This window comes from Nonomuraea sp. NPDC050540 (genome assembly GCF_044457485.1).
Taxonomy (GTDB): Bacteria; Actinomycetota; Actinomycetes; order Streptosporangiales; family Streptosporangiaceae; genus Nonomuraea.
This window is the reverse complement of sequence record NZ_JBITHA010000023.1, coordinates 53,724-107,289: the sequence shown is the minus strand read 5'-3', so window position 1 is coordinate 107,289 and position 53,566 is coordinate 53,724. Positions and strand designations below refer to the sequence as shown.

61 protein-coding genes, 2 tRNA genes and 1 other RNA gene (2 of these 64 only partly in view) are annotated in these 53,566 nt (G+C 70.0%); 37 read left to right on the top strand and 27 right to left on the bottom strand.

What is annotated here, in order from left to right; translation table 11 throughout:
- From dnaB to ACIBI5_RS47860, 3 genes are all read left to right on the top strand, one after another.
- A protein-coding gene (gene dnaB / locus ACIBI5_RS47870; protein WP_397257567.1) for a replicative DNA helicase crosses the window boundary here: on the top strand, positions 1-1,332 show its final stretch. It extends 1,530 nt beyond the left edge of the window; 1,332 of the gene's 2,862 nt are visible here — the last part of the coding sequence; its start codon lies beyond the left edge, outside the window; its stop codon occupies positions 1,330-1,332.
- Positions 1,333-1,458: 126 nt separating this feature from the next.
- The gene (locus ACIBI5_RS47865) at positions 1,459-2,424 is read left to right on the top strand and encodes a small ribosomal subunit Rsm22 family protein (RefSeq protein WP_397257496.1); all 966 of its coding nucleotides are present in this window, start codon (positions 1,459-1,461) and stop codon (positions 2,422-2,424) included.
- A 78-nt stretch (positions 2,425-2,502) separates the two neighbouring features.
- Positions 2,503-2,949, top strand: a complete 447-nt coding sequence (locus ACIBI5_RS47860) for a universal stress protein (protein ID WP_397257495.1) — start codon at positions 2,503-2,505, stop codon at positions 2,947-2,949.
- On the opposite strand, the gene soxR is transcribed toward ACIBI5_RS47860, so the two are convergent.
- Positions 2,946-3,431, bottom strand: coding sequence for a redox-sensitive transcriptional activator SoxR (gene soxR / locus ACIBI5_RS47855; protein ID WP_379613089.1), 486 nt, complete (start codon positions 3,429-3,431; stop codon positions 2,946-2,948). The genes ACIBI5_RS47860 and soxR overlap by 4 nt on opposite strands.
- A gap of 9 nt (positions 3,432-3,440) precedes the next feature.
- On the bottom strand, positions 3,441-3,878 hold the full coding sequence (locus ACIBI5_RS47850; RefSeq protein WP_397257477.1) for an Lrp/AsnC family transcriptional regulator: 438 nt from the start codon (positions 3,876-3,878) through the stop codon (positions 3,441-3,443).
- A gap of 55 nt (positions 3,879-3,933) precedes the next feature.
- On the opposite strand from ACIBI5_RS47850, the gene ACIBI5_RS47845 reads away from it, so the two are divergent.
- On the top strand, positions 3,934-4,839 hold the full coding sequence (locus ACIBI5_RS47845; RefSeq protein WP_397257493.1) for an SMP-30/gluconolactonase/LRE family protein: 906 nt from the start codon (positions 3,934-3,936) through the stop codon (positions 4,837-4,839).
- A 1-nt stretch (position 4,840) separates the two neighbouring features.
- Here the strand turns inward: ACIBI5_RS47845 and ACIBI5_RS47840 are convergent, their stop codons facing one another.
- Together ACIBI5_RS47840 and ACIBI5_RS47835 are read right to left on the bottom strand one after the other, a co-directional pair.
- Positions 4,841-5,575, bottom strand: coding sequence for an ABC transporter permease (locus ACIBI5_RS47840; RefSeq protein WP_397257492.1), 735 nt, complete (start codon positions 5,573-5,575; stop codon positions 4,841-4,843).
- On the bottom strand, positions 5,572-6,480 hold the full coding sequence (locus ACIBI5_RS47835; RefSeq protein ID WP_397257490.1) for an ABC transporter ATP-binding protein: 909 nt from the start codon (positions 6,478-6,480) through the stop codon (positions 5,572-5,574). The genes ACIBI5_RS47840 and ACIBI5_RS47835 overlap by 4 nt, the downstream gene beginning before the upstream one ends.
- Before the next feature lie 108 nt (positions 6,481-6,588).
- Here ACIBI5_RS47835 and ACIBI5_RS47830 point away from each other — a divergent pair, with 108 nt between their 5' ends.
- The 3 genes from ACIBI5_RS47830 to dnaN all read left to right on the top strand — a co-directional run bounded on the left by ACIBI5_RS47830 (position 6,589) and on the right by dnaN (position 9,827).
- Positions 6,589-8,013 (top strand): sensor histidine kinase, encoded by a 1,425-nt coding sequence (locus tag ACIBI5_RS47830; protein WP_397257488.1) that lies wholly within the window; start codon positions 6,589-6,591, stop codon positions 8,011-8,013.
- Positions 8,007-8,660: a LuxR C-terminal-related transcriptional regulator gene (locus ACIBI5_RS47825; RefSeq protein ID WP_397257486.1), complete on the top strand. Its 654-nt coding sequence runs from the start codon at positions 8,007-8,009 to the stop codon at positions 8,658-8,660. Before ACIBI5_RS47830 ends, ACIBI5_RS47825 begins: the two co-directional genes overlap by 7 nt.
- A gap of 66 nt (positions 8,661-8,726) precedes the next feature.
- Positions 8,727-9,827 (top strand): DNA polymerase III subunit beta, encoded by a 1,101-nt coding sequence (dnaN, locus tag ACIBI5_RS47820; RefSeq protein WP_397257484.1) that lies wholly within the window; start codon positions 8,727-8,729, stop codon positions 9,825-9,827.
- Between the two features lie 272 nt (positions 9,828-10,099).
- Here the strand turns inward: dnaN and ACIBI5_RS47815 are convergent, their stop codons facing one another.
- Positions 10,100-10,534, bottom strand: coding sequence for a MarR family winged helix-turn-helix transcriptional regulator (locus tag ACIBI5_RS47815; protein WP_397257482.1), 435 nt, complete (start codon positions 10,532-10,534; stop codon positions 10,100-10,102).
- Positions 10,535-10,594: 60 nt separating this feature from the next.
- Between ACIBI5_RS47815 and ACIBI5_RS47810 the strand changes: the two genes are divergently transcribed.
- A complete protein-coding gene (locus ACIBI5_RS47810; protein WP_397257480.1) occupies positions 10,595-10,879 on the top strand; it encodes a hypothetical protein in 285 nt (94 codons plus the stop codon).
- Positions 10,880-10,885: 6 nt separating this feature from the next.
- Here ACIBI5_RS47810 and ACIBI5_RS47805 read toward each other — a convergent pair whose 3' ends face one another.
- From ACIBI5_RS47805 to upp, 5 genes are all read right to left on the bottom strand, one after another.
- A complete protein-coding gene (locus ACIBI5_RS47805) occupies positions 10,886-11,563 on the bottom strand; it encodes a FadR/GntR family transcriptional regulator (RefSeq protein ID WP_379613099.1) in 678 nt (225 codons plus the stop codon).
- A 148-nt stretch (positions 11,564-11,711) separates the two neighbouring features.
- The gene (locus ACIBI5_RS47800; RefSeq protein WP_397257478.1) at positions 11,712-13,052 is read right to left on the bottom strand and encodes a helix-turn-helix domain-containing protein; all 1,341 of its coding nucleotides are present in this window, start codon (positions 13,050-13,052) and stop codon (positions 11,712-11,714) included.
- A 97-nt stretch (positions 13,053-13,149) separates the two neighbouring features.
- Positions 13,150-13,680: a PH domain-containing protein gene (locus tag ACIBI5_RS47795; RefSeq protein ID WP_397257476.1), complete on the bottom strand. Its 531-nt coding sequence runs from the start codon at positions 13,678-13,680 to the stop codon at positions 13,150-13,152.
- Between the two features lie 252 nt (positions 13,681-13,932).
- The gene (locus ACIBI5_RS47790; protein WP_184959181.1) at positions 13,933-14,157 is read right to left on the bottom strand and encodes a hypothetical protein; all 225 of its coding nucleotides are present in this window, start codon (positions 14,155-14,157) and stop codon (positions 13,933-13,935) included.
- Positions 14,158-14,268: 111 nt separating this feature from the next.
- A complete protein-coding gene (gene upp / locus ACIBI5_RS47785) occupies positions 14,269-14,907 on the bottom strand; it encodes a uracil phosphoribosyltransferase (protein ID WP_397257474.1) in 639 nt (212 codons plus the stop codon).
- Between the two features lie 154 nt (positions 14,908-15,061).
- Between upp and ACIBI5_RS47780 the strand changes: the two genes are divergently transcribed.
- From ACIBI5_RS47780 to ACIBI5_RS47760, 5 genes are all read left to right on the top strand, one after another.
- Entirely contained in the window at positions 15,062-15,571 is a 510-nt protein-coding gene (locus tag ACIBI5_RS47780) for a tRNA adenosine deaminase-associated protein (protein WP_397106192.1), read from the top strand.
- Between the two features lie 16 nt (positions 15,572-15,587).
- Positions 15,588-16,064, top strand: a complete 477-nt coding sequence (locus ACIBI5_RS47775) for a tRNA adenosine deaminase-associated protein (protein WP_397257472.1) — start codon at positions 15,588-15,590, stop codon at positions 16,062-16,064.
- Positions 16,065-16,078: 14 nt separating this feature from the next.
- Positions 16,079-16,516, top strand: a complete 438-nt coding sequence (gene tadA, locus ACIBI5_RS47770) for a tRNA adenosine(34) deaminase TadA (protein WP_397106188.1) — start codon at positions 16,079-16,081, stop codon at positions 16,514-16,516.
- Between the two features lie 10 nt (positions 16,517-16,526).
- Positions 16,527-16,613: transfer RNA gene (locus ACIBI5_RS47765), tRNA-Ser, on the top strand.
- Positions 16,614-16,729: 116 nt separating this feature from the next.
- On the top strand, positions 16,730-17,113 hold the full coding sequence (locus ACIBI5_RS47760; protein ID WP_397257470.1) for a hypothetical protein: 384 nt from the start codon (positions 16,730-16,732) through the stop codon (positions 17,111-17,113).
- Positions 17,114-17,116: 3 nt separating this feature from the next.
- Here ACIBI5_RS47760 and ACIBI5_RS47755 read toward each other — a convergent pair whose 3' ends face one another.
- Both ACIBI5_RS47755 and ACIBI5_RS47750 read right to left on the bottom strand, forming a co-directional pair.
- Positions 17,117-17,416 carry a type II toxin-antitoxin system VapB family antitoxin gene (locus ACIBI5_RS47755; protein ID WP_379613156.1) on the bottom strand — a complete coding sequence of 100 codons (300 nt, stop codon included), beginning with the start codon at positions 17,414-17,416 and terminating at the stop codon, positions 17,117-17,119.
- 113 nt (positions 17,417-17,529) lie between these two features.
- Positions 17,530-18,480 (bottom strand): neutral zinc metallopeptidase, encoded by a 951-nt coding sequence (locus ACIBI5_RS47750; protein ID WP_397257468.1) that lies wholly within the window; start codon positions 18,478-18,480, stop codon positions 17,530-17,532.
- Between the two features lie 91 nt (positions 18,481-18,571).
- Here ACIBI5_RS47750 and ACIBI5_RS47745 point away from each other — a divergent pair, with 91 nt between their 5' ends.
- Together ACIBI5_RS47745 and ACIBI5_RS47740 are read left to right on the top strand one after the other, a co-directional pair.
- On the top strand, positions 18,572-19,195 hold the full coding sequence (locus ACIBI5_RS47745; protein ID WP_397257466.1) for a LysE family translocator: 624 nt from the start codon (positions 18,572-18,574) through the stop codon (positions 19,193-19,195).
- A gap of 16 nt (positions 19,196-19,211) precedes the next feature.
- Positions 19,212-19,673 carry an NUDIX domain-containing protein gene (locus ACIBI5_RS47740; RefSeq protein ID WP_397257464.1) on the top strand — a complete coding sequence of 154 codons (462 nt, stop codon included), beginning with the start codon at positions 19,212-19,214 and terminating at the stop codon, positions 19,671-19,673.
- Here the strand turns inward: ACIBI5_RS47740 and ACIBI5_RS47735 are convergent.
- Entirely contained in the window at positions 19,670-20,125 is a 456-nt protein-coding gene (locus tag ACIBI5_RS47735) for a hypothetical protein (RefSeq protein WP_397257462.1), read from the bottom strand. The genes ACIBI5_RS47740 and ACIBI5_RS47735 overlap by 4 nt on opposite strands.
- 105 nt (positions 20,126-20,230) lie before the next feature.
- Between ACIBI5_RS47735 and ACIBI5_RS47730 the strand changes: the two genes are divergently transcribed.
- Together ACIBI5_RS47730 and ACIBI5_RS47725 are read left to right on the top strand one after the other, a co-directional pair.
- Positions 20,231-20,683 carry a helix-turn-helix transcriptional regulator gene (locus ACIBI5_RS47730; RefSeq protein WP_397257565.1) on the top strand — a complete coding sequence of 151 codons (453 nt, stop codon included), beginning with the start codon at positions 20,231-20,233 and terminating at the stop codon, positions 20,681-20,683.
- A gap of 5 nt (positions 20,684-20,688) precedes the next feature.
- Entirely contained in the window at positions 20,689-21,096 is a 408-nt protein-coding gene (locus ACIBI5_RS47725; RefSeq protein ID WP_397257460.1) for a VOC family protein, read from the top strand.
- A 65-nt stretch (positions 21,097-21,161) separates the two neighbouring features.
- Here ACIBI5_RS47725 and ACIBI5_RS47720 read toward each other — a convergent pair.
- Positions 21,162-21,246: transfer RNA gene (locus ACIBI5_RS47720), tRNA-Ser, on the bottom strand.
- A gap of 83 nt (positions 21,247-21,329) precedes the next feature.
- On the opposite strand from ACIBI5_RS47720, the gene ffs reads away from it, so the two are divergent.
- An RNA gene (ffs, locus tag ACIBI5_RS47715) (signal recognition particle sRNA small type) lies at positions 21,330-21,425 on the top strand.
- Positions 21,426-21,455: 30 nt separating this feature from the next.
- Positions 21,456-23,954, top strand: coding sequence for a DNA polymerase III subunit gamma and tau (locus ACIBI5_RS47710; protein WP_397257458.1), 2,499 nt, complete (start codon positions 21,456-21,458; stop codon positions 23,952-23,954).
- 4 nt (positions 23,955-23,958) lie between these two features.
- Here the strand turns inward: ACIBI5_RS47710 and ACIBI5_RS47705 are convergent, their stop codons facing one another.
- Positions 23,959-25,392, bottom strand: coding sequence for a GAF domain-containing protein (locus ACIBI5_RS47705; RefSeq protein WP_397257457.1), 1,434 nt, complete (start codon positions 25,390-25,392; stop codon positions 23,959-23,961).
- Positions 25,393-25,707: 315 nt separating this feature from the next.
- On the opposite strand from ACIBI5_RS47705, the gene ACIBI5_RS47700 reads away from it, so the two are divergent.
- The 5 genes from ACIBI5_RS47700 to ACIBI5_RS47680 all read left to right on the top strand — a co-directional run bounded on the left by ACIBI5_RS47700 (position 25,708) and on the right by ACIBI5_RS47680 (position 29,601).
- Entirely contained in the window at positions 25,708-26,058 is a 351-nt protein-coding gene (locus tag ACIBI5_RS47700; protein ID WP_379613165.1) for a YbaB/EbfC family nucleoid-associated protein, read from the top strand.
- A gap of 3 nt (positions 26,059-26,061) precedes the next feature.
- Positions 26,062-26,661, top strand: coding sequence for a recombination mediator RecR (gene recR, locus ACIBI5_RS47695; protein ID WP_397106168.1), 600 nt, complete (start codon positions 26,062-26,064; stop codon positions 26,659-26,661).
- The gene (locus tag ACIBI5_RS47690) at positions 26,654-27,184 is read left to right on the top strand and encodes a DUF5063 domain-containing protein (protein ID WP_379613167.1); all 531 of its coding nucleotides are present in this window, start codon (positions 26,654-26,656) and stop codon (positions 27,182-27,184) included. Before recR ends, ACIBI5_RS47690 begins: the two co-directional genes overlap by 8 nt.
- Before the next feature lie 72 nt (positions 27,185-27,256).
- Entirely contained in the window at positions 27,257-28,546 is a 1,290-nt protein-coding gene (locus ACIBI5_RS47685) for an aspartate kinase (RefSeq protein ID WP_397257455.1), read from the top strand.
- On the top strand, positions 28,543-29,601 hold the full coding sequence (locus tag ACIBI5_RS47680) for an aspartate-semialdehyde dehydrogenase (RefSeq protein ID WP_397257453.1): 1,059 nt from the start codon (positions 28,543-28,545) through the stop codon (positions 29,599-29,601). The genes ACIBI5_RS47685 and ACIBI5_RS47680 overlap by 4 nt, the downstream gene beginning before the upstream one ends.
- A gap of 201 nt (positions 29,602-29,802) precedes the next feature.
- Here ACIBI5_RS47680 and ACIBI5_RS47675 read toward each other — a convergent pair whose 3' ends face one another.
- The gene (locus ACIBI5_RS47675) at positions 29,803-30,249 is read right to left on the bottom strand and encodes a hypothetical protein (RefSeq protein WP_397257451.1); all 447 of its coding nucleotides are present in this window, start codon (positions 30,247-30,249) and stop codon (positions 29,803-29,805) included.
- Between the two features lie 327 nt (positions 30,250-30,576).
- Here ACIBI5_RS47675 and ACIBI5_RS47670 point away from each other — a divergent pair, with 327 nt between their 5' ends.
- The 4 genes from ACIBI5_RS47670 to ACIBI5_RS47655 all read left to right on the top strand — a co-directional run bounded on the left by ACIBI5_RS47670 (position 30,577) and on the right by ACIBI5_RS47655 (position 34,332).
- Positions 30,577-31,254, top strand: coding sequence for a TetR family transcriptional regulator (locus ACIBI5_RS47670; protein WP_397257449.1), 678 nt, complete (start codon positions 30,577-30,579; stop codon positions 31,252-31,254).
- 256 nt (positions 31,255-31,510) lie between these two features.
- Positions 31,511-32,473 (top strand): LLM class F420-dependent oxidoreductase, encoded by a 963-nt coding sequence (locus tag ACIBI5_RS47665; protein WP_397257447.1) that lies wholly within the window; start codon positions 31,511-31,513, stop codon positions 32,471-32,473.
- Between the two features lie 10 nt (positions 32,474-32,483).
- Positions 32,484-33,902 carry an amidase gene (locus tag ACIBI5_RS47660; RefSeq protein ID WP_397257446.1) on the top strand — a complete coding sequence of 473 codons (1,419 nt, stop codon included), beginning with the start codon at positions 32,484-32,486 and terminating at the stop codon, positions 33,900-33,902.
- Positions 33,903-33,960: 58 nt separating this feature from the next.
- Entirely contained in the window at positions 33,961-34,332 is a 372-nt protein-coding gene (locus tag ACIBI5_RS47655) for a YkvA family protein (RefSeq protein ID WP_397257444.1), read from the top strand.
- On the opposite strand, the gene ACIBI5_RS47650 is transcribed toward ACIBI5_RS47655, so the two are convergent.
- The 3 genes from ACIBI5_RS47650 to ACIBI5_RS47640 all read right to left on the bottom strand — a co-directional run bounded on the left by ACIBI5_RS47650 (position 34,313) and on the right by ACIBI5_RS47640 (position 37,006).
- Entirely contained in the window at positions 34,313-35,509 is a 1,197-nt protein-coding gene (locus ACIBI5_RS47650) for an amidohydrolase family protein (protein ID WP_379613175.1), read from the bottom strand. The two genes, ACIBI5_RS47655 and ACIBI5_RS47650, sit on opposite strands and share 20 nt — an antisense overlap.
- 280 nt (positions 35,510-35,789) lie before the next feature.
- On the bottom strand, positions 35,790-36,260 hold the full coding sequence (locus ACIBI5_RS47645) for an NUDIX domain-containing protein (protein ID WP_397257563.1): 471 nt from the start codon (positions 36,258-36,260) through the stop codon (positions 35,790-35,792).
- The gene (locus tag ACIBI5_RS47640; protein WP_397257442.1) at positions 36,260-37,006 is read right to left on the bottom strand and encodes an XRE family transcriptional regulator; all 747 of its coding nucleotides are present in this window, start codon (positions 37,004-37,006) and stop codon (positions 36,260-36,262) included. The genes ACIBI5_RS47645 and ACIBI5_RS47640 overlap by 1 nt, the downstream gene beginning before the upstream one ends.
- Before the next feature lie 85 nt (positions 37,007-37,091).
- Here ACIBI5_RS47640 and ACIBI5_RS47635 point away from each other — a divergent pair, with 85 nt between their 5' ends.
- Positions 37,092-37,385, top strand: a complete 294-nt coding sequence (locus ACIBI5_RS47635; protein ID WP_397257440.1) for a hypothetical protein — start codon at positions 37,092-37,094, stop codon at positions 37,383-37,385.
- Positions 37,385-37,603, top strand: coding sequence for a hypothetical protein (locus ACIBI5_RS47630; protein ID WP_397257438.1), 219 nt, complete (start codon positions 37,385-37,387; stop codon positions 37,601-37,603). Before ACIBI5_RS47635 ends, ACIBI5_RS47630 begins: the two co-directional genes overlap by 1 nt.
- Positions 37,604-38,142: 539 nt before the next feature.
- Here ACIBI5_RS47630 and ACIBI5_RS47625 read toward each other — a convergent pair.
- The gene (locus ACIBI5_RS47625) at positions 38,143-38,886 is read right to left on the bottom strand and encodes a tyrosine-protein phosphatase (protein ID WP_397257436.1); all 744 of its coding nucleotides are present in this window, start codon (positions 38,884-38,886) and stop codon (positions 38,143-38,145) included.
- A 501-nt stretch (positions 38,887-39,387) separates the two neighbouring features.
- Complete coding sequence (locus ACIBI5_RS47620) at positions 39,388-40,167, bottom strand: SURF1 family protein (protein WP_397257434.1); 780 nt, start codon at positions 40,165-40,167, stop codon at positions 39,388-39,390.
- Positions 40,168-40,294: 127 nt separating this feature from the next.
- On the opposite strand from ACIBI5_RS47620, the gene ACIBI5_RS47615 reads away from it, so the two are divergent.
- Positions 40,295-40,942, top strand: a complete 648-nt coding sequence (locus ACIBI5_RS47615; protein WP_397257432.1) for a VC0807 family protein — start codon at positions 40,295-40,297, stop codon at positions 40,940-40,942.
- Here ACIBI5_RS47615 and ACIBI5_RS47610 read toward each other — a convergent pair.
- On the bottom strand, positions 40,916-41,383 hold the full coding sequence (locus ACIBI5_RS47610) for a winged helix-turn-helix transcriptional regulator (RefSeq protein WP_379613184.1): 468 nt from the start codon (positions 41,381-41,383) through the stop codon (positions 40,916-40,918). The two genes, ACIBI5_RS47615 and ACIBI5_RS47610, sit on opposite strands and share 27 nt — an antisense overlap.
- A gap of 60 nt (positions 41,384-41,443) precedes the next feature.
- Between ACIBI5_RS47610 and ACIBI5_RS47605 the strand changes: the two genes are divergently transcribed.
- From ACIBI5_RS47605 to ACIBI5_RS47595, 3 genes are read left to right on the top strand one after another with little or no spacing between them, the layout of a single operon-like run.
- Positions 41,444-41,956 (top strand): GNAT family N-acetyltransferase, encoded by a 513-nt coding sequence (locus ACIBI5_RS47605; protein ID WP_397257430.1) that lies wholly within the window; start codon positions 41,444-41,446, stop codon positions 41,954-41,956.
- The gene (locus tag ACIBI5_RS47600) at positions 41,953-42,552 is read left to right on the top strand and encodes a TetR/AcrR family transcriptional regulator (RefSeq protein ID WP_397257428.1); all 600 of its coding nucleotides are present in this window, start codon (positions 41,953-41,955) and stop codon (positions 42,550-42,552) included. Before ACIBI5_RS47605 ends, ACIBI5_RS47600 begins: the two co-directional genes overlap by 4 nt.
- A gap of 35 nt (positions 42,553-42,587) precedes the next feature.
- A complete protein-coding gene (locus ACIBI5_RS47595; RefSeq protein ID WP_397257426.1) occupies positions 42,588-43,562 on the top strand; it encodes an NAD(P)-dependent oxidoreductase in 975 nt (324 codons plus the stop codon).
- Here ACIBI5_RS47595 and ACIBI5_RS47590 read toward each other — a convergent pair.
- Positions 43,537-43,839: a hypothetical protein gene (locus ACIBI5_RS47590; protein WP_379613188.1), complete on the bottom strand. Its 303-nt coding sequence runs from the start codon at positions 43,837-43,839 to the stop codon at positions 43,537-43,539. The two genes, ACIBI5_RS47595 and ACIBI5_RS47590, sit on opposite strands and share 26 nt — an antisense overlap.
- 130 nt (positions 43,840-43,969) lie before the next feature.
- Between ACIBI5_RS47590 and ACIBI5_RS47585 the strand changes: the two genes are divergently transcribed.
- The gene (locus ACIBI5_RS47585) at positions 43,970-45,370 is read left to right on the top strand and encodes a methyltransferase (protein ID WP_397257424.1); all 1,401 of its coding nucleotides are present in this window, start codon (positions 43,970-43,972) and stop codon (positions 45,368-45,370) included.
- 279 nt (positions 45,371-45,649) lie between these two features.
- Here ACIBI5_RS47585 and ACIBI5_RS47580 read toward each other — a convergent pair whose 3' ends face one another.
- The 3 genes from ACIBI5_RS47580 to ACIBI5_RS47570 form a co-directional block, all read right to left on the bottom strand.
- Complete coding sequence (locus tag ACIBI5_RS47580) at positions 45,650-48,631, bottom strand: AfsR/SARP family transcriptional regulator (protein WP_397257422.1); 2,982 nt, start codon at positions 48,629-48,631, stop codon at positions 45,650-45,652.
- 244 nt (positions 48,632-48,875) lie between these two features.
- Positions 48,876-49,523 (bottom strand): GNAT family N-acetyltransferase, encoded by a 648-nt coding sequence (locus tag ACIBI5_RS47575; protein ID WP_379613191.1) that lies wholly within the window; start codon positions 49,521-49,523, stop codon positions 48,876-48,878.
- Positions 49,524-49,626: 103 nt separating this feature from the next.
- The gene (locus ACIBI5_RS47570) at positions 49,627-50,910 is read right to left on the bottom strand and encodes a pyridoxal phosphate-dependent aminotransferase (RefSeq protein WP_397257420.1); all 1,284 of its coding nucleotides are present in this window, start codon (positions 50,908-50,910) and stop codon (positions 49,627-49,629) included.
- A 79-nt stretch (positions 50,911-50,989) separates the two neighbouring features.
- Between ACIBI5_RS47570 and ACIBI5_RS47565 the strand changes: the two genes are divergently transcribed.
- Both ACIBI5_RS47565 and ACIBI5_RS47560 read left to right on the top strand, forming a co-directional pair.
- Positions 50,990-51,925, top strand: coding sequence for a LysR family transcriptional regulator (locus ACIBI5_RS47565; RefSeq protein ID WP_397106126.1), 936 nt, complete (start codon positions 50,990-50,992; stop codon positions 51,923-51,925).
- Between the two features lie 10 nt (positions 51,926-51,935).
- Complete coding sequence (locus ACIBI5_RS47560) at positions 51,936-52,607, top strand: ribonuclease HII (protein WP_397257418.1); 672 nt, start codon at positions 51,936-51,938, stop codon at positions 52,605-52,607.
- On the opposite strand, the gene ACIBI5_RS47555 is transcribed toward ACIBI5_RS47560, so the two are convergent.
- A protein-coding gene (locus ACIBI5_RS47555) for an FAD-binding oxidoreductase (protein WP_397257416.1) crosses the window boundary here: on the bottom strand, positions 52,604-53,566 show its 3' portion. The gene runs 297 nt beyond the window's last position; the window shows 963 of its 1,260 coding nt (coding positions 298-1,260); its start codon lies beyond the right edge, outside the window; it ends in the stop codon at positions 52,604-52,606. The genes ACIBI5_RS47560 and ACIBI5_RS47555 overlap by 4 nt on opposite strands.

The following is a 53,566-nucleotide window of genomic DNA, read 5'->3' as shown; positions in this document are numbered from 1 at the left end:
GCCGTTTGTGGCACGGAGTTCGTGCCAAAGACGGCGCAGGTTCGCACCTGTGGGCGGAGTTGTGGTGGCCGCGCGAGGTTCGTCTCCCCCCCGGAGCCTGCTGCCACCTGCCCTGACTGTGGGGGGCCTTCGAGTGGTCCGCGTCAGTGCCAGGCATGCCGTAACGATCATGGCACGATCACCGGCATCCTCCGCAAGCTCGCCCTGCTGGGCGACAAGCACATCCCTCTCGCCTACCTGCGAGGCTCGGAGCGGCAGCGCCGCGACTTGCTGGCCGGCCTTCTCGACTCCGACGGCTACGTGAGCCCCAGCGGGCAGATCCAGTTCGCGGTGACCAATCGGCGGCTCGCCGAGGACACCCTGGAGCTGGTCCTGAGTCTCGGTCATCGCGCGACCATGCGGACGAAGCCGGTACGAGGCAGGACCGAGGAGTCCTCGACCTGCTACATGATCGATTTCACGACTGCGGAAAGGGTCTTCCGGCTGTCCCGCAAGGCTGATCGGCAGGTAGAGACAGAACACGCCACCACACGTGTCCGCTACATCGTCGACGTGCGCCCGATCGCCTCGCGCCCGGTCCGATGTGTCGAGGTCGACAATGCCGACCACATGTACCTCGCCGGCAGAGCCTGTATCCCCACGCACAACAGCACGCTCGGGCTGGACTTCGCGCGCTCGGCGGCGATCAGGAACGGGATGACCACGGTCATCTTCTCGCTGGAAATGTCGCGCAACGAGATCACCATGCGCCTGCTCTCCGCCGAGGCCCGGGTCGCGCTGCACGCGATGCGCTCCGGCATGATGAGCGACGACGACTGGACCCGGCTGGCCCGGCGGATGAGCGAGGTGGCCGAGGCGCCGCTGTTCATCGACGACTCGCCCAACATGTCCATGATGGAGATCCGGGCCAAGTGCCGGCGCCTCAAACAGCGCCACGACCTGCGCTTCGTCATCATCGACTACCTCCAGCTGATGAGCTCGCCGAAGAAGACGGAAAGCCGCCAGAACGAGGTCTCGGAGATCTCGCGAGGCATCAAGCTGCTGGCGAAGGAGCTTGAGGTCCCGGTCATCGCGATGTCCCAGCTCAACCGCGGCCCCGAGCAACGCACCGACAAACGCCCCCAGGTCAGCGACCTACGTGAGTCCGGATCCATCGAGCAGGATGCGGACATGGTGATCCTCTTGCATCGTGAGGACGCCTACGAGAAGGAGTCGCCGCGTGCCGGCGAAGCCGACCTGATCGTGGGCAAGCATCGTAACGGTCCCACCGCCACGGTCACCGTGGCCTTCCAGGGCCACTACAGCCGCTTCGTCGACATGGCCCAGCACTGACGCGAAAAACCGGATGACGCGCCTGCCGACGCGGAGTTAGCCTGCCTGGCGACCCCAGGAGGTGCCCATGCAGGACAAGGACGTCATCCGGCCCCAGCGTCCCTTCTCCAGCCGAGGAGTCTCCTTTTGTATGTCCTGCCTGCCGAGCTCAGGCATGCCCTGACCGAAGAGCTCGAGTCCCACCGTGAGCACGACCTGGCCGCTTCGGCCGCCGAGCTCACCGCGCGTTACCACCGTCCGATCGACCGGCCCGCGCTGCGGTCGGCGACCGACGTGGCCGCCTACGCGGCGGTCCGCATGCCGGCCACCTTCGCCGCCGTCCGATCCGCCCTGGCCCAGGCGGCGGCCGTGGCGCCGGGTTTCGGCCCGCGTACCCATCTGGATGTCGGGGGTGGCACCGGCGCGGCGGTCTGGGCGGCCGCCGACTGCTGGCCCTACCTGCGCGAGGTGACCGTCCTTGAGCGCGACCGCGCGGCCGCCGGCCTCGGCCGCGCGCTGGCCGCCCGTTCCGCCCATCCCGCGGTACGGCAGGCCACCTGGCGCCAGGCCGACCTGGTGAAAGACGTCACCACGGAGCCGGCCGACCTGGTCACCGTGTCGTACGTGCTGGGGGAGTTGCCGGAGGCGGCCCGGCTGCCGCTGATCAGGCGGCTGGCAGGGCGGGCCGGGATGCTGGCCGTGGTCGAGCCGGGTTCGCCGGACGGGTTCGCGCGGGTGCTGGCCGTCCGTGATCTCCTGGTCGAGCTGGGCATGAACATCGCGGCTCCCTGCCCCCATGAGGGGGCGTGCCCGCTCGCTTCCGGCGACTGGTGTCATTTCGCCGCCCGGTTGCCGCGCGAGAGCCTGCACCGGCGGCTCAAGGCGGGCTCGCTGGGCTTCGAGGACGAGAAGTTCTCCTATGTCGTGGCGACGTCGGCGCCGGTCACGCCGCCGGGAGCGCGGGTGCTGCGCCACCCGCGTACCCGCAAGGGGCTGGTGACGCTGACGTTGTGCGGCGACGGCGTCTCCGACCAGAACGTCTCCAAGCGCGACGGCGAGCTCTACCGCGCGGCCCGCGACACCGCGTGGGGCGAGGCGTGGCCGCCGGTGTGACTCAGTAGACACGCGGCGGCGGAATCGGGCTGATCTTCGCGGTGCTTTAGCAGATGACTACAGCGAAGGGAAGAAGCCATGACCATCTTGATCGCCTATGACGGTTCCGCCGACGCGAAGGCGGCCATCGAGTTCGCGGGCGAGCACCTCGCCCGGGAGTCGACTGTCGTGATCACGGTGTGGGAGCCGCTGCTCGTCCAGCTGAAGCGGCACCCGATCGCCGGTCCCGCGCTGATTTCCGACCAGGGCGAGGAGTGGAAGGAACTGGCCGAGCAGCAGGCCAAGGAGGGCGCGGAGCTGGCCGTGAAGGCCGGTCTGAACGACGTGACGGCGCGCGCGGTGGCCGACCGCGAGTCGATCTGGAAGACCATCGTGGACGTGGCCGACGAGATCGACGCCTCGCTCATCGTGACCGGTTCGCGGGGTCTGGCCGGGGTGCGCTCGGTGTTGCTGGGCAGCGTGTCCAACCACGTGCTGCACCACGCGCACCGCCCGACGCTGATCGTGCCTCCGGCGAAGAGCTAGCAGGCCGCGCAGTTGGAGGCCGGGGAGAGCCGGGTGTCGATGCGCCTGGCTCCCGGCCCTTCGTCGCCCAGGCGGTCGAAGGGGTTGGCCAGGACGCACCGGTCGAGCGACAGGCACCCGCAGCCGATGCAGTCGGTCAGGTCGTCGCGCAGCCGCTGGAGCTGCTCGATGCGGTCGTCGAGCTCGGTGCGCCACGCGGCGGAGAGCTTGGCCCAGTCCTCGCGGTTGGGCGTGCGCTCCTCGGGGAGTTGGGCGAGGGCGTCCTTGATGGTCTTGAGCGGGATGCCGATGCGCTGGGCCAGCCGGATGAAGGCGACCCTGCGCAGAGTGTCGCGCGAGTAGCGGCGCTGGTTGCCGGTGGTGCGGCGGCTGTCGATCAGGCCCTTGGCCTCGTAGAAGTGCAGCGCGGAAACGGCGACCCCGCTGCGCTCGGACAGCTGGCCGACGGTGAGCTCCTTGGAATTCCACGGCGCCTTGCTCATCTGCGCAGCCTATGTCACCTGTGTCGGGCGATCGAAGAGGGTCTCCAGCACGACGATGGTCTGGGTGCCGGTGACGCCGTCGATGTCGAAGATCTCGCGGAGCACCTCCTGGAGTTGCTCGGTGCCGGCCGTACGGACCTTGACCAGGACGGAGGCGGGGCCGGCGATGATGTGGGCCTCCTCGACGCCGTCGATGGCCTTGAGCGGCTCGGTCGTGCCGCCCATCCACACGCTGCCGTCGACCAGGACGTAGGCGAGTACGCCCCGTCCGGTGGCGACCGGGTCCACGTCGACGGTGGTGCGCCGGATGACGCCGCGTTCGCGGAGTTTGCGGACCCGCTCGTGGGCGGCGCCGCTGGACAGCCCCACCGCCTTGCCGAGCGCGGCGTACGAACGCGTGGCGTCCTCTTGGAGCTGACCGATCAGCATCCTGTCAATGTTGTCCACAACAGGATGGTAGTCGGCCGTAGCCTTCCATTGCCGGATGAGGTTTGCTTCTGCTATGACGACCGTGATTCCCACCGAGTTCGAGCCGTTCGACCCGCGCGCCGCCGAGATCCGCGGGGACCTGTGGACGGAGGTGTTGCACACCGGCACCCGCTGGGCCGAGGGCCCGGTCTACTTCCCGGCCGGACGCTTCCTGGTCTGGAGCGACATCCCCAACGACCGCCTGCTGCGCTGGGACGAGATGACCGGCCACGTCGGCCCCTTCCGCCAGCCGGCCGACTACGTCAACGGCAACACCCTCGACCGGGTCGGGCGGCTGATCTCCTGCGAGCAGGGCACCCGCCGGGTCACCCGCACCGAGGCCGACGGGCGCGTCACCGTGATCGCCGACCGGTGGAAGGGCAAGCGCCTCAACAGCCCCAACGACGTGGTCGTGCGCTCCGACGGCTCCATCTGGTTCACCGACCCGCCGTACGGCATCATCAGCGACTACGAGGGGCACCGGGCCGAGCAGGAGATCGACGGCTGCCACGTCTACCGCGTCGACCCGGGCACCGCCGAGGTGAGCGTCGTGGCCGGCGACTTCGAACGCCCCAACGGCCTCGCGTTCTCCACCGACGAGAAGCAGCTGTACGTCGCAGACACGCAGGCCAACCACATCCGCCTGTTCGACGTGCACGAGGACGGCCGGCTGTCCGGAGGGAAGGTCTTCGCCGACACCGAGCACGGCAGCTTCGACGGCCTGCGCCTGGACGACACCGGCCGGGTCTGGGCGGCCTGCGGCAAGGCGGTCAACTGCTACGACCCCGACGGCACCCTGCTGGGCCGCCTGAAGTTCCCCGAGCAGGTGGCGAACCTGGTCTTCGGCGGCCCCAAGCGCAACCGCCTGTTCGTCACCGCCACCTCGTCGCTGTACTCGATCCTGTCCGGGGTACGCGGCGCCCGCCCGGTCTGGGGCTGAGTCACTCCCACCGGAACAGCCGTACGGCCAGCCCGCCGAACACCAGCAGCCCACCGGCCATGACGGCCAGGTGCGGCAGCTGGGGCGCATTGCCCGCCCAGGTGTCGCGCAGGGCCTGGGCGAACGGCCCGGCCACGGAGAAGTCGCCGATCGTGCGCAGGACCGGGGACATGAGCTCGCGCGGGATCCACATGCCCGCGACGAACATCAGCGGAAACATGATCACCGATCCGACCGGCGCCGCCACCTTGCTGTTCTTCAGCATCGCCGCGACCACCAGGCCCATGGCCAGGAGCGCGGCCGTACCGAGGAGATAGACGAGGGCGAAGGCGACGGGGGCGCGCGGCGGCACGGTGCCGAGCACGAGACGGGCGCAGACGATGAGCGTCAACGTCGACAGGGCGGCGATCGAGAGGTTGATGACGAGCTGGGCGGCCAGGACGCGCGCCGGATGCACGGGCGTGGTCGACATCCTGCGCAGCACGCCGCGCTCGCGGTAGGCGGTCAGGGTCGAGGGCAGGACGGTGAACGCCAGCGTGAGCAGCGCGAGCATGGTCATCATGGCCGGCATCTGGGTGTCGTTGAGCGACTGGCCGCTCAGCTCGGGCTTGCGCTCGGAGAAGCCCGGCATGCTGCCCAGGACGAGCAGCAACGCCAGCGGCAGCGCGACGGTGAACGCGATGCCCGGCCATTCGCGCAGCTGGAGCTTGGTCTCGACGGCGAGGATCTTCATCATGGGATGAGCTTCTTTCCGGTGATGGCGAGGAAGGCGTCGTCCAGGCTGGCCTGCTCGATGCGCAGGTCGGTCGGGACGATCTGGTGCTGTGCCAGCGCGAGCGTGACGGCGGGCGCGAGGTTGCCGGAGCCGCTGACGACGAGCCGGGCGCCGCTGCGCTCGACCGACCGCACCTCGGGCAGGGCGAGCAGGACCGCCTCGTCCACGGGGGAGGAGGGCCGGAAGCTGACCTCCTGGTCACCGTCCACGGACGCCACCAGCCCGGCGGGGGTGTCGATCGCGGCCACCTTGCCCCCGTCGATGAGGGCCACGCGGTCGCAGAGCCGTTCGGCCTCCTCCATGAAGTGGGTGACCAGCAGGACCGTCACGCCGTCGGCGCGGATCCGCTCCACGAGCTCCCACACGTCGCGCCGCGCCTGCGGGTCGAGTCCGGTGGTCAGCTCGTCCAGGACGGCCACGCGCGGCCGCCCCACCAGCGCCAGCGCCACCGACAGCCGTTGCCGTTGGCCGCCGGAGAGCTTGGCGAACGTGGCGTTCCGCTTGGCGGTCAGGCCGACCAGGTCGAGCAGCTCCGGCCAGTCGGCGGGGTCGGGGTAGAAGGAGGCGTACAGGTCCATGGCCTCCCACACCTTGATGCGCTCGGGCAGCTGGGAGCTCTGCAACTGGGCGCCGAGGATGCGGCGCAGCCGGTCGCGGTCGCGGCCGGGGTCGATGCCAGCCACGCTGATCTGGCCGCCGTCGCGGCGGCGCAGGCCGGAGACGCACTCGACGGTGGTGGTCTTGCCGGCCCCGTTGGGCCCGAGGATGCCGAAGATCTCGCCTTCCTCGACGGAGAACGAGACGTCCTCGACGGCCACATGGTCTTTGTAGCTCTTGCGGAGGTTGGTGACTTCGATCAGGTCCATGCCTCAGACGCTAGAAACACCCGGTCCACGGCGGAATCGCGCTAGCTGCCAGGCAAGGGTGTACTTAGATGCAGTGTCTGATTCGCCGGGTTCCTGCACACTGAGGGCATGAGATTCGGTCGCGCCATGCTCCTGCTCGCGATGGCGTTCGTCGAGGTCGGCATGGTGCTGGTCGCGTTGCCGATGCTCACGCTGGCCTTCGCGTTCGGCATGGTGTTCCTCTATCCGCCGCAGGTCATGATGGTCCGGTGGGCGGCCGAGCTGACCCGGCGCTGGGCTCGGGAGTGGGCCGGGGTCGAGATCGCCTCGCCGTACCTGCCGAAGCCGCCGCCGGCGCAACCCCAGCCGGACGGCTGGTACCGGCACGACCGTACGCTCTACAAGACTCCGCGGATTCCCGACTGGAGCAACCGCTGGAAGTGGCTGATCAGCGACGCGGCCTCCTGGCGGGACTCGCTGTGGCTGCTGTGGGACCCGATCGTCAAGATCACGCTCGCGCCGCTGCTCATCTTCCTGCCGCGCGTGGGCGTCCGGCTGTACGCCCTGTGGGCGCGCGCCCTGCTGGCGCCCACCGCGGCGAGCCTGCTGGCGGGGCGGGTACGCCACCTGGACAGGGTGCGCAATCTGGCCAACGACACGCAGGCCGCCGAGATGCGCAGGATCGAGCGGGACCTGCACGACGGCACCCAAGCCAGGCTGGTGGCGCTCGGCATGACGCTCGGCGCCGTCGAGGAACTCGTCGAGAATGACCCGGCGGCCGCCAAGGCCCTGCTGGCCAAGGCCCGCGACGCCTCGGCCGACACGCTGACCGAGCTGCGCCGCGTGGTGCGCGGCATCCATCCGCCCGTGCTGGCCGAGCGGGGCATCGGCGACGCCGTACGGGCGATGGCGATGGACAGCCCGCTGCGTGTCGAGGTGGACGTGGACCTGCCGCACCGCCCCGAGGCGCCCGTGGAGGCGGCCGCGTACTTCGCCGTCAGCGAGCTGCTGTCGAACGCCGCCCGCCACGGTCAGGCGGAGCGCGCCCACGTCGACATCAGCCAGCACGACGGCGACCTGCGCATCACCGTCGAGGACGACGGCCTGGGCGGCGCCGACCCCGCCAAGGGCAGCGGACTGGCCGGGATCGAACGCAGGCTGGCCGCCTTCGACGGCGTCCTGGCCCTGCACAGCCCGCCCGGCGGCCCCACCACGGTCACGATGGAGCTGCCGCGCTCCCTGCCGGAGAAGTGGTCGTCCGGCGCCCTGCCCAAGATGCCGCTGTGGAAGACATGCGTGGTCGTCTTCCTGTGGCTGACCGCCTGGTGCCCGTTCTTCCCGCAGGGCCTGGTGGCCGCGATCTTCAAGATCTTCTCCATAGACGAGAAGGCGTGGTTCCTCGCCCTCTACCTGCCGGAGCCGTGGCAGTGGCCGGTCATCGCCCTGATGATGCTGGTCGGCGGCAGCATGTACGTGGCGGCCGTCCTGATCCCCGCGACCCATTCCCACAAGGGCCAGTGGGCTCCTCCCCGCCTATCATTCAACCGATGCTGAACCGCGTTCTCATAGCAGAAGACCTGTACCTGCTCCGCGACGGACTCGTCCGCCTTCTCCAGGCGCACGGCTTCACGGTCGTGGGCGCGGTGGAGACCGGTCCCGAACTGCTGAAGGCCCTGATCGAGCTGCGCCCCGACGTCTCCGTCGTGGACGTACGGCTGCCGCCCACCCTCACCGACGAGGGCATCAAGGCCTCCCTGGAGGCGCGCAGGAAGATCCCCGGCCTGCCGGTCCTGGTGCTGTCCCAGCACGTCGAGCAGCTCTACGCCCGCGAGCTCCTGGCCGACGGCTCCGGCGGCATCGGCTACCTGCTGAAGGACCGCGTCTTCAACGCCGACCAGTTCGTCGACGCGGTACGCCGCGTGGCGGCCGGCGGCACCGCCATGGACCCCGAGGTCATCTCCAAGCTGCTGGCCAGCAACGCCCGCAACGAACCCTTGACCGCCCTCACCCCGCGCGAACGCGAGGTCCTGGAGGTCATGGCCGAGGGGCGTTCCAACGCGGCGATCGCGCAGCGCCTGTACCTGAGCGAGAGCGCGGTGGCCAAGCACACGGCCAACATCTTCGCCAAGCTCGACCTGGCGCCGTCGGACGACGACAACCGCCGTGTCCTGGCCGTTCTCACCTACCTCAACAGCCGGTGACGGGCCGCTTTGTCGGTGGCACCGGATACCTTCATAGGAGGCAGGTGACACGAAAGGGTAGATCAGGTGAAATTCCGGGTTAGCCGTGATGTGCTGGCAGACGCGGTGGCATGGGCGGCCAGGGTGTTGCCCAGCCGGCCTGTCGTCCCCGTGCTGTCCGGGCTGCTGATCGAGGCGAGCGACGAGCTGAGCCTGGCGGCGTTCGACTACGACGTCTCCGCCCAGGCCAGGGTCGAGGCCGACGTGGCCGAGCCCGGCAAGGTGCTCATCCCCGGCCGCCTGCTGGCCGAGATCAGCCGCAGCCTGCCCGCCGAGGACGTCCAGATCGTGACGGAGGGCGCCGAAGCCATCCTGACCTGCGGCAGCGCCGAGTTCGGCCTGATCACGATGCCCGTCGACGACTTCCCGACCCTGCCCACCATGCCGCCGGGCATCGGCGCCATCGGCGGAGGCGTGTTCGCCAGTGCGGTGACGCAGGTGGCGCCCGCCTCCAGCCGCGACGACACGCTGCCCATGCTGACCGGCATCCGCGTCGACATCGAGGGCGAGAACGTCGCGATGGCGGCCACCGACCGCTACCGCATCGCCGCCCGCGACTTCACCTGGCGCCCGGCCCGGCCCGACGTGGCGGTCTCCGCGATGGTGCCCGCGCGGGTGCTGGTCGAGGTGGCCAAGTCGTTGCGCGGCGGTGAGGTGCTGATCGCGATGGGCGACGGCGTGGCCGGCTTCGAGAGCGTGGGCAGGAGCACGACCGTACGCCTGCTCGACGAGCAGTTCATCGACTACCGCACCCGCCTGACCGCCGACTGGTCCATCCGCGCCGACGTCCGCGTGACGCCGTTCGTGGAGGCGATCAAGCGCGTGGCGCTGGTGGCGGAGCGCAACACGGCGATCAGGCTGACGTTCAGCAAGAGCCAGGTGCTGATCCAGGCGGGCGGCGGCGACATCGGCCGCGGCACCGAGGTCGTCGAATGTGAACTGCGCGGCGGCGACGACATCCAGATGGCCTTCCAGTCCCACTTCCTGCTCGACGGCCTGACCGGCGTGGAGACGGAGCTGGCCCGCATCAACATGGAATCCTCCACCCGCCCCGCCCTCATCCAGGACGTCCCCGGCGACGCCGAGCCCGAGTTCCGCTATCTCGTGATGTCCCTCCGCCAGGGATAAACCCTCACCATCCGTTACGGCGAAGCCACCCCCACGCCACCCGCCGCCGTGCGCGGGCGCCGATCGGGGGATCGCTTCTCACGTCGGACGGATGCCCCACCGCAACGGTCCTCCGACAACCACGATCCCGAGCCCCCGATCCCCGAGCACCCGCAAGGCAGCCCCAGCGCCGCTCAAGTCGGCGGTGCCGTCTTGCGGGTGTGACAGAGAAGTGCCGAGGCGGCGCCGCCCCGGCTCAACGGGCGGCGAGCGGTCCTGGGTGGGATGGAGGGTCAGGCGGTGATTTCGCGGAACACGCGTTTGAAGGCCGCCCACTCCGCGTCCCCCACCTTGGCCGCGTGGCGGTGTTCGATCTGTTTCACCAGTGCGTCCGCCTTGGCCATCTGGTCCAGTCCCAGCTCCGTGGGCACGATCAGCTTGGCCCGCCGGTCCTTCGGATCTGGCCGCCGTTCCACGTACCCCAGCTCCACCAGCTCATCCACCAGCGTCCCGATGACCTGCTTGTGCTGCCCCGACTGGGCGGAAAGGTCGGTGGCGCGGCTGCCTTCGGGATCCAGGTAGGCGAGGACGGCGCCGTGCCGGGGCCTGATGCGGCTGTGTCCCTGCTTGGCGATGGTGGAGAACAGCTCCCGCTGGAAGGCGAACAACGTCCGGCCGGCGAGAATCCCCAGGTCGGGGTCGATCTTCTTGTGCTCGCTGCGCCGCACGGCAACCTCCATATAGTCACTAATATTGACTATCATCAATCCTTACTATACCTTAGCCGCATGACGACAACTGTGGAACTCACCCGTTTCAAGGCGGCCAGAGGCGACGAGCTTCTGGCCGCGCGCTCCGCCATGCTGGCCGACTTCGAGAAGGACCGTGCCGGGTTCCTGAACGCCCGCCTGGTGCGCCTGCCCGGCGACGAATGGCTGGACGTCGTCGAATGGCGATCGCCCGCGGACTTCGCCGCCTCGCGGGAGAAGGGCGCCAACCTGCCCGGGATCGCGGCCTTCTTCGCCGCGATCGACGCCCTTGTGGTGGCCGAGGAGGGTACCCGTGAGGACTGAGGAGGGTCAGCTCTCGTCGGTGAGGGCGATGAGAATGTGCTCCATGCACGCGTGCCCGGCCCGCTCCGCCGCGGCGGCGTCGCCGGCGGCGATGGCGCGGGCGATCGCGTCGTGCGGGATGTAGCTCTTGTTGAGCGAGGTGCCCGCGGCGGTGATGCTGGCCCGCAGCGCGGCCGAGAAGTCCTCGTACAGGTCGATGAGCACCAGGTTGTGCGTGGCATGCGCGACGGCCATGTGGAAGGCCAGGTCGGCCTCCACGAACGCGTCGGGGTCGTCGGCCTCCCAGGCGCGGTCGCGCTCGGCCAGACGGCTCTCGATGTTGAGGATGTCGGTGTCGGTGCGGCGGGTGGCGGCCAGGCGCGCCGACTCGACCTCCAGCGCGCGGCGTACCTCGAGGATCTCCAGCTGTTCCGCCTGCCGCAGCCGGCGCAGCATGGCCCCGGACAGCTCGCTGGTGGCCCGTACGTAGGTGCCGTCGCCCTGGCGGCAGTCGAGCAGGCCGGCGTGAGTGAGCGCGCGTACGGCTTCCCTGACGGTGTTGCGACCGACCCCGAGCTGCTCGGCCAGAACGGTCTCTGTCGGGATCTTGCCGTTCAACGGCCACGACCCTGACGTGATCTGCTCCTTGAGCTGATCGATCACCTGGTCCACGAGCGATGCCCGCTGTGCCGTACGCAGACTCACAGTCTGCCTCCTCCGGGGAAACCAATCATCCTATGAGTCAATGACTGGTAGACCCTAATTATTCCTGCCTGAGAGGCGCAAGTCTAAGCCTGCCGGGCAGGTACCATCACCAGGGCCTCCACCGAAAGGCCCTGGTCAGCGGAGTCGGCTAACTGCTGCCGTGCGTGATCTGGGCGTCGGCTGTAACCCCCGCCATGAACGAGCGTACGCCTGCCGCTTCGAGCGCCCTGCGGTAGGCCGCCGTCTGCTGGCCGGGCGCGTTCGCCTCGCCGTAGAGGTCACCGAGCTCACGCCAGGAACGCGCGGCCTGCCGGTCGGAGCCGTACATCGGACGGCCGAGCCCGGCGAGCACGTCGCGGGCGGCGTCCAGGTGTACGAAGGCGTCGCCGCCCAGCCCCATCGAGACCTTGGCGATCACCAGGTGCGCCTCGGCCTTGATCGGAGAGCTCGCGAGCAGGTCGATCGCGGCTCCGGCCAGCTCGCCCGCCTTGGCGGGCTCGCCGGCGCGCAGGCGTACCTGGGCGTGGGCGACCAGGCTCTCGCCGTGCTCGGCCGTCGTGCCGGGCAGCCCGGCGAAGACGGTCGTCGCGGCGGCGGCGAGTACCTCGGCCTCGTCGACCGAAGAGGTCTCCAGCTTCGCCCACCGCATGGCGGTGACGGCGAGCTGGCGCCCGATCCGGCCGGCGCGACCGGCCATGATGGCATCGTCGGCCAGGCGGACCGCCAGAGCGGAGTCCTCGCCCGCGGCCGCGGCGATGCTCGCCTGCCACAGTGCGTGGATCTCTCCGGAACGGTCCACAACAAGCGATACGCCACTCACGTCCAGCACTTGCTTGACGAAGGTGATCGCCGCCGAGTCGCCCTCCCCCTGCGTCTCGATCAGCGCCGCGGCGAGGTCCACCGCGAGCTCACCCTGCATGATCGCCAGCCTGGACGCCTGCGCGAGCGCGTTCGCGGCCAGGTCGCGTGCTCTCAGCCGGTCGCCGGCCCGCTGGTAGCAGCGGCTCAGCGCGACGGTCAGCGGCAGGTCGGCCAGGCGCTCGGGATGAGCGGCGGCCTCGCGGCGCAGCCGTTCGAACGCCTCGACGGCCTGCCCGAGGCGGCCCTGTGCTTCGAGTGCGCGCGCACGGCCGAAGCGGGCCTGCGCGGTGAGCATCGCGTTTTCCTCGTCCGCGGCCTTCACGATCTCGGTGAAGCGCTCGGCTGCCGTGGCCGCGTCGCCGTGCTGCAGCTCAAGCTCGGCGTGTCTCAGCCCGAGCTCGGTGTCGATGCGCTGCCTTGGCTCGATGCCGTGCAGAAGGAATTCGGTGGTGCAGCCCAGCCGTTCGGCGAGAAGGCGGGCCACGACAGGAGTCGGCGTACGCTTGCCTGACTCGATGAGTGAGACGTAACTGTCTGACAGGTCGGGCCCGGCCAGCTGGGCCTGGGACATCCGCCTGTTCAGCCGCAGTCCTCGGACGCGGTCACCGATGGTTCCCTGACTCGGCATCTCATCTCTCAAGGCGGGGAAGGGTCAACAACACGCAAATGATTGCATGAAGTAGCCGAATCGGGTATCCCCGCCTGAAGAATTCCCTACGTGGAGATTAATCGTCCCCCTCGTCCTTGCCGGGGAAAAGCATCTGGCAGACCTCCAGATACAGGGTCTCGGGGTAGGGAATGTACTCCACGTTGGACAGGGCCTGGTCCTGGCCCGCCGACTCGAGGATGAACTCCCCGTAACCGAGCATGCGCCCCAGCAGGGACCGCTGGAAGCTCATGTCCGTGACCTTCTGCAGCGGCATCATCGCGACCTTACGGGTGATCAAACCCGTGGTCAGCAGCATCCGCTTCGAAGTAACCACAAAGTAGTCAACCGACCACTCCGCGACTTTCCATACAAAACGGATCAAGAGCAGCAACCAGAGCCACCAGACGACAACGAGGGCCGTGCCGCCCCCCTTGTCGCCGAAGAACTTGCTCAGCAGCCCGGCGATGATCAGGCCGCCGAAGACCTCGGCGACCGGACGGAGCAGCACGGCTGGGTGACGCCGCACCATGATGACCTGGTGTTCGTGGGGGAGTAGGTAGCGGTTGACCGACGACGGAGCAGAGTCCCCGTGGGTCACAAGTCTCATGCGAGGCTGTTCACAAATTGAGCCAGCGAGTCGGCCGCGTTGAAGACCGTGTCGAACGCCCCTCTGACCGCGTCAGCGGCGTCCGCTGGTCGCGCGAACAGGTAGTACGCAACGAATGCGATACCACCGTAGGTGAGGACTTTTTTGACCTGCACTGTCGCCTCCGTACCACTTACCCACTACACCCGCCGTATACGTTACCCACTACCTAGCCGGGGTAAAGCGCAACTGCGCCGGTTAGTTGTGATCTTCTTAGCCGCGCTCGCTGGCCACGAGCGCCAGGACGTGAAGGTGTTTGCGCGCGATCCGCTCGACGAGGCCCGCATGGGCGTAGCCGGTCACCTCTAGCGCACCGTAATGAGCGGCTTCGACGCAGCGTGTGACCGTGGTCGCGGAGTGGACGCCGGCGAACTCGTCGCGCAGCGCCGTCTCGACGTCCGCGTACGGACTCGGATCGGCTTCGGTGCGATCGCTCATCGTGCTCCCTCACGCCCGCATCCCGGAAAATGGGACGGCTTCCTTACTCTTCGTACCCACACAAACACAGTATGTAACGAAGGGCAGGTCCATGGAGAGGGAAAGAGGTTCTCAGACCACGCCGTAGAGACGGTCGCCGGCGTCCCCGAGGCCGGGCACGATGTAGCCGTTCTCGTTCAGCCGCTCGTCAAGAGCGGCCGTGACCACGCGGATGGGCTTGCCGGAATTGGCGAACACCTTGTCCATGTGCGCCAGGCCCTCCGGCGCCGCCAGGAGGCAGAGCGCCGTCACGTCGACCGCGCCCCGGTCGAACAGGAACTGGATCGCCGCGGCCAGCGTGCCGCCGGTGGCCAGCATCGGGTCCACGACGTAGCACTGCCGGCCGGACAGGTCGTCGGGCAGCCGGGTGGCGTAGGTCTCCGCCTGGAGCGTCGACTCGTTGCGGATCATGCCCAGGAACCCGACCTCCGCCGTGGGCAGCAGCCGCGTCATGCCCTCCAGCATGCCGAGCCCGGCCCGCAGGATCGGGACCACCAGCGGGTACGGCCGCGCCAGCCGTACCCCGTGAGCCTCGGCGACGGGCGAGCGCACCGTGACGTCGGTGACCCGGACGTCACGAGTGGCCTCGTACGCGAGCAGAGTCACCAGTTCGTCCGCGAGCCTGCGGAACGTCGGCGAGTCGGTGCGGACATCCCGCAGCGCGGTGAGCTTGTGCGCCACCAAGGGATGATCGACGACGAGGGTTTCCATAAGGGACAACGCTATCTTGTGTGGAACGTACCGGCACGTCGCGGAACTGGTTTTGATCACAATTTGGTCGGAGCCGCCCACGGCGGGTAGGCACGTCTGGAACGATTGGGTGCCCTACTAGTGGCCGTCAGGTCAGGGATCGGGTGGATGGACGATGGCAGACGAAGACGCCCTTGATTTCGCCGTCGTGGTCTACCGCGAAGACGGCTGCTGGGACGCCGAGCTCCTTCCTATCGGGCTCACCTCCGACCTGCATGGCCTGATCCACGCGCTACGCCAGCAGCCGAGCGAGAGCGGCACGATTGGCCTGGTCGCCGTGGGGGATGAGTTCTTCGTGGCGCTGCGCGTTCTCGGTGAGCGGGTCGATGTCTTCCTGTCCGACATCGCCGCCTCCTGGGACTTCCCGCTCGCCCAGCAGGTCCTCGAGTACATCGACGTCCCGATCCCCGACGAGGATGAGCTCGACGAGATCCTCCAGGACGAGGACACGGTGCTGCCCGCGGGCGACCTGTCGATCTTCGCCGACCTCGGGCTCGACGAGATGGAGCTGGGCATCCTGTCCGGCGACATCGACCTGCTGCCCGAGGACGTCCTGTCCAGCATCGCCGGGCGGCTCGGATTCTCCGAGCCGTTCGAGCGCGCCATCGAATCGGTCTTCGGCTGACTCACGGGAGTTCGGGATGGCCTCTAACACCTTCTCTGCGGCGTTCGTCAGGACCGAGGACGGCTGGAGCGGTGCCGAGGTCGACCTCAGCGCGGCCGAGTTCGTCGACGATCTCGGCGACGCCGTACAGGAGAGTCTGGGCCTGACCGGCGACGAGCTGGCGCTGCTGTGCGTCGAGGTCGAGGACGAGTGGTTCGCCATCGCCCGCTACACCGGCGAGGAGGAGCCGCGCGTCTTCCTGTCCGACGCGCACGCCGGCCTGACCGACACCCTCGGCGAGCTGTTCGCCGAGTTCGCCGGTGTCGCGCCGGAGACGGAGGGCAACGGGCTCGGCGTGAAGCCGTCCGGCGACTTCGAGCTGCTGAGCGACCTCGGCGTCAGCTCCGAGGAACTCCTGGAGCTCAGCATGGAGGAGGGCGTGCTGCCCGCCGACGTCCTGTCGGTCATCGCCGAGCGCCTGGCCTTCGCCGACGAACTGGACCGCCTGCGTTGACCCACGCGGCCGCCATGCGCCTGGCGCTCCAGGAGGCCCGGCAGGCCGGGGCGCGCGGCGAGGTCCCCGTCGGCGCCGTGATCCTCTCCGCCGAGGGCGAGGTCCTGTCCCGCGCGGGCAACGACCGCGAGGCGAGCGCCGACCCCACCGCCCACGCCGAGATCCTCGCCGTACGGCGGGCCGCCACCGCACGCGGCGCCTGGCGCCTGACCGGCTGCACGCTCGTGGTCACCCTGGAGCCGTGCACCATGTGCGCGGGAGCCGCCGTGCTGGCCCGGGTGGACCGGATCGTGTACGGCGCGGTGGATCCGAAGGGCGGCGCCGTGGGCTCGCTGTGGGACGTCGTCAGGGACCGCCGGCTCAACCACCGGCCCGAGGTCGTCATGGGCGTGCTCGCGGATGAGTGTTCCGCGGTACTTAAGGAGTTCTTCGCCACTCGGCGGATCCGGTAAGCTCGTCGGCGGTGGTGTCGCCTAGTGGCCGAGGGCGCACGCCTCGAAAGCGTGTGATGGGGCAACTCATCCGTGGGTTCAAATCCCACCACCACCGCCTGGCACAAGAGCCGCCGACCCGGACCGGGCCGGCGGCTCTTCGCGTTTCTTGTGACCGTCCGCGATGACGTGTGATCATGGGCCGACTTGACTGCTTCTTTACCGGGGGTTTCCGTGAAACGTCTGATCGCGCTCGTCTCCGGCCTGGCCCTGGCCGGGACGCTGGTCGCGGCGCCGGCCCAGGCGGCGGCCGCGCCGGTGCGGCTGAAGCTCAGTTTCGGATGGTGCGAGTCGGCCTGCGCGATCCGCATCAAGGTGATCAACAACAGCCGTCGCAACATCGCCTGGGTGGGAGGGACCTGCCGCCTGCACATCAACGGCCGGTACGTCGGCAAGGGCACCATCTACGTGGGCCCGATCAAGCGCGGCCACTCCCGCACCAGCACCTGCAACGTCGTGGACGACCGCCTTGAGGACGCCTGGTACGACTTCCAGGACGACGGCGGCCTCTGGCAGCGCTACGCGAGCGTCAAGGCGAAGCCGTACTTCCGTCGCTGAGCGTCAGCTCGGGGGCAGTTCGAGGACCCTGGCGTGCAGGATGGACCGCTGGTGCAGCGCGGCGCGCAGTGCCCGGTGCAGGCCGTCCTCCAGGTAGAGCTCGCCCTGCCACTGGACCACGTGCGGGAACAGGTCGCCGTAGAACGTCGAGTCGGCGGCCAGCAGCGAGTGCAGGTCGAGCATGGCTTTGGTGGTGACCAGCGAGTCGAGCCGGACCTGCCGCGGTGGTATCTGCGCCCACTCGCGGTGCGTCAGACCATGTTCGGGATAAGGACGTCCGTCGCCGACCAACTTAAAGATCACCCATTGATTTTAGGAGAGAATCCGATTTCTCGCGCTCTCCACCGCCGTCGGCCCAGGCCGGCCCGCGTCGCATTCGCCGCGAACACCGGCGGTGTGGCCGCCGGGGAAAGCCCTCAGATCGCTCCGGTGAACGTGTCGCAACGCTTGGGGTCACCGGTCTGGTAGCCGACCGTGAACCACTTCTCGCGCTGCTGCGAGGTGCCGTGGGTGAACGCGTCGGGCGTCACCCGGCCCTGGGCCTTGCGCTGGATGCTGTCGTCGCCGACCGCGGCGGCCGCGCTGAGTGCCTGGTCGATGTCGGCCTGGGTGAACGGCTGGCTGTAGAAGCCGGTCTTGACGGCGTTGTTCGCCCAGACCCCGGCGTAGCAGTCGGCCTGCAGTTCCAGGCGTACGGCTCCGCTGCTCGCGCCCTGGCGGCTGTCGCCGACCCGGTTCATGGTGCCGAGGAGGTTCTGGACGTGGTGACCGTACTCGTGGGCGATGACATAGGCCTGGGCGAAGGGACCGCCTTCGGCGCCGTAGTCGCGCTGGAGGGTGTTGAAGAACGTGAGGTCGAGATAGACCTTGCGGTCCCTGGGGCAGTAGAAGGGGCCGACAGCGGAGTCGGCCGCGCCACAGGCGGTGTTGACGGCACGGGAGAAGAGCACCGTCTTGGCCGGTGTGTAGGCGCTGCCGCCGCGCGCGGCGAAGGCCTGCTTCCAGTACGTCTGGATGCTGTTGACGATGCCGACGACGCGGCAGTCCTCGGACTGGTCGGCGTCGGCGCCGGTCTTGCAGCGCTCGGCCAGGTTCCCGCTGGGCGTGACGGCCGGCGCGGGCGGCGCCTGACCGCCTCCCTGCGGTTGCTGCTGCTGGTCGCCGGTGAACGGGGACGGAACGATCTTGAACACGAACAGCGCCGCCACCGCCAGGATGATCAGCAGGCAGCCGCCGCCCTTGCCGCTGATCGGCAGCGACGCGCATCCGGCCGGCATCATCCCTCCGCCGCCGCCCTGCTTGGGGCCGGTCGCTCGTACGTCCTCGATCTCGGACGGGTCGAGCTTCGCGTCATCGTCGAACTGCATGTGAGACGACTTCCCGGGTAGCGGCCCTACTACGCTCCGTAATCGGCCATTTCTGGCACCAGGTTACCCTTGCGGGGTGACAGCTGGTTTGTTGGGAATTGCACTGGTTTCGCTGGGCATGGTGCTGACGCCCGGCCCGAACATGATCTACCTGGTCTCGCGGTCGATCACCCAAGGCCGGCGTGCCGGTCTGATCTCACTCACGGGCGTGGCGCTCGGCTTCACCGTCTACCTGACGGCGACGTGCCTGGGACTGACCGCTCTGTTCGCCTACGTGCCCGCCGCCTATACGGCGTTGAAGCTGGCCGGCGCGGCGTACCTGCTGTGGCTGGCCTGGAACACCATCAAGCCCGGCGGCGTCTCCGCGTTCGAGGCCCGAGAGCTGCCCGTCGAGCGGCCGCGCAGGCTCTTCGCCATGGGTCTGCTCACCTGCCTGCTCAATCCAAAGATCGCGATCCTGTATCTCTCGCTGCTCCCGCAGTTCATCGACCCGTCGATGGGGCACGTGCTCCTGCAGAGCCTCGCGCTGGGGTCGGTCCAGATCTTCATCGGCACGCTGGTCAACGCGCTGATCGCGCTGTCGGCGGGCGCGCTGGCGGCGTTCCTCGCGACGCACCCGCGCTGGGTGCGCGTCCAGCGGTACGTGACCGGCAGCGTCCTCGGCGCGATGGCCGTCCACATGGCCACCGACCGCACCAAGGCGGTCGTCGCCTGAGGCCTAGGGTGATCGCGTGGATGACTTCTGGATGTCGGTGAACAAGCTCGTCGCCGCCGCCGCGGCCTACATCACGGACCCGCGGGGGCGCGTACTCCTGGTCAAGCCCAACTACCGCGACCACTGGAACTTCGCAGGAGGCCTGATCGACGAGGGCGAGCACCCCTCGCAGGCCTGCGCCCGCGAGCTGGCGGAGGAACTCGGCCTCGCCACCACGCCCGGCAGCCTGCTGGTGACCCAGTGGCTCATGCCCCTGGACACCTGCCCGCTGCCGTCGGTCCACTTCATGTTCGACTGCGGCACCCTCGACCCCGGCACCCCGATCACCCTGCAGGCCGAGGAACTCGACGACTACGGCTTCTTCCCCATGGAGACCGCCGCCGAGCTGCTCCGTCCGCACGCCTTCGCGCGGCTGTCGGCCGCGGCCGCCGCGCGCGACTCCGGCGCCCCGAGCTTCCTGGCGCCGGAGGACGCCTAGCCGGCCGGTCCCGCGCGCCGGGTCGCCCGCGCGTAGGACCGGACCGTCGCGGCCATCAGGCCGAGCACCACGATCCCGAGCACGCCGTGGTACCACCGCCAGCCCACGCCCAGCCCGAAGAACCCGTCCGCGATCATGACCACCATGCCCGCCCCGACGCCGAGGAACGCGACCCCGAGCACCGCCAGCATCAGCGGACGCGGCACCCGGCGCCCCACCCTGGTCACCGTGGACAGGAAGAGCGCCGCGCCGATCAGCCCGTTCGCGGCGGCGAACCACTGGGCCGTGGTCACGTTCATCACGTCACGGGCATAGGCCACGTACTCCTCCGCCGGCACCACCGGCCCGCCGGGGAACCCCAGCTTCCCCTGGGCCGCGAACACCGCCTTGCCGGCGCCGTACCCGAGGAACAACACGGTCATCGTGTACGCCGGCCAGCGCGCCATTTCCATGCCCCGAACGTAGGCAGGCGGGCCGCGCGATCCCTCCCCCGGACGGGGGAGACCACTCCCACGCAAAGGGGACGGCGTGGACAGCGCGCCGGTCCGCAGGGCAGGCTGGGAGCCGTGACCGGCAGATCCGACCCGCGCCTGCGCGAGCTCGTCCTGCTGCGCCGCGTACGTGACCGGATCGACCGGGACTACGCGCAGCCACTGGACGTGGAGGCGCTGGCACGCGGCGCGCACATCTCGGCCGGGCATCTCAGCAGGGAGTTCCGCGCCGTCTACGGCGAATCGCCCTACAGCTACCTGATGACCCGGCGCATCGAACGGGCCATGACCCTTCTGCGGCGCGGCGACCTGTCGGTCACCGAGGTCTGCTTCGCGGTGGGCTGTTCGTCGCTGGGCACGTTCAGCACCCGGTTCTCCGAACTGGTCGGCATGTCGCCGAGCACCTACCGCCGCCTGGCCGCCAAGGACGCCGACGGCATCCCCGCGTGCGTCGCCAAGCGGATCATGCGACCGATCAGGAATCGAGAAGCGGTCACCGCGCGTGCCGACCTACCGTGAGGTGCATGAACCTCACGATTCACCTGACATTCCTGCCCGCCGACGACCCTGAGAAGTCGCTCGCCTTCTACCGCGACGCGCTGGGCTTCGAGGTGCGCAAGGACGTGGGCTACGAAGGCATGCGCTGGATCACGGTCGGGCCGCCGGGCCGGCCGGAGACGTCGATCGTCCTCGAACCGCCCGGCAGCGACCCGGGCCTCAGCGACGACGAGCGCCGCACGATCGCCGAGCTGATGGCCAAGGGCAGCTACGCGGGCATCGTCCTGGCCACCTCGGACCTGGACGCCACCTTCGAACGCGTCCAGGCCGCCGGGGCCGACGTCGTCCAGGAACCGGCCGACCAGCCGTACGGCCTGCGCGACTGCGCCTTCCGCGACCCGGCGGGCAACATGGTGCGCATCAACCAGATCTGAAGGGTCCGCCCCGAACGCAAAAAGAGGTTGTGCCGCTGATCACGGCACAACCTCTCCAGGCTGAGCGGAGGATAGGGGATTTGAACCCCTGATAGGTTGCCCTATACACGCTTTCCAAGCGTGCGCCCTCGGCCACTAGGCGAATCCTCCGCGGATGAGCTTACCGGACTCCCGGCGGTCTGGAGACCACGATTTCGCTGCAACAAGCACTGCCGGTTGTGGCTAGACTGTCCAAGGACCCCTCGCGCGGCGTCATCCTGTGAACCTCCCCAGGGCCGGAAGGCAGCAAGGATAAGCGGGCTCTGGCGGGTGTGCGGGGGGTCTCTTCGTTGGGAGCCCCCTGCAGGCGGGATGGTCGCATGAGCCTTGCGCTTTACCGCAAGTACCGCCCCGGGACCTTCGCGGAGGTCAAGGGGCAGGATCACGTCACGGAGCCGTTGCGCCAGGCGCTGCGCATGGGCCGCATCAACCACGCGTACCTGTTCAGCGGGCCGCGCGGGTGCGGCAAGACCTCCAGTGCCCGAATCCTGGCGAGAAGCCTCAACTGCGAGAAGGGCCCGACTCCCGACCCCTGCGGTGAATGCGAGTCGTGTGTGGCGCTGTCGGCCACCGGGCCCGGCCACCTCGACGTGATCGAGATCGACGCAGCCTCCCACGGAGGCGTGGACGACGCGCGCGACCTGCGGGAGAGGGCGTTCTTCGCCCCCGTGTCCGCGCGCTACAAGATCTACATCATCGACGAGGCGCACATGGTGACCCGCGAGGGTTTCAACGCGCTGCTGAAACTCGTCGAAGAGCCGCCGCCGCACCTGAAGTTCATCTTCGCGACGACCGAGCCGGAAAAGGTCATCGGCACGATCAAGTCGCGTACCCACCACTATCCCTTCCGGCTGATGCCGCCCGCGACGCTCCGGGCGCTGCTGGAGGAGATCCTCAGCTCCGAGAACGTTCCTTTCGAGCCCACCGCGCTGCCGCTCGTCGTGCGCGCGGGCGCGGGCTCGGCGCGTGACTCGCTGTCCATCCTCGACCAGTTGCTCTCGGGCGCCGAGGACGACGGCGTCACCTACGCCAAGGCCGTCTCCCTGCTCGGCTACACCGACGGCGACCTGCTCGACGAGGTCATCGGCGCCTTCGCGGAACGTGACGGGGCCAAGGTCTTCGGCGCGGTCAACCGCGTCATCGAAGGCGGCCACGACCCGCGCCGCTTCGCCGCCGACCTCCTCGAACGTTTCCGCGACCTGGTCATCCTCGCCAACGTTCCTGAAGCCGCCTCAAGCGGCCTGCTCGACCGCCCCGCCGACGAACTCGAGCGCCTGGTGCTCCAGGCAGCCTCCATGGGCCCGGCCGAGCTCACCCGCGCCGCCGAGGTCTTCAACGCGGGCCTCACCGAGATGCGCGGCGCCACGTCGCCGAGGTTGCTGCTGGAGCTCATGTGCGCGCGCGTGCTGCTGCCGGGCGCGGCGGCGGGCGAGGAAGCGCTGCTGGCCCGTCTGGAGCGCTTGGAGCGCGGCGGCGTGGTCGCCCAGATGGCCGCCCGCACCCCTCTCTCCTCCGGTACGGCAGGCGCCTCCGGTCACCCGGGTGCCTCCGGCGGCGCTGGAGCGGTCTCCGGTGGCGTGGGGGCAGGTGACGCGGGCGCCGCTGCACAGGGCGGCCCCGGGGCCCAAGGCAATCCGGGCGGCGCGGCGGGCGGCGATTGGCCTGACGCGGTGCGGCCCGGCGCCGGTGGTTCGGGCATGGCCGGTGGCCCGGCGGTCGGGTCCGGCGGTTCGGCGGGAGTACCTGGCGAGTCGGCGGGAGTGCCTGGCGGGTCTGTCAGTGGGTCTGGTGGGTCTGGCGGTGGGCTTGCGGGTGACGGCACGGCCGGTGGTGGCGCCGGTGCGACCGTCGGCGGGCCGGGGGCCGCGGACGCCGGTGGCGTGGCGGCCGGGCAAGCGTCCGGTGGGCAAGTGGCTGCCGGTGGGCCCGGGGCGATTCTGTCGCAGTGGCCTGCCGTACTGGCGGCGCTGAAGCAGCGGAGCATCGTCGTCTGGGCGAACGTCAGCACCAACGCGCAGGTCGTCGGCGTCGAGGGCAACATCGTCACGCTCGGCTTCGCCCAGGTCGGCGCGATGAAGAACTTCACCGGCGGTGGCAAGGACGCCGTCGTCGCCAGTGCCTTGGGCGACGTCCTCGGTGGCAAGTGGCGGGTGGAAGCGGTGGTCGGCGGCTCACCAGCCCCCGGCGGCCGCGGTGGCGGCCCCCAGAGCGGCCGCCCCGGCCCACAGGGCGCCGGCTCGAGTCCGCAGGGCAACCCGAGTCCGCAGGGCGGCAATCCGGGTCAGCAGGGCAACCCGGGCCCGCAGGACGGCAACCCGCCGAGTCCCCTTGCCACCCAGCAGGGCAACCCTGGCAACCAGCCGGCCCCCGAGCAGAGCGCACCGGGCCCCACCGCGCCGGACAACCCGCCCCAGGCGCAGGCTCCAGTAGCCACAGCCGAGGACGCCACCGGCCCGGCGAGAGCGACGGCGACGGCGACCACCGACGAGTCGTGGCCCGACGCGCCCGACGACATGAGCCCGGGTTCGCCGCCGATGCCCGATCCCGGACAGGCGGCCGCGCCGAAGGCCGGTGGCGGCATGGCCGCGGCCCGTTCCGCGGCTCAGGCTGCGGCCCAGTCGGGCCCGCGGGCCCCCAAGCCCCGCCAGGGCGGTGCCTCCGCCTGGCCGGACGCGGTGCCGAGCCGGAGCAGGAGCGCCGACTCCGACGAGGTGGACCCGCTCAACGACGCCGACGCCGACCTCGACGCCGTGGGCGGCATGGCCCTGCTCCAGCGCGAACTCGGTGCCCAGGTCATCGGCGAGATCGACCACACGTAACCGGTCAGGGCGAGCGCAGGCGGATCCGCGCGGTGATCGCCCGGGGGTCGGTGGTGGGCAAAGTGGTGCTGAGCCGTTCCAGGATCTGCATGTCGTCGCGCCCGTTCGCGGTCTGCGCGTAGATCCACAGGTCTTCCGGTGAGCCGCTGCGGAGCAGGCTCGCGCGTACCTGGACTTCGAGCTCGTCCCGGGCCCGGCGCAGTTCGGGGGACTCCGAGCGCGGCAGCAGCGGCCCCGGGTAGGCGCGGGCGACGGCTGAGGGGTCGCCGGAGGCCAGGAGGCTGCGCAGTTCGACGAAGTCGGCTTCGACGGGGGAGGTCAGCCGGTACGGCTTCGCGCCGACGGTGTACCCGAGCTGGGAACGGAGCCGGTGGATCTCGGCACGGATGGTGACCGGGTTGCCGGCGTCGCCGTACAGGTAGAAGCAGAGTTGTTCGGCCGTCAGGCCGCGGGGGTGGAGCGCGAGCAGGGCGAGGATCTCGGCGTGGCGCAGGGACAGCGCGATGTGGCGCCCGCCGAGGCGGGCGGTGGGCTGCCCCTCGCCGAGGAAGGTGAGCTGGAGCGTGGGCGGCGCGCTCTCCGTGGTGACGCGCAGGAGGTAGCCGTCGTGGAAGGGCTCCAGGAGTACGGCGCGGCCGCCGGGAAGGACGTAGCGGCCGCCGGCGGCGGGCCGGGCGATGCGCTCGCCGAGCAGACCGCCGGGGTCGCCGGCGATGACCCGGCCGGTGGCGGTGACCAGGATGCCGGCGTGGTCGCGCAGCCCGTCGAAGCGGCGGCGCAGGCGCTCGTCGCGTTCGTACATGCGGACGGTGAGCTGTGACTCGGCGAGCTTCGCCGTGGCGGTCACCAGGGCGACGGTGGCGGGGTGGAGGCTGGGGGCGGTGCCGCTGATGTCGACGATGCCGAGCACCTCGTCGGTGTCGGGGTCGACGATCGGGGCGGCGCTGCACGACCAGACGTGCAGGACCCGCATCAGGTGCTCTTCCGAGTAGACGTGAACGGGCGTGCGGTCGGCGAGGGCGGTGCCGATGCCGTTGGTGCCCACGCTGCCTTCCGACCACTTGTGCCCGTCGGCGAGGCCGACGCGGTCGGCGCGGCGCATCATCGTGCGGTTGCCATCGCGCCACAGGATGTTGCCATCACCGTCGGTGATGATGGCGACGTGCCCGCTCGCGTCGGCCATGGTGGTGAGCGTGCCGGCCAGGAGCGGCAGCAGCGGCTGCAGCGGGTGCGACTCGCGCACGTCGTTGATGCGGGACACGTCGTAGACGAGCGGCGCGGCGGCGTTCTCCGGATCGACGCCGGCTTCGATGGATCGCTCCCATGACGCCGAGATGAGCCGGCGTGGAGCGCCCTCCGGCAAGGTGGCGCCCGTCCATGCGGCTTCATGGGCCCCGCGCAGTTTGCGGGAGTACGCATCGAGACTGGCGTAACTCATCGGCCACTCCAAGTAGTCAACCCCTATGAATCACCCTCGCGGTCAAGGGTTCCCAGCGCAAGCCGTTCGGGGGATTGCACAGGGTGATTGAACGATCGCAACCTGTGTGCAACGTTGCCGCCGCTAGCGTCCTCCACTGAAACGTCGGCGTGGTGCGGCCGCTCCGGCCGGCGTGCTGGCCGGGTCCCGGACGCTGGAGGGGGGCCGGGACCCGGCCATCAAACGGAAACACCTGCTCTCCGCAGTGCGGGACTGCGCCCAAACACCGTAGGCTCGTGGCAGTCAACGACGCGGAGCCATGAGGAGCGCACGAAGGTGAATCCAGGGGATGTCAACCTGCAGCAGCTGCTGGAGCAGGCACAGCTCATGCAGCAGCAGCTCGCGAGCGCCCAACAGGAGCTCAACGACGCGCAGGTCGAGGGCTCGGCGGGTGGCGGCATGGTCACCGCCGTGGTCAACGGGGCACGTGAGCTGCTCGAGCTGAAGATCGACCCGAGCGTCATCGACGCCGGCGACGCGCAGGACACCGCCGACACGATCGCGGACCTGGTGATCGCCGCCGTCCGTGACGCCTTCCGCGCGGCCGACGAGCTGCAGCAGGAGAAGCTCGGCCCGCTGGCCCAGGGACTGGGCGGCGGCGGTCTCGGACAGTTGCCGGGGTTCTAGGCCATGTACGAAGGGGTCGTCCAGAACCTGATCGACGAGCTCGGGCTGCTACCCGGCGTCGGTCCCAAAAGCGCGCAGCGGATCGCCTTCCACCTGCTCGCGGCCGATCCCGCAGACGTGAAGCGGCTGGCGCACGCCTTGCTCGAGGTCAAGGAGAAGGTGCGCTTCTGCAGTACGTGCGGCAACGTCGCCGCCGAGGAAGAGTGCCGCATCTGCCGTGATCCCCGCCGGGACACCCACGTGATCTGCGTGGTGGAGGAGTCCAAGGACGTCGTCGCGATCGAGAAGACGCGCGAGTTCCGCGGCACCTACCACGTGCTGGGCGGCGCGATCAGCCCGATCGACGGGGTCGGCCCCGACGATCTGCGCATCCGTGAGCTCATGACCCGCCTGGCCGACGGCCGGGTGACCGAGCTCATCCTCGCCACCGACCCCAACCTCGAGGGGGAGGCGACGGCGACCTACCTCGCCCGTCTGGTCAAGCCGATGGGCATCAAGGTGACACGACTGGCCAGCGGTCTGCCTGTGGGCGGTGATCTCGAGTACGCCGACGAGGTCACCTTGGGCCGCGCGTTCGAAGGACGGAGGCTGCTGGATGTCTGACCAGTGGAGCGCTCTCGCTGATGAGATCGCTGGACACGCACAGAACTACGTCGACGGCCTGACCAGGGTCGCGGGCGGCGAGGGCGGCGACGGCATCTGGTCGTTGCTGCTGGTCGAAGTGGCGCAGGTGAGCCTCGCGGGCGCGAAGCTGGGGGCCAGCCAGGACGTGATCCTGGCCGGCAACTGGGAGCCGCCGCTGAGCGAGGATCCGGACATCGACGGCGTGCGTACGGCGCTGGCCGAGCTGCTGGGCGCGGTCGACGACTACGCCGAGGTCTTCGACCCTTACAAGGACACGGCGGTCACGCCGTACCGGCTCTCGGACGACCTGACCGCGGTCGCGGCCGACCTGATCCACGGGCTGCGGCACTTCGAGGCGGGCCGTCCGCACGAGGCGCTGTGGTGGTGGCAGTACTCGTACTTCAACACCTGGGGCAACCACGCGGGCGCGGCCATGCGCGCACTTCAGGCGCTCGCCGCGCACACGCGGCTGGACGTGGCGGAAGAGGCCCTGTCCACATAGTGGTCCGGCCCAGCGGTGTCACGGAGGCTCGTCGGTAGACTGGCAGCTCACAGTCCAGACCGGGAGACTCTCGTGGCGCTCGTTGTGCAAAAGTACGGTGGTTCGTCCGTCGCCGACGCGTCCTGCATCAAGCGGGTCGCGCAGCGGATCGTCGCGACGAAAAAAGCCGGCAACGACGTGGTCGTGATCGTTTCTGCCATGGGCGACACGACGGATGAGCTGCTCGACCTGGCCGAGCAGGTGTCGCCGTTGCCGCCGGGCCGTGAGCTCGACATGCTGCTGACCTCGGGCGAGCGCATCTCGATGGCCCTGCTGGCGATGGCGATCGCCAACCTGGGACATGAGGCGCGTTCGTTCACCGGATCGCAGGCGGGTGTGATCACCACCTCCTCCCATGGCAACGCGCGCATCATCGACGTGACGCCGGGCCGTATCCGTGAGGCGCTCGACCACGGCCGCATCGCGATCGTGGCCGGATTCCAGGGCGTCTCGCAGGACACCAAGGACATCACCACCCTCGGCAGGGGCGGCTCCGACACCACCGCGGTGGCGCTGGCGGCCTCCCTGGAGGCCGACGTCTGCGAGATCTACACCGACGTCGACGGCATCTTCACCGCCGACCCCAGGATCGTGCCCGCCGCCAGAAAGATCCCCAAGATCTCCTACGAGGAGATGATGGAGATGGCGGCGTGCGGCGCGAAGATCCTGCACCTCCGGTGTGTCGAGTATGCTCGCCGCTTCAACCTGCCGATCCACGTACGCAGCTCTTTCAGCACCAAGGAAGGCACGTGGGTCGTGTCCGACCCTTACACCCCGAACGAAGCGAATGAAGGAACCGAGATGGAGCAGCCGATCATCTCCGGCGTCGCGCACGACCGGAGCGAGGCCAAGATCACCGTTGTCGGGGTTCCCGACAAGGTCGGCGAGGCTGCCCACATCTTCAAAACCCTGGCCGACGCCGAGATCAACATCGACATGATCGTGCAGAACGTCTCGGCCGCGGCGACGGGCCGTACCGACATCTCCTTCACGCTTCCCACGACGGACGCCTCCACGGCGCTGACGTCGCTGAAGAAGATCCAGGACAAGGTCGGCTTCGAGTCGTTGCTGTTCGACGACCAGATCGGCAAGGTCTCGCTGATCGGCGCGGGCATGCGCTCGCACCCCGGCGTGACCGCGACGTTCTTCGCGGCCCTCGCCGACGCGGGGGTCAACATCGAGATGATCTCCACGTCGGAGATCCGCATCTCGGTGATCGTCGAGCAGGAAGGTGTGGACGCGGCCGTGGCAGCCGCCCACCGGGCGTTCGACCTTGACGCAGACCAGGTGGAAGCAGTCGTGTACGGAGGAAGCGGCAGATGAGCAGGCCCAATCTCGCACTCGTGGGCGCGACGGGTGCGGTCGGCACCGTCATGCGCGACATCGTCTCCAACCGGGCGGACATCTGGGGCGAGATCCGCCTCGTGGCCTCCCCGCGCAGCGCCGGAAAGGTGCTGAAGGTCCGCGGCGAGGACGTCGTCGTCCAGGCGCTGGCGCCCGAGGTCTTCGACGGCATCGACATCGCCATCTTCGACGTGCCCGACGAGGTGTCGGCCGAGTGGGTGCCGGTCGCGGCCGAGCGCGGCGCGATCGCGATCGACAAGTCCGGCACGTTCCGCATGCACGCCGACGTCCCGCTCGTCGTTCCCGAGGTGAACCCCCTCGACGCCCGCCGGCGGCCGCGCAACATCATCTCCACCCCCAACTGCACCACGCTGTCGATGATGGCCGCGATGGGCGCCCTGCACGCCGAGTACGGCCTCCAGGAGCTCGTCGTCGCCTCCTACCAGGCCGCGTCCGGCGCGGGAGTGGCGGGTTCGGCCCGCCTCTACGACGAGATCGAGGCGCTGGCCGGAGACCGCAACATCGGCCAGGTGGCCGGTGACGTACGCCGGGTCCTCGACAAGAAGCTGCCCGCCGACTCGCCGTTCCCGGCGCCGCTCGCGTTCAACGTGGTGCCGTGGGCGGGCTCGCTCAAGGAGGACGGCTGGGCTTCCGAGGAGCTCAAGCTCCGCAACGAGTCCCGCAAGATCCTCGGCATCCCCTCGCTGAAGGTCTCCGCGACCTGCGTGCGGGTGCCGGTGATCACGACGCACTCGCTGGCGGTGCACGCGCGCTTCGAGCGCGAGGTGACGGTGGCGGGCGCGCACCGCGTGCTCACCGAGGCGCCGACGGTGGTGCTGGTGGACGACCCGGCCAACGGGGTGTGGCCGACGCCGCTTGAGGTGGTCGGCACGGATCCCACGTATGTGGGGCGGGTCCGGCAGGCGATCGACTTCCCCAACACGCTGGACCTGTTCGTCTGCGGCGACAACCTGCGCAAGGGCGCGGCCCTGAACGCCGCCGAAATCGCCGAACTGGTGGCCGCCGAGCTCTAACCCATCTGTTACGGCGAGGCCCTTTTCGCCGCTTCACGTTACGGCGAGGCCACCGGATCCGCCTCCGTCCGGCGTGGGTGGCCCCCGATCATCGGGCGCTTCTCACGTCGGACGTGGTCCCCGCCGTCACAAGGCCTCCATGGCCGGTTCCCGCGGGCACCGGCCGGGCGCCGTACCGGCGCCGGCAGGCGTTGGGGCGGGTCAGCGGAACAGGATGTCCCAGTGGTCGGACTCCTTGGCGAAGACGGTTCCGTCTGAGGAGCGGTACAGGGGCGAGCCGTCGCTGCGGGTGCCCACGCGGGCGTGGCTGGTGGCGATGTGCCGGTCGACGCATGGGCTCAAGGAGATGTCCAGCTTGTAGCCGTGCTCGTGGCTGTAGCGGCCGGGCATGTGGCCCGCCTCGGTGCCGCCGGTCACCATGATCTTGCAGCCGCTGTCCCGCTTCAGCTCGATGATCTTGGCGATCGTGGCCGTGCGGACGGAGTCCAGCGAGGTGCAGTACCGCAGCCGCCGGTTGGCGCAGCCGCCCGTCGACTTCCAGCGCAGGCCGGCGCTCTTGAGGCGGCCCACTGCCGTGCTGTGCGAGATGCGTACGGCGGCCTGCCGGGTCTTCACCCGCTTCAGGTCCACCTTCGGGGGGTCGACCATCGTGAACCAGTGTCCGGTTTGAATGCCTCCTTCGATCGCGTACGTGCGCGTTACCGGTGGCGGCGACTTCCGTGCTCCTCCTGTCGAAGCAGCGGATGCGGCCGATGCCAATGCGATTATCGAGATCTCAAGGCCGAGGAGTGCGACGACCATCAGCCGCACCTTGCCACGTATCCACATGCCGATGCTCTTTTCGCGGAATAGCCCTCCCGCCAGAAACATCAATCCCACGCTTCACACCAGATGACCCCTTCCTCAGAGCGATCTTTGCCTTGTGGCGGCGATCACCGTGCGGCTCCATGACCTAAAGGCGGTCTTGCCCGTAAAGTGACGAGGGTGTCCGAACCCCGAAACCGAGGATCGGAGAGCACCCGAGAGGTCATCGTCGAGACGGCCTTGAGACTGTTTCGGGAGCGCGGCTTCGATGCGACGACGATGCGGGCAATCGCGGCCGAGGCCGGGGTATCCGTGGGTAACGCCTACTACTACTTCGCGAGCAAGGAGGCGTTGATCCAGGCCTACTACGACCGCGCCCAGACGGAGCACGAGGAGGCCTGCCGCGAGCTGCTCGCGACGGAGCGCTCGTTCGCGGCCCGGCTGAGCGGCGTGCTCGGTGAGTGGGTACGCGTCTCCGAGCCGTACCACGAGTTCGCGGTGAAGTTCTTCAAGCACGCGGCGGAGCCGACGAACCCGCTCAGCCCGTTCAGCGCCCAGTCCTCACCCGCGCGCGAGGCCGGCATCGCGATCTACCGGCAGGTGGTCGAGGGCTCGCGGGACAAGATGGACTCCGAGCTGCGCGAGGAGCTGCCCGAGCTGCTGTGGCTGCTGTCGATGGGCATGGTGCTGTTCTGGGTGCACGACACCTCGCCGGGGTGCCGGCGCACGTACCGGCTGATCGAGGTGACGGTGCCGCTCGTGGACCGGCTCGTGGGCCTGTCCCATCTGCCCGGGTTGAGGGGGATCACTAAGGACTTCATCGGGGCCGTGCATGAGCTGCGGGCTTGACCGGCGTGCCTGAGCACAGCGGCAGCATCGTGGTGGGGAGCGTGCAGGTGGGGACGGTGTCCTCCGCGGCCACGGCGATCACGGAGGCCAGGAAGGGGACCGCCAGGCCTCCGGTCAGTACTACGGCCGCGAGTAGCCGGGTTCGTCTCACGGGGATGTTTTAGCACGTCAGAGCGTCGGAGGCGGTTAACCGCGATCAAGTGGCGCGTACATACCGGCTGGTTGGTATGGTCGCCCTTAAACGCTGGAGGGTGCGATGACACAGAACTGGGGCATGACGATCCCCTTCTACGACCGCTCGCTGGCCGAGTCGAAGGAGCTGATCGCCGAACTGCCCGCGCTCGGCTACACCGACGCCTGGTCGGCGGAGGTCAACGGGACCGACGGGTTCATGCCGCTGGCCATGGCAGGGGAGTGGGCGCCGGGGCTGCGGCTGGGCAGCGCCATCGTCCCGGTCTTCACCCGCGGCCCCGGGCTGCTGGCCATGTCGGCGGCCACGCTGGCCGATCTCGCCCCCGACCGCTTCGTGCTCGGCATCGGTTCGTCCTCTCCGGCCGTCGTGGGGCGGTGGAACGCGGTGGAGTTCGCGCGGCCGTACCAGCGCACCCGGGACACGCTGCGCTTCCTGCGCAGGGCGCTCGCGGGGGAGAAGGTGTCGGAGCGGTACGAGACGTTCGAGGTCAAGGGCTTCAAGCTGGAGCGGGCGCCCCGTGTGGCGCCGAAGATCGTGCTGGCCGCACTGCGGCCCCGGATGCTGCACCTGGCGGCGAGCGAGGCCGACGGCGCGATCACCAACTGGCTCGCGCCGGAGGACGTGCGCAAGGTCCGCGCCGAGCTGGGCGGGGAGACCGAGCTGATCGCCCGGTTGTTCGTCTGCGTGAGCGAGGACGCCGACAGGGTGCGCGAGATGGGGCGCTGGATGCTGGCGGCCTATCTGACCGTGCCCGCGTACGCCGCCTTCCACGACTGGCTGGGGCGCGGTGAGGTGCTGCGGCCGATGCACGAGGCGTGGGCGGCGGGCGACCGGCAGGCCGCGCTCAAGGCCATCCCCGACGAGGTGGTCGACGCGCTGATCGTGCACGGCGACGCCGCGACCTGCCGGGCCAGGATCGGCGAGTATGTCGCCAACGGGCTCGACACCCCCGTGCTCGCGCCGGTCCCCGGCGGCGAGATCTCCATCGACCAGGCGGTACGCGCGCTGGCGCCGAAAGCTAGCTAAGGGAGAACCTGTGGACGAGATCCTCCGGCTGGACGCGGTCGGGCAGGCGCTGGCCGTACGGGATGGGCGGGTATCGCCGCGTGAGCTGGCCGAGGCGGCGATCGCGAAGATAGAAAAGCACGACGGGGAGATCGGCGCGGTCGTGCACCGGCGGTTCGAGCGCGCGCTGGCCGAGGCGCGTGAACTGCCCGGGGGCACGCCGTTTCGCGGGGTGCCGATCCTGCTGAAGGACCTCGGCTGGGTGGAGAAGGGCGAGCCGTACAACGCCGGTTCGCGCACGCTGGACGGGGTCAGGATCGCCGCGGACGCCTACAGCGTGGCCAAGCTGAAGGCGGCCGGGTTCGTGATCCTCGGCAGGACCAGCACGCCGGAGTTCGGCACCACGATCACCACGGAGCCGGCCGCGTTCGGGCCCACGCGCAACCCCTACGACCCCGCGTACTCGGCGGGCGGCTCCAGCGGCGGTTCCGCCGCCGCGGTGGCGGCCGGGATGGTCGCGGTGGCCTCGGCCAGCGACGGCGGCGGCTCGATCCGCATCCCCGCCTCCCTGTGCGGCCTGGTGGGGCTCAAACCCACCAAAGGCCGCACCAGCTATGGGCCGTCGGGCGGAGAGGGCTGGAGCGGGTTCTCGGTGGCCGGGATGGTCAGCAGGACCGTCAGGGACACCGCCGCCGTGCTCGACCTGATCGCCGGCCTGGAGGAGGGCGACCCCTACACCGCGCCCGCGCTGCCCCGCCCGCTGGCCGAGGAGGTCGGCGTCGATCCGGGACGGCTGCGCGTCGGCTTCGTGACCCGCCACCCGCGCGGCGACGTACCCGAGCACGAGGAGCTGACCGCCGCCGTCACCGGCGCCGCGAACCTGCTGGCGTCCCTGGGCCACCACGTCGAACCCGGTCACCCGGACGAACTCGGCAACCCCGACTTCCCCCACCACTTCGGCGCCCTCGTCGCAGCGAACGTCGCCGCCGAAGTCCAGAGCGTCGGCGCCTGGCGCGGCCGCCCCGTGTCCCTGGACGAATTGGAACCACGCAACCGCGCCATGGCCGAGACCGGCGCCAAACGCACCGCCGTCGAGCACGTCCTCGCCGTCCAGTGGATGGACGGCTTCCGCCGCCGCATGGCAGCCTGGTGGCGTTCCGGCTTCGACGTGCTGCTCGCGCCCTCGCTCGGCGTGCCGCCGTTCCCGCTGGGCTGGCTGCCCCCTGACGACCTCAGCACCGGCTTCGGCCGCACCTCCCACGCCGTCTCCTACACCACCGCCTTCAACGCCACCGGCCAGCCCAGCATCTCCCTGCCCCTGCACAGGACCGCAGCGGGCCTTCCCGTCGGCGTCCAGCTGGTCGCCGCCACAGGCCGCGAGGACCTTCTCGTACGGCTGGCCGCCCAGATCGAATCCGCCCGCCCCTTCGGACATCCGGCCATGCGCTGATCGTTAGGAACCAACCTGGGCGGGTAACACGTTATGTCGTGAAGGAGGTGGCGCACCTATGCCTAAAGCAAGCCGCGCGGCAGCGGTCTGGCGTACATATCGCGACGTGAGCGAGCCCGGCTCCCCGGGGCTGTTCAAGCGGGTCAGGGCGATCCCGCGCCTGATCGGCGCCGTGACCCGGGGGCAGTACCCGGGCATGGGCAAGAGCAAGCTCGCCCTGATGGGGCTCGGCGTGGTCTACCTGATCTCGCCCATCGACGTCATCCCCGACTTCCTCCTGCTCGTCGGCGTGGCCGACGACTTCGGCGTGTTCCTCTGGCTGATGGGCTCCCTGATCGGGGAGAGCGGGCGCTACATCGGCTGGGAGCGCAGGGTCATCCAGGGCGCGGCCGTTCCTCCCGACCTTCCTCCTACAGCTCCTCGCGCCTGAGCCACGCTCGCGACGGCAACGGGTGCCCGAACAGCCGGGCGGCGTTGCCGTACGCGACCCTGGCGATGTCGGCCGGCGGGAGCTGGCCGAGGTTCCTGGCCACGGCCTGCTGGGTGTCGGGCCAGGTCGAGTCGGAGTGCGGGTATCCGCTTTCCTGAAGCACGTGGTCGAGGCCGACCGCCAGCCGTACCCCTGACAGGGCGTGGTCGTCGAGCGTCCCGAAGAAGAAGTTGCGGCGCAGGACCTCGCTCGGCTTGAGCCCGCCCTCCCACGACGCCTCGCCCGCGACCGGGTGGTCGAGGGCGTAGTCGGCGCGCTCGGCCAGCATCGGCAGCCAGCCCACCCCGCCCTCCACGATGAGCACCCGCAGGTTCGGGAACCGCAGCGGGATGCCCGACCACAGCCAGTCGGCGCAGGCGAACATGGCGCTCGTCGGCATCAGCGTGGTGATCGCCTCGATGGGCGTGTCAGGGGAGGGCACCGGCGACCAGCTGGAGTCCCCGGTGTGCAGGCAGACGACGGTGCCGGTCTCCTCACAGGCGGCGAAGAACGGGTCCCAGTGGTCGGAATGGATCGACGGCAGCCGCAGCCTCGTCGGGAACTCCGGGAAGACGACCGCCTTGAAGCCGCGGGCGGCGTTGGCGCGGATCTCCTTCGCCGCCACGTCGGGGTCCGGCAGCCACGGGAGCTGAAGCCCGATGATCCGCTCGGGATAGGTGCCGGCCCAGACGTCGATGTGCCAGTCGTTCCAGGCCTTGACGAGAGCCAGGCCCAGTTCTTGGTCTCTGGTCCGTGCGAACGGCATGCCGGACTGGCCGGCCAGCATCCCGGGAAAACAGAGGGCGGCCCAGATGCCGGCCGTGTCCATGTCCTGGATCCGGGCCTCGATGTCGTGGCAGCCGGGGCGCATGTTCTCGAACCTGACCGGGTCGAGGGTCCATTGCTCGCGCGGCAGGCCGGCGCCCACGTCGATGCCGGCGCACGGGTACGTGGCTCCGCCGTACCGCCAGACCTGGTGACCCGCCTCCGTCTCCACGACCTTGGGCGCGACCTCGGTGTACTTCTCCGCAAGCCGGTCCTCGAAGAGGTCGGGCGGCTCGATCAGGTGATCGTCGGCGGAGATGATCACGTAGTCGCGCCGCCTCGGTTCGGGGTCGGGGAGCAGCGGCGTAGTCACGCAGGTAACCGTACGACGACGGCATGACCTCGAACAAGCTGCCAGGCCCCCGTCAACCGCCCCAAAACCCCGCCCTACCGCCGCATTCGCCCCCAGAACTCCTTGACAACCGGCCTTGACGGCCTGATGTTCGTGTGTTTCGTGGGGCTGGAATCCTCCTCCCGACGCCGCCAGCCTGCCTTGCGACCGTTGCCTGATCAGGCCAGCGGGATGGCTGACGGTGGAGGACCTGAGCTGCCTTGCCGGGCCGGCAGGCGGATTACGACTGGGCCCACGCCTCTCACCCGATGTACGGCTCAGGCCTGTCCTCGATCACGTGTGTGAGGCGGAGCCGCTGTGTGTGATGCATGGGCAGGCTGTCGAGATCGCTTCCCGGCACCCAGGCCACCTCGGTGGACTCCTCACTGACGACCGGTTCGCCCCCGATCATCCGCCCCCGCAACACGATCGCGAACTGCCGTCTCACCTCGCCATCGGTGTAGGCGATCACATGGCGCGCGTCGGTGTAGAGCCCGACAATGCCGGTGATCTCGACCTCCAGACCAGTCTCCTCTTTGACCTCCCGTACGGCGGCCTGCGGGACCGACTCCGTCAGATCCATCCCCCCACCAGGCAGGGCCCACAGCCCGTTGTCGGCACGCCGCTGCAACAAGATGCGCCCGGCGTCATCGGTGACGGCTACCGCGACCCCCACCACGAGCCGGTTGGGCTTAGGGGCGTGCGGGTCGTCGAAGAACTCCGTACGCGCCATCATGGGCCTTCCCCGAGAGGCCGCGACCGTTCCCAGACCGCGTCGAGGCTGGCCGCGTACACGTCGAACAGCCCGCCTTCACCGCCGCGCCGCAGATGGTAAACGGGCGCACCGTAAGCGTTCATGCCGAACACGTGGGCGTTGACGATCATGCGGTCGTCCCCGGCGAACAGGGAGTTGTAGAGCGTGGTGTCATGTAGGCGGACCTCGACCCCCGACGCGGCCAAGGGCCGGTAGCGCATGACCGCGACGCGGCACCGGCTTTCGATGCCGTGGCCGTAGCGCTCCTCCTCGCCCCTGGCCGTGATCGCCGGAGAGTCCGGATCTCCAAGCATCACCCGCACCCGGCAGCCGTCGCCGCTCTTGGCGGCCGGCAGTTCGGAGAAGCCGGGCCACGACTCGTGCAGGAAATTGGCCGCGTAGACCAGGATGCCGATGTGCGTTCGCGCCTGTTCGAAGAGGGCTCGCCATAGCTCCAAAGGTGCTGTCGCCCTGGTCGGGTAGGCCGCGATCAGTTCGCGACCGGTGCGGTGCCCGCGCCCGCGCTGTTCGATCGCGAGCCACAGATGGGTGAGGTCCTCTCGAAGGACGCCTGCGGCCCGGTGCGCCATCTGCGGATGCGGGGTCCGGCCGGTGTTCACCCAGCGTTCCACGGTCTTGGGATCGACACCGACCGCTTCGGCCAGTTGCCGGACGTTCAAACCCGCCGTGAGCAACGCGGAACGGAGGCGCTCGTTACCGGCCATGGGACGTTTATACGCCGCCGGAGACGTCCCTCAAGCGCACTTGGCCGAGGTTTCGCGTCCCCGGACGACTCGGCACGCTGAGTGTATGACGCACGACGGTACGGACATGGCCAGAGAGCCGGCGGCGGCCTTGAGCGTGGTCGCCGCGCTTCTGAGAGCTGAGGGCCTGCGGGTCCTGCTGGTCGAACGGGTACGCCTCAAGCTTGATGGGTCGCGGCCCGCGTCGCCGCAGCGATTGGCGCCCGAACTGGAGATCAGCAAGGGCCCTGAGCTCGTCGGCCGTGTCACCGCTGAGCGTGGCGGGCTCCTGGTGGTCACGAGAACCGGCCCGGCGCTGACCCGGGATCCTGAGTCTGCTGCCCGTGAGGCGGTCTCCTGATGGCCTACGCGGCATGGACGACCCTCAGCGGAGGGCTGGCGGCCCGCACGATCGACGGGGGCGTCGTCATGGTCAGGAAGGCCGGCTTCGCCTCCCTCGCAGAGGCGATCACAGCGTGGGAGGAGGGTGAGCGTTCTCGGGTGGTACGCGAGGTTACCGAACTCGGACGTTACGTGGACACCGCCCTTGACCGGATGCTCGCGTGCTTGACCCGGTAGACGCGTCTCAGCCGTAGCCGGCATCTCGCCTTGGTCTGTGCGGGGTCGGTGTCGTGCCCCCGAGCTGCGGTCACCTCTACATCGGTGAGGGCCGCGCGGCGGAGTCCGGTTGCGGTCAGGCTCACCCAGTGCTTGCCCCGCCCAGGAGCGCGTCCGGAGGATGCTTCGACCTGGCGCCAGTCGTCAACCAAGCATGTGAGCTGCTGGGGGTCTCCGCCCTTACCGCTTCGACATCCTGGGCGAAAGCGCGAGTCGGGCCTTGCCCGACGGGATGGTGCGCGGAGCGCCTTTGTCCGGGGCGGGCTCCAACTGGTCAACCACTTGGGTGGGCCGGAAAGCGTCCGACCGGAGGAAACCCTTCATGGGTCGAGCTTCAGCTCGTCTGGAGGAACGCCTGGAACCCTGGGACGCGCGTAGCGCGCCAACGTGCCAGACCTTGCCCTTGGGACCCGGGATCGCCTGAAGGGGGGTGGGTGGCGATCCCGGGCCGGAGGGTCCGCCGTTGTGAGGGTGCTGCTCACCGCGGACCCCGGCCCCTCCTACCCGAGGGAGATCGGGTCAGTCAGGAGATGGGCGTGCAGTTTGGTGATTGTCCTGGGGTCCAGGCCCAGGACGTCTGAGGAGTACGCCCGCAGGGAGCCGTGCCGCCGGTCCATCTCCGTAAGGAACAACTCCATCGCCCCCGCCGGTGCCGCCCCGTACCCGGCCCACATGAGGGCGTCCTTGTTCCTGGTCTGCCAGTCCGCCAGGAAGCGGGGCGTGGCCAATCCGGTCAGGGCGTAGTCGGCGACGATGTCCGTGGCCGCCACGCCTGCCAGCGACAGCACCAGCGCGGTGAGGATGCCGGTGCGGTCCTTGCCCGCGGCGCAGTGGATGACGACAGGGGCGTTGTCGGCGTCGGCTATGGTCTCGATGGCCGAGCGCAGGAGCGGGACGCCGTCCTCGGCCACCTCCAGGTAGCGGTCGGCGAGAAAGCGCTCCACGCCGGTCGACGGGTCGAAGGCGGCCAGGTCCCACCTGCGGCCCTCCACGGGAAGGTTGTGGTAGCGCAGCCCCTCGGTCTCGGGTACGCGCCCGCGCTTCTCGACCTCGGAGGGATGCCGCAGGTCGATGACGGTCCTGACCTTGAGGGAGCGGAACGTGGCGATGTCCGGCCCGGCCAGCCAGCCGAGCGAGTCGGCCCGGTAGAGCCGCTGCCATCGCACCCTCCGCCCGCCATGGGCGGCATATCCACCGACGTCGCGAAAATTGTGGATATTAGCGAACTCGATATGGCGGGTCACACCTAGAACGTAATCACACCTCGACCGCGACAGGCGTCTCGTGCGGGTTTCGCCTCACACCTCGACCGTGGCCGGCGTCTTCTGCTCGGCCTTCCTGTCGGCCACCTCGCGCCGGATCAGCAGGGTCGATCTGGTCCGTAGGCACCCCCAGCCCTTCCCCGCTGGCCAAGCGCTTCGGCTGAGAGCTCCTTCTCAGTGCTCCGGCTCCCATCCCGCAGGCTCGTATCCGATCGATCGCCGCGCGCACGCGGTTGAGGCTGCCTGTTAAGGGGAGCGCAAGCGGGTAGTCGGGCCTTGGCCCGACGGAGGGCGCGCGGAGCGATAGCGGAGCACGATTGTGATCGGGGTGGGCTCCAACTGCTCAACCACTTGGCTGGGCAAGGGGTGGGCGGGAAAGCGTCCGACCGGAGGGAGGGCCTTCAGGGGTCGAGCTTCAGCTCGACTGGAGGAACGCCTGGAACCCACGAACGCGCGAAGCGCGCCGATGTGCAAGACCTTGCCTCATGCCTCGACCGTGACAGGCGTCTCCTGCTCGGCCTTCCTGTCGGCCACCTCGCGCCGGATCAGCAGGATCCACCCGCCGATCGCCAGCCCGATGAACAACCACCACTGCACGCCGTACGCCAGGTTGAGCCCCCCACCCGACCCCACGTCCGGCGCGGGCACCGGCTCCGGCGCCGTGGCCGCCGACGGCTGCTGTTCGGTCAGCTCCACATAACCGTCCACCAGCCGGTACGGCAGCGCCGCCCCGATCTTGCCGGGGTTGATCAGGAGCACCTGCCCAGCCGGCAACCCGCCCCTCTCCTTGATCCCGCTGGTCTCCTCGGTCTCGGTCAGCCGTAGCCGCCCGGTGACATTCACCTGTCCGGCAGGCGGCGCAGGCACCTCGGGTGGCGCGTCCGCGCTCGCCCCCGCCTTGACCCACCCCCGGTTCACCAGCACGGCCTGGCCGGAGCCCGTGACGAGCGGGGTCAGCACGAAGTACCCCGGCCGCCCTTCCTGGGGCCGCCGCCGTACCACCAGAGTGTGGGCCTGATCGTAGGTGCCTGAGGCGGTCACCAGCCGGTAGCGGTTCTCTTCGCTGACCGCACGGCCAGGCCCGGTCAGTGAGTCCAGCGGCACCGGCGCGGTCGTGATGTTGGCGGTGACGCGTTCGCTGTTGGCCGAGCGCTCCTCGAACCGCCCGAACTGCCACCTGCCCAGGAAGACGAAGGCGGGGATGACCAGCAGCACCACGATGTGGAGCGCCACCCATCGAGGGGTCAGGAGGAACCGGTACACCCTTCAAGGGTAGGCACGGGGAGCGGTGGTTCCTCACTCAGCCCGATCTGGTCGAACGGGTTACCAAAGCGCAAGTGATCGCGTACGGTCGGGACTCGTGCCGCCCCTCAAGAGCAAGACGTCCTGAATGACCCTTCTTGTCGCGCCACCCGCGCCCACCGCCTTCGTGTTGCCCCGCATGGGAACGCTCCTGCTGCACGCGGCACCGCGCGTACTGGAGAGCATGATTCTGCCCGTCGCGCTCTTCTACGCGGGCATGCTGGCCGGCGGCGAGGTGGCGGGCATGGCGGCTTCGGCGGCTTGGGTGTTCGGCGGCATGGCGGTGCGCCTGGTGCGCGGTCAGCCGATGCCGGGCACGGTGATCCTGGCCGCGGTGGGCATCACGGCCCGCGTGGTGGTCGCGCTGGCGGCGGGGGACGTGCGGTGGTTCTTCCTGCCGCCGACGTGCGGGGTGTTCGCGGTGAGCCTGGTGTTCCTGGCCACCGCGCGCGGGCGCAGGCCGCTGGCCGAGCGGATCACGCTCGACCTGGTGCCGCTGCCCGGCCATGTCGCGGGGCACCCGGTGATGCGGCGTTTCTTCGTCCGCCAGTCGCTGGCCTGGGGCTGCGCGCAGTTGCTCAACGGCACGCTCACGCTGTGGATCCTGCTCAGCCAGAGCATCGGGACGTTCCTGGCCCTGCGCACGTCGCTGGTGGCCCTGTTGATGACGGCCATGGCCGTGGCCTCGGTGCTCGACTTCCGCCGCTGCCTACGCGCTCTTCAGCTCCGCGCCTGAGCCGGGTTCCGGCGTGACCTCGCGGGGTCCGCTGACCTCGTGGCCGTCGGCGCAGCGGAAGTACTGCTCGATGGGGGCGCCGCAGTCGCGGTGGGTGAGCTCGACCGCCGGCCCGGCGTCGTCGGACAGGTACTTGTCACCGAAGTGCATGAGCGCGACCAGCAGCGGATAGAGGTCGCGCCCCTTCTCCGTCAGCCGGTACTCGTCACGCTGGCGCTGGCCGGGCTCGCGGTAGGGCACCTTGCGCAGCAGTCCCTCGTCCACGAGCCGGGCCAGGCGGGCGCTGAGCACCTGGCGCGGCGCGCCGGTCATGGCCTGCATGTCGGCGAAGCGCCGTACGCCGCTGAAGGCCTCGCGCAGCACCAGGAAGGTCCACTTCTCGCCGACGACGTCCAGGGTCCGCTCGATCGAGCAGTTGTTCACCCGGAAGGGCACGTTCATGCCGCATATCATACCTGAGTCTAGTTGACAGACTCAGGTGCGCCGCGAGACGCTGAGTCTATGAAGGGAACCCAGATTCGCCCGATACGCACGGGGGACGAGGCCGCGCTCCGGTGCTTCCTCGCGGGGTTGTCGCTGCACACGCAGACGCTGCGGTTCTTCACGGGGTTCAGCCGCCCGTCGGCCGGCCTGATCGGTGCTCTCATGAAGATCGACGAGCTGAGGGACGCTCTGGTCGCCGTGCACGAGGGCGAGATCGTCGCCCACGCGATGAGCTACCGGGGCTGCCGCACCGACGTCGAGGTCGCCGTGGTCGTCACCGACCGGTGGCAGGGGATCGGCCTCGGGCCGAAACTGGTCGACACGCTGCTGATACGCGCCGCCATCCGCGGCGCGACCACCGTCGCCATGGACGTTCTCGGCGAGAACCGGCGGGCCCTGCGCCTGATCCGCAGGGCCTGGCCCGACGCGAAATTGACGGTCTCTTCCGGTTCGGTCGAGGTGACCGCTATGATCAAGCAGGCGGTGGTATTTGCGGAACAAGGTTCTGTTGGCTCACCATTGACTGCGTGAAGAGTGTCAAGAACGGACGCGACGGCCGTACCCGCATCATCGAGGGTGCCCTCCGCCGCTTCAGCCAGGACGGGGTGTCGGCCACCACGCTGGCCAGCCTCCGTGAGGAGAGCGGCGTCAGCGTCGGCAGCTTCTACCACCACTTCGCCAGCAAAGAACACGTCTTCGGCGTGCTCTACTCCGAGATCCTCGCCGTCTACCAGGCCGAGTTCCTGGCCGAGCTGACCAGCCGGACCGAGGCGCGCGACGGCATCGAGGCGGTCGTGGCCTTCCACATGCGCTGGGCCGGCGAGCACCCCGAACGCGCCCGCATCCTGGTCAGCGAGCGCCCGCCGCGCAAGAACGAGCCCGGCGGCCAGGAGGTCGCCGACGCCCGCCGCGCCTTCTTCCGCCAGGTCTCCGACTGGTGGAAGCCGCACATGAAGAACGGCCTGCTCCAGCCCGTCCACGCGACCATGTGCTACGTGCTGTGGCTCGGCCCGGCCCAGGAGATGTGCCGCCTGTGGTTCGCCGGCGCCCACACGCCCACCGACGAGGAGATCAAGGGCCTGGGCGAGGCCGCGTGGCAGAGCCTGCGCCAACGTCCGGACGCATAGGGACGAGTACCCTCTGTGATGTTATTGTCACAAATGTGAGACGACCTCGGGCGCTGGTCCTGCCCACCCTGCCGGAGACCGCTCTCGCCAGCCTGGGCGAGTTCGCCGACCTGGCCGAGGTTCCCGCCCGGCCCAGCCTCGGTTTCTCCGACGAGCAACTCGCCGACCTCGTCATCGGGACCGGCGCCTCGGTGATCGTCACGGAGGGTGACCAGGTCCGCGCGTCGGTCCTGTCCCTCCCGCTCGACATCGTGGCCTGTGTCGGCTCGCCGACGAACGTCGACCTGGCGCTGGCCGCCGAGCGCGGCGTCGCCGTACTCCATGCCGCCGACCGCGACCCCGACGCGGTCGCGGAGCTCACGATCGCGCTGCTGTTCGCGGTCAGCCGCCACGTGGTGGCCGCCGATCGCGAGGTACGGCGCGGCCGCGTCTACCGGGGCAGAATCCCCCCTTCCGAGCGCCACCGCGGCTTGCGCCTGTCCGGACGCACGCTCGGCATCGTCGGCCTGGGCCGGGTCGGCAGGGCGCTGCGCTGGCGCGGCCAGGGCCTCGGCATGAACGTGATCGCCTGCGACCCCTACGCTCCCGACGCCGCCCACACGCTGCAAGAGCTGATCGCCGAGGCCGACATCGTCTCCCTGCACGTGCCGGTGACCGAGGAGACGCGCGGCTTCATGGGCCCGGCCGAGTTCGCCGCCATGCGCCCGGGAGCGATCTACCTCAACACCTCGCGCGGCGCCCTGCACGACCTGGCGGCCCTGGTGGACGCCCTGCGGTGGGGGCAGCTCGGCGGCGCCGGCCTCGACCACTTCGAGGGGGAGTGGCTGGACCCCGCCCACCCGCTGACCCGGCTGCAGAACGTGGTGCTCACCCCGCACCTCGGCGCGGCCACCGGGGAGAGCCATGTCGAACACGCGCACGCGCTGGTGGCCGACATCGGGCGCACTCTGCGCGGCGAGGAGCCCGCCTACCTCTGTCCGCCGGTCATACCGGTAGCCGGACTCTTGTAGCGATCCGCCAGCTGTGGGCGTCGAGGGAGATGTCGAGCCTGAGTTCGCCGCGCTGCCTGCGCAGTCCGGGCACCCGCAGCCGGTCGTGCACGGCGAAGCGCCCGCGATAGGGGTAGCCGAAACCCAGCTCGCCCGGCAGCACCCTGAGGTCGTCGTGGTTGCCGCAGCTCGGGCAGATCCACGAGACCAGATCCAGGCCGCGGTTGTAGTCGGTGCAGGCGCGGAAGTACTCGTCGGGCCTGAACCGGGACTCGCAGGCGAGGCAGGGGATCAGCACCTCCTACAGATACCGCGGGCGGCTTACTGCCCGCTTGCAGAACGCTTGGGTAGCTCCGTAACAGTATGGTTACGCAGAGTTTCTGATCTTGCGTCGGTGTCTGGGGTGAGTTGCGGTCCGCGGTGGAAGGATGGGATCCGTGGAACGACTGCGCGAGCATCTGCTGGAGACCGGCTACACCATCGACGGAGTCCGCGACCGACTGGGCGCGGTGGCGGCCGGTGCGCTCGCGCGTGAGGAACTGGTCCCCGCCCTGCGGACCACAGCCGAACGCGACCCGCTGGCCACGCTGATCCGCCTGTTCTGGCTGGGCGTCCCCGTCCCGGTCAAGAGCGTCACCCCCGAGGTGCTGGCCTCGGGCCTGGTCACGACCGCCGACGACGAGGTACGGGCCACCGTCCACCTGCAGCCGTGGGAGACCGACGGCTACCTCGTCTCCGACCGCAAGGTACGCCCCGGCGACCCCGAGCTGAGCCCTGACCACGTGGTGGGCGCGGGTGGCGCCTCGGCCAACCTCGCCCAGCTCGTCACCCGCCGCCCGGTGGAGCGCGCGCTCGACCTGGGCACCGGCTGCGGCGTACAGGTGCTCCACCTGGCCGGGCGCGCCGAGCGGATCACCGCCACCGACGTCAACCCGCGCGCCGTCGAACTGGCGGGCCTGAGCTGGGCGCTGTCCGGCATCACCGGCGTGGACGCCAGGACGGGCTCGATGTTCGAGCCCGTCCGGGACGAGTTGTTCGACCTGATCGTCTCCAACCCGCCGTTCGTGATCTCACCCGCCGGCAAGCTCACCTACCGCGAGGTGGGCGGCGACGACTTCTGCCGCGCTCTGGTACGGCAGGCCCCCCGCCACCTCAACCCCGACGGCCAGGCCCACTTCCTCGCCAACTGGCTCCACGTCGAGGGCGAGGACTGGCGCGACCGCGTGGGCGGCTGGCTGGGCGAGACCGGCTGCGACGGCTGGGTGGTGCAGCGCGACGTCCAGGACCCGGCCGAGTACGTGGAGCTGTGGCTCAAGGACGCGGCGGAACAGGGCACCCCCGGCTACGCCCGGCACTACGACCAGTGGCTGTCGTGGTTCGACGAGCGCAAGGTCGAGGGGATCGGCTTCGGCTGGATCACCCTGCGCAACTCCGGCACCCTGGACCCGGTGGTCAGGGTCGAGCAACTGACCCATCAGGTGGAGATCCCGGTGGGCCAGTACGTGGACGGCGTCCTCGACGCGATCGCCGCCGCCCACCGCGCCAGCGGCCTGGAGGAGGCCCGCCTGCGTACGGTCGAGGGCCTGCTGGACGAACGCGTCGGCCGGCCGGGCGCCGAGGATCCCATGAAGATCGTGCTCCGCCAGACGAGGGGCCTGCGCAGAACACGGGACGTCGGCACGGTGGAGGCGGCCCTGGCGGGGGTCTGCGACGGCGACCTGGCCCTGGGCCCGCTGCTCAACGTGATCGCGGAACTGGTGGGAGACGGCGAGCAACTCGACGCCGACGCCCTGCGCCCGCTGATCGCGGAAGGCTTCTTCCACGTGTGAGCCGTCAAGGGAAAAGGACATTGATTCCGCGTTGATTGGACGTTGACAGGGGCGGGAGAAGCTGAGCGCACAGACACGGACCTGGGGGGTTCGAGGTTCGTGTCTGGTCCGGCCGGTCGTCAAGTGAGGCGGCTAACCGTCACGTGGAGCATCCGGATAACCGGGCCCCCTAGCGAAGCGTGGCGGTAGATGACCGGCCGGGCTGTAACCTTCCGCTCCCACCAAGGGGCAGCCTTGATCAACCACGTATGGATGACGCGACTCGACGACGAGCTGTACTCAGGTCTCGACGACCTGGGCGCTGTCGAGGAGGGCCTTGATGTCCCCGGCTTCGGGGGCGCCGAGCCTGGAGAAGATGTCGAAGGCCTGACGTAGGCAGTCGGTGCTGCGGGTCGTGCTCCCCAGGCCCATCAGCGCCTTGCCCAGCACCCCGAGCGAGAGGGCCTCGCCGTAGGGGTGGCCGATCTCCCTGCTGACCACGAGGGCCTGTTCGGCGTGGCGGACGGCGTCGGAGTAGCGCTCGGCGGTGATGAACGTCTCGGCCAGGCGCGAGCAGACCCGCTGCTCCCACACCCGCTGCTTGCTCGCCCGGAAGAAGGAGAGGCATTCGGCGTGGTGATGGACGGCCTCGGCGATGCGGCCGACCCGCGACAGGACGATGCCGAGGTGGTAGCGGGCGCGGGCGGTGCCGGCGCCGCTGCCGATCTCGGTGAAGATGGCCAGGCCCTTCTCGGCCGCGGCGATGGCGTCCTCGGGGCGGCCGAGACCGAGGTGCTCGCGGGCGGAGTACGACAGGACCAGCGCCTCGCCGGCGGGCACGCCGTTCTCGCGGTAGAACTCCATGGCGGCGTCGAACCAGTTGAGCGCCTCGGTGTGGCGGCGCTGGCGGCCGACGACGACGGCCAGGGCGTTGCGCACCTCGCCGGTGACGACCTTCTCCTCGCGGTCGACCGACAGCTCGTGCACGATCCTGAACTGCTCTTCCGCCTGCTGCAGCTGGTTGCCGGCGAACAACACGCGACCCAGCACGTAACGGGCGCGCAGCTCGCTGCCGGCGTCGCCGATGCGCTGCGCGGTGGCCAGCACGGCCCGGGTGGCCAGGTCGAACTCGCGGGTGTGGGTGCCCGACTCCAGCAGCGGCTCCATCGCCAGCAACATGTCGGCCGCGGGCAGCAGCTGCTCGCCGGTGCGCGAGGCCGAGGCGGCCTGGTTGATCGCGGCGAACAGCGCGTCGCCCTCGGCGATCAGCCACGCCACCGCGTCGTCGGCCGAGGTGAAGACATGCCCGCTGCCGACCACGACCAGATTGTCGGAGATCATGCTGCCCTCGTACGCCAGCCGGTGCGCCGACTGGCAGGAGGCCAGATAGAACCCGAGCAGCCGGCGCAACGCCATCGTGCGCGCCTGCGGCCGCTCCGACTTCTCCAAGGTACGGCGGGCGAACAGCTTGAGCAGATCGTGGAAGCGGTAGCGGCCAGGCGCCGGAGCCTCCAGCAGGCTGGCGTCGACCAGCGACTCCAGCAGGTCCTCGGTCTCGAACGTGCTCATCGACAGCACCGCCGCGGCCGCCCCGGCCGAGATGTCGGGGCCGTTGGGCAGCGACAGCAGCCGGAAGGCCTGCGACTGGGCGGCGTCGAGCTGGCCGTAGCCGAGCGCGAAGGTGGCCTCGACGGCCAGGTTGCCCACCCGCAGCTCGTCCAGGCGGCGCTGCTCGTCGGCCAGCCGCGGCACCAGCGAGGCGACCGTCCAGGAAGGGCGGGCGGCCAGCCGGGCGGCCACGATCCGCACCGCCAGCGGCAGGAACCCGCACGCGGCGACCACGTCCATGGCCGCGCCGTGCTCGGCGGCCACCCGTTCGGGCCCGGCCACCGTGGCGAACAGCGACAGCGCCTCGTCCGGCTCCATCACGTCCAGGTCGATCAGGCGGGCCGAGGGCAGATCGGCCAGCTTGACCCGGCTGGTGACGATCGCCGCGCACCCGGGCGTGCCCGGCAGCAGCGGGCTGACCTGCTTGGCGTCGCGGGCGTTGTCGAGCAGCACCAGGATGCGCCGCTCGGCCAGCAGCGACCGGTACAGCGCCGAGCGCTCCGACAGCCCTTCCGGGATCACGTCCGGCGGGATGCCCAGCGCGCGCAGGAACGCGCCGAGCGCCGACTCCGGCGCGGTCGCCTCGTCGGTGTAGCCGCGCAGGTCGGCGTAGAGCTGGCCGTCGGGGAACTGGTCGTCGGACAGGTGCGCCACGTGCACGGCCAGCGCGGTCTTGCCCACACCGCCGATGCCGCAGATCGCCGCGACCGGGACGCCCTCGTGGGTGCCGCTCTGGGCCGAGGACAGCAGCGTGCGCAGCCGTCCGGCGATCTCCTTGCGGCCGGTGAAGTCGTTGACCGCGGCGGGCAGCTGCGCCGGGCGCGGCAGTTCGTGCGCCGGCTCCTCCACGTGGTCGGTGTCGTCGGTGAGGTCGACCACGACCGAGACCGTCAGCGCCGGGTCGGCGGCCAGGATGCGCTGGTGCAGCACGGTCAGCTCGCGGCTGGGCTCCACGCCCAGCTCCTCGATCAGCGCCTCGCGGGTGTCGGTGAACACCGCCAGCGCGTCACCCTGCCGGCCGCACCGGTACAGGGCCAGCATCAGCTGGGCGCGCAGCCGCTCGCGCAGCGGGTGGTCGGCGGTCAGCGCGACCAGCTCCGAGACGATCGCGGGGTGGTTGCCGAGCTCGAGGTCGACGTCCATGAGCGTCTCGACCACGCTGAGCCGGCGCTCGATCAGCCGGTCGCGCTGGTGGTCGGCGTACGGCCCGACGGCGCCGGCCAGCGGCTCGCCTTCGAACAACGCCAGCGCGCCGCGCATGCCGTCGGCCGCCTCCGCGGGCTTTCCCGCCCGGCGGGCGGCCTCGGCCTCGGCGATGCCGCGTTCGAAACGGGTCAGGTCAAGGGCGCCGTCCGGCAGGCGCAGCGCGTACCCCCGGCCGACGGAGGTCAGCAGCTCGGGACGGGTGCGCGCGGGACGGTGGGGCTCCAGCACGGTGCGCAGCCGGGAGACGTAGGTGCGCAGCGCGCCCAGCGCGCGCGGCGGCGCGTCCTCGCCCCACACCGCGTCGATCATCTCCGTCGGCGTGACCGCCCGGCCTTCCCGCAACAGGAGCATGCCCAGAATGGAGCGCTGCAACGGGGTACCCAAATCGACTTCCTGGCCGCCGCGCCATGCGCGAACGGGACCGAGCACAGCGAAGCGCAGTTCGCTTTCGATGGCGTGACCAGCCATGCCGTGTGTCTCCCAGGCAATGGAACGATTTGTTACCAAATGATAGATCCATACTTGCCTAACACATAGGCATGAGCCAATTCGTTAACCGAAGCGTTGATTCGCCGTTGATCGGGTGTTGAGCCTGGCCGGTGATGCTGATAGTGCAGCGGGCATGGCCCCGATACGGGGGCGGCCGTGCCCGTCCCCATAGATATGAGGGGCCCCGCCCTGAAATGTCGGGCGGGGCCTTAGCGGACGGTTGCTATGCGGCGGCCTCGACGAGCCCGAGTCTGCCGGAGAGGCGTTCTCGGACCGCGGGCCATTCTGAGCTCAAGATCGAGTAGAACGCGGTATCTCGGACCGTGTCGTCGGCGCCTCGGCTTTCCGCTCGCCGCACCCCGTCGAAGTGTGCGCCGAGGGCCTCGATGGCGGCCAGGGACCGTTCGTTTCTTACATCTGCTTTGAGCGTGATGCGGTGGACGTTCCAGGTCTCGAAGGCGAGTGAGAGCATCAGGAACTTGCTCTCCCGGTTCACACCTGTGCCCTGGGCCGAAGCGGCCAGCCAGGTGTAACCGATGTCCGCCACGGACGGGACGTCGCCCACCGTCGCGCGAGCACCCGGAGGCCAGGGCATGGGGCCCTGCCAGTACTCCAGGTTCATCAGACGGGTGGCACCGACCACACGGTCGGTGTGCAGCCACCGGATGGCGAAGGGCATCGTGCGGCCCTCCGCCTGCTCAGCCATGGCGGCCTCCACATAGGAGGCAACCTCGTCCCGGCCATGCGGGACGCGAGTGAAGGCATACGTGGAGCGGTCTTCACTCGCCGCGGCGGCGAGGTCTTCGACCGCCGCGAGGCTGAGAGGTTCCAGGCGCACGAGGCGCCCGGACAAGGTGACAAGAGCGGGCATGAGCACATGATGAGGGCTGCTGTGCCCACCTGTAACCACGTGACGCGTGTCAACATTTTCGGGTTGCGGAAAACAGGGTGTTTTCGCAGGTCAACCTGGAGAATCAGCCCAAAGATTCGCCCAACTGTGACACCAGCGAGCGGTGCCGTTCACGTGGCCGCCGCACCGACAGTTCTTTGAGCCCCATGAGCAGGTGATCGAGGCTGCCGGAGATCCACGGCAGGCACAGCGGGTCGGCCGAGGTGAGGGCGGTCAGCCGCTCCTCGGTGCTCTCCCCGTAGAGAAGGCTCGTGGCCACCCGTACGCGCGCCGCCGAGGGGTCGTCCCCGAAGGCGTGGCCGGGCAGGACGCCGATCCCGTGCTCGTCGAGCAGGATCCGCGTGACCTCCGCGGAGCCGCCCAGCCGCAGGTGGCCGAGATCCGGGTAGAGGTAGAAGCCGCCCTGCGGCTTCGCCACCGCGCAGCCCGCCTCGACGAACCGGTCGTAGACCGCCCGCGAGACCTTGGCGTGCAGCCGGCGGCTCTGGTTGACACGTTCCACCAGCTCCGGCGGCTCGGTGAAGGCGTAGGCCGCGGCGTCCTGGACCGGCGCGGCGGGCGCCGACCAGATCTCGCTGGCCACCGCGAGCAACTGCCTGCGCAGCTGGGTCGCGCCGTCCGGCAGCCGCGCCACGCCGATGCGCCAGCCGCCCAGCGCCAGGCTCTTGCTCAGCCCCGTCGTGATGACCGTCCGCTCGGGCGCGAGGTCGGCCGGAGAGGTGTACGGCAGCGCCGTGTCGTGCAGCAGATCCCGGTAGATCTCGTCGGAGATGATGACCAGGTCGAGCTCGCGGGCGACCTCCACCAGGCGGTGGATGGTCCGCGGCGACGCGAGCCGCCCGGTGGGGTTGTCCGGCAGCGTCACCAGCAGCGACCGTACGGTCCTGCCCTGGGTGCGCGCGTGCAGCACCGCTGAGACGAGCTTGTCGGGATCGGGCGCCCCACCCTCGCCGGGGGGCGCCGGGACCATGATGGGCTTGGCGCCGACCAGGTCGGCCTGGGCCGCGTAGCTGACCCAGCTCGGCGCGGTCATCACGATGTCGCCGCCCAGCGCCAGGATCATGCCGTACAGGAGGGACTTGCTGCCCGGCCCGCACACCACGTAGTCGGGGTCGGTCGCCAGTCCCCGCCGGTTCCAGTAGCCCGCCGCCGCCTCGCGCAGCTCGGCCGCCCCCGCGACCGGCCCGTAGCCGTTGCGCTCGGATGCGGCGACCAGCTTGTCGCGCAGCGCCGGGTGGACGGGCAGCCCCGCCTCGCCGAAGGCGAGGTTGAGCACGCGTTCCCCGGCGCGCCGTCTTCGCTCGATGTCCTCGTTGGCCGCCAGCGTGGCGGAGAGGGTAACCGTCATGTTTGTCACGTTCCCAGCGTGGTTGGATAGAGGCATAAGTACAAGCGAGGCTTCATGTGGGTAGGCATAAGGAAGTCCGATGCTCGATCTGCGCCGTCTGACCTTGATCTGCGAGTTCGCCCGCCGCGGCAGCATCGCCGCGACCGCCGCGGCGCTCGGCTACAGCCCGTCCGCGGTGTCCCAGCAACTCGTCGCGCTTGAGCGGGAGACGGGCACCGCGCTGCTCGACCGGACCGCGCGCAGCGCCGAGCTGACCGACGCCGGACGCCGTCTGGTGGCCCACGCCGAGCGCATCCTGGCCATGGTCGAGGAAGCCGAGTCCGACCTTTCCGCCCAGGCGGGCAGCCCCACCGGGCGTGTGGTCCTGACCGCCTTCCCGACGGCCGCGGTCGCCTTCGCGCCCGCGCTCGCCCGTACGCTGCGCCGCCACACCGAGCTGTCGCTCCGGCTCGGGCAGAGCCGCTCGGGCCGCGGCATGCGCGAGGTGCAGGCGGGAGAGGTCGACATCGCGCTCATCGACGACTGGTACGGCAGAGCCCGCGACAGCGACAGCACCCGCGTCTTCCCCCTCCTGCACGACCCCCTGGTGCTCGTGGTGCCGCGCAAGCACCGGCTGGCCGACCCCGACATCCCCCTCGACCTGGCCGAACTGCGTGACGAGCCGTGGATGGCGACCCCGGACGGCGAGCCGTCCCGCCTGGCCGTGGACCGGCTGTTCGTCGACGTGGGCGGCACCAAGCCCACGCCGTGGGAGTTCGAGGGCCTCGGGACGATCCTGTCGCTGGTGGCCAAGGGCATCGGGATCGCCGCGGTCCCGTCCCTGGCGCTGGCCGCGGGCGTGCGCGGCATCGCGGTGCGCACCTTCCCCGGCGACCCGGTCGGCAGGGAGGTGCACGCGGTGGCCCGTACCTCCAGCGTGCACCGGCCGTCGGTGTCGGTGACCCTGCGGGCCATCCACGTGGCCGCCCGCTACATCGCGGCCGATCTGGAGCAGTTGCGGCTGGCCGAGCGATAGCCTCTGCCGCATGGCGCCCACCTACGACATCGAGCGGCAACTGCTCGCCCTGCCCAGCATCCGCCTGGTCGCCGGCGTCGACGAGGTCGGCAGGGGCGCCTGGGCGGGGCCGGTCACGGTCTGCGCCGTGGTGAGCGACCTGTCCGAGCCGCCGGCGGGGCTGACCGACTCCAAGCAGCTCACCCAGCGCCGCCGCGAGGGCCTCATCGGCGACCTGGAGTCCTGGGCCGCCGGCATCGGCTTCGGCGAGGCGTCCCACGCGGAGATCGACACGCTGGGCATGACAGAGGCGCTCTCGCGGGCGGCCAGGCGGGCGCTCGAAGCCCTGCCGGTGCGCCCTGACGCGGTCATACTCGACGGCGCCCACGACTACATCGGCCCGCCCTGGCCGGTCCGCCTGGAGGTCAAGGCGGACGCGGTGAGCGTCTCGGTGGCGGCCGCCTCGGTGCTGGCCAAGGTGCGCCGCGACGCGTACATGGGCACGATCGGCTGCGACGAGTACGGCTTCGCCGACAACGCCGGCTACCCCTCGCCCATCCACCTGACAGCACTGGCCGAGCACGGCCCCACGCCCCACCACCGCCTGTCCTGGTCCTACCTCGACGACCTGCCGAAGTGGCGCCACCTGAAGCGCCACCGCGACCCGCTCGCCGGCGAGGGCCAGGAGGCCCTGTTCGGCTAGATCGGATAGTTGGCGCGGAAGACGCCGTTGGGGTCGCGCCGCCGCTTGATCTCCCGCAGCCGCTCGTGGGCGAGCGCGCCGAACGCCTGCGCCGCCTTCTCCCCAGGCTTCAGGAAGGTGTACGGCTTGCGCCCCTCCCCGCCCAGCGCGGCGGCCAGCGCGATCTCCTTGCCTTCCACGTCACCGGTGCCCGGGATGCCGAACATGTACAGCAGGTACGGATCGGCCACCGTCCCCGCCGCGCTGTCCGACGGCCGGGATAGCGCTCCGCCCAGGTGCCGGATCTGCACGCTGAGCAGCGGGTCGATGGGCTCGCTCAGCAGCGCGGCCGCGTGTTCCAGGCTCGGCAGCAGCTCGGCGTGCGACTGGCCGGGGCCCGGGTCGGTCGGCTCCTGCTCGATGGAGCCGAGCTCGTGCACGGGCAGCTCGGCGTGGCTGTCGGAGATCAGGCCGGCGATCTTGCCGAACGGCGCGAGCAACGCCTTGGCCTCCCGCTCCGGGCCGAGGTAGGTGGAGTCGAGCGCCACGAACGGCGGGGCGCCGGGGAACTGCAGCAGATCCAGCCACAGGGTCAGCTCGTCCGGCGCCACGGCCGTCACCCGCCGGAACGCCTCCAGCACCTCGGGGGCCCGCTCGGCCGGCCAGAGCAGCCGCCCGCCGTACAGCTGGGGGGCGGGGTGCAGGTCGATCTCCAGGGCGGTCACCACCGCGAAGTCGCCGCCACCACCCCGCAGCGCCCAGAACAGGTCGGGGTCGGACTCGGCGCTCACCCGGCGCGGCGCGCCTTCGGCGTCGACGATCTCGAAGGCGCGCACGCTGTCGGCGGCCCAGCCCCACGCGCGGCTGAACCAGCTCAGCCCGCCGCCCAGGGTGTAGGCGGTCACGTTGACGGCGGGGGTGCTGCCGGCGAGGCCGGTCAGCCCGCGGGGACCGGCCGCTTCGAGGAGCCTGCCCCACTT

Excerpts from the sequence above, each read along its gene's own strand:
- ACIBI5_RS47860 (WP_397257495.1), top strand. The coding sequence starts at position 2,503 with ATGACCATCTTGATCGCCTATGACGGTTCCGCCGACGCGAAGGCGGCC.
- soxR (WP_379613089.1), bottom strand. The coding sequence starts at position 3,431 with ATGAGCAAGGCGCCGTGGAATTCCAAGGAGCTCACCGTCGGCCAGCTG.
- ACIBI5_RS47845 (WP_397257493.1), top strand. The coding sequence starts at position 3,934 with ATGACGACCGTGATTCCCACCGAGTTCGAGCCGTTCGACCCGCGCGCC.
- ACIBI5_RS47840 (WP_397257492.1), bottom strand. The coding sequence starts at position 5,575 with ATGATGAAGATCCTCGCCGTCGAGACCAAGCTCCAGCTGCGCGAATGG.
- ACIBI5_RS47835 (WP_397257490.1), bottom strand. The coding sequence starts at position 6,480 with ATGGACCTGATCGAAGTCACCAACCTCCGCAAGAGCTACAAAGACCAT.
- ACIBI5_RS47830 (WP_397257488.1), top strand. The coding sequence starts at position 6,589 with ATGAGATTCGGTCGCGCCATGCTCCTGCTCGCGATGGCGTTCGTCGAG.
- ACIBI5_RS47825 (WP_397257486.1), top strand. The coding sequence starts at position 8,007 with ATGCTGAACCGCGTTCTCATAGCAGAAGACCTGTACCTGCTCCGCGAC.
- ACIBI5_RS47810 (WP_397257480.1), top strand. The coding sequence starts at position 10,595 with ATGACGACAACTGTGGAACTCACCCGTTTCAAGGCGGCCAGAGGCGAC.
- ACIBI5_RS47800 (WP_397257478.1), bottom strand. The coding sequence starts at position 13,052 with ATGCCGAGTCAGGGAACCATCGGTGACCGCGTCCGAGGACTGCGGCTG.
- ACIBI5_RS47795 (WP_397257476.1), bottom strand. The coding sequence starts at position 13,680 with ATGAGACTTGTGACCCACGGGGACTCTGCTCCGTCGTCGGTCAACCGC.
- ACIBI5_RS47790 (WP_184959181.1), bottom strand. The coding sequence starts at position 14,157 with ATGAGCGATCGCACCGAAGCCGATCCGAGTCCGTACGCGGACGTCGAG.
- upp (WP_397257474.1), bottom strand. The coding sequence starts at position 14,907 with ATGGAAACCCTCGTCGTCGATCATCCCTTGGTGGCGCACAAGCTCACC.
- ACIBI5_RS47780 (WP_397106192.1), top strand. The coding sequence starts at position 15,062 with ATGGCAGACGAAGACGCCCTTGATTTCGCCGTCGTGGTCTACCGCGAA.
- ACIBI5_RS47775 (WP_397257472.1), top strand. The coding sequence starts at position 15,588 with ATGGCCTCTAACACCTTCTCTGCGGCGTTCGTCAGGACCGAGGACGGC.
- tadA (WP_397106188.1), top strand. The coding sequence starts at position 16,079 with ATGCGCCTGGCGCTCCAGGAGGCCCGGCAGGCCGGGGCGCGCGGCGAG.
- ACIBI5_RS47750 (WP_397257468.1), bottom strand. The coding sequence starts at position 18,480 with ATGCAGTTCGACGATGACGCGAAGCTCGACCCGTCCGAGATCGAGGAC.
- ACIBI5_RS47735 (WP_397257462.1), bottom strand. The coding sequence starts at position 20,125 with ATGGAAATGGCGCGCTGGCCGGCGTACACGATGACCGTGTTGTTCCTC.
- ACIBI5_RS47725 (WP_397257460.1), top strand. The coding sequence starts at position 20,689 with ATGAACCTCACGATTCACCTGACATTCCTGCCCGCCGACGACCCTGAG.
- ACIBI5_RS47710 (WP_397257458.1), top strand. The coding sequence starts at position 21,456 with ATGAGCCTTGCGCTTTACCGCAAGTACCGCCCCGGGACCTTCGCGGAG.
- ACIBI5_RS47705 (WP_397257457.1), bottom strand. The coding sequence starts at position 25,392 with ATGAGTTACGCCAGTCTCGATGCGTACTCCCGCAAACTGCGCGGGGCC.
- recR (WP_397106168.1), top strand. The coding sequence starts at position 26,062 with ATGTACGAAGGGGTCGTCCAGAACCTGATCGACGAGCTCGGGCTGCTA.
- ACIBI5_RS47690 (WP_379613167.1), top strand. The coding sequence starts at position 26,654 with ATGTCTGACCAGTGGAGCGCTCTCGCTGATGAGATCGCTGGACACGCA.
- ACIBI5_RS47680 (WP_397257453.1), top strand. The coding sequence starts at position 28,543 with ATGAGCAGGCCCAATCTCGCACTCGTGGGCGCGACGGGTGCGGTCGGC.
- ACIBI5_RS47675 (WP_397257451.1), bottom strand. The coding sequence starts at position 30,249 with ATGGTCGACCCCCCGAAGGTGGACCTGAAGCGGGTGAAGACCCGGCAG.
- ACIBI5_RS47665 (WP_397257447.1), top strand. The coding sequence starts at position 31,511 with ATGACACAGAACTGGGGCATGACGATCCCCTTCTACGACCGCTCGCTG.
- ACIBI5_RS47655 (WP_397257444.1), top strand. The coding sequence starts at position 33,961 with ATGCCTAAAGCAAGCCGCGCGGCAGCGGTCTGGCGTACATATCGCGAC.
- ACIBI5_RS47645 (WP_397257563.1), bottom strand. The coding sequence starts at position 36,260 with ATGGCGCGTACGGAGTTCTTCGACGACCCGCACGCCCCTAAGCCCAAC.
- ACIBI5_RS47640 (WP_397257442.1), bottom strand. The coding sequence starts at position 37,006 with ATGGCCGGTAACGAGCGCCTCCGTTCCGCGTTGCTCACGGCGGGTTTG.
- ACIBI5_RS47635 (WP_397257440.1), top strand. The coding sequence starts at position 37,092 with ATGACGCACGACGGTACGGACATGGCCAGAGAGCCGGCGGCGGCCTTG.
- ACIBI5_RS47630 (WP_397257438.1), top strand. The coding sequence starts at position 37,385 with ATGGCCTACGCGGCATGGACGACCCTCAGCGGAGGGCTGGCGGCCCGC.
- ACIBI5_RS47615 (WP_397257432.1), top strand. The coding sequence starts at position 40,295 with ATGACCCTTCTTGTCGCGCCACCCGCGCCCACCGCCTTCGTGTTGCCC.
- ACIBI5_RS47610 (WP_379613184.1), bottom strand. The coding sequence starts at position 41,383 with ATGAACGTGCCCTTCCGGGTGAACAACTGCTCGATCGAGCGGACCCTG.
- ACIBI5_RS47605 (WP_397257430.1), top strand. The coding sequence starts at position 41,444 with ATGAAGGGAACCCAGATTCGCCCGATACGCACGGGGGACGAGGCCGCG.
- ACIBI5_RS47585 (WP_397257424.1), top strand. The coding sequence starts at position 43,970 with ATGGGATCCGTGGAACGACTGCGCGAGCATCTGCTGGAGACCGGCTAC.
- ACIBI5_RS47580 (WP_397257422.1), bottom strand. The coding sequence starts at position 48,631 with ATGGCTGGTCACGCCATCGAAAGCGAACTGCGCTTCGCTGTGCTCGGT.
- ACIBI5_RS47575 (WP_379613191.1), bottom strand. The coding sequence starts at position 49,523 with ATGCCCGCTCTTGTCACCTTGTCCGGGCGCCTCGTGCGCCTGGAACCT.
- ACIBI5_RS47570 (WP_397257420.1), bottom strand. The coding sequence starts at position 50,910 with ATGACGGTTACCCTCTCCGCCACGCTGGCGGCCAACGAGGACATCGAG.
- ACIBI5_RS47565 (WP_397106126.1), top strand. The coding sequence starts at position 50,990 with ATGCTCGATCTGCGCCGTCTGACCTTGATCTGCGAGTTCGCCCGCCGC.
- ACIBI5_RS47560 (WP_397257418.1), top strand. The coding sequence starts at position 51,936 with ATGGCGCCCACCTACGACATCGAGCGGCAACTGCTCGCCCTGCCCAGC.